The sequence below is a fragment of the Streptomyces sp. NPDC016309 genome (assembly GCF_043077235.1).
In the GTDB taxonomy this organism is placed as follows: domain Bacteria; phylum Actinomycetota; class Actinomycetes; order Streptomycetales; family Streptomycetaceae; genus Streptomyces.
The window spans coordinates 1-57671 of sequence record NZ_JBIBSG010000020.1; the positions used below are offsets into that span (position 1 = coordinate 1).

Annotated in this window: 47 protein-coding genes (1 of these 47 running past the window's edge); 28 read left to right on the plus strand and 19 right to left on the minus strand. The window is 72.5% G+C overall.

Features of this window, described 5'->3' with window-relative positions; translation table 11 throughout:
- Positions 1-218 precede the first annotated feature (218 nt).
- From ACF068_RS31285 to ACF068_RS31295, 3 genes are all read left to right on the plus strand, one after another.
- Positions 219-1064, plus strand: coding sequence for a GNAT family N-acetyltransferase (locus ACF068_RS31285; RefSeq protein ID WP_392277690.1), 846 nt, complete (start codon positions 219-221; stop codon positions 1062-1064).
- 22 nt (positions 1065-1086) lie between these two features.
- Positions 1087-1668, plus strand: a complete 582-nt coding sequence (locus ACF068_RS31290) for a GNAT family N-acetyltransferase (RefSeq protein WP_392277691.1) — start codon at positions 1087-1089, stop codon at positions 1666-1668.
- Positions 1669-1736: 68 nt separating this feature from the next.
- Entirely contained in the window at positions 1737-3431 is a 1695-nt protein-coding gene (locus ACF068_RS31295; RefSeq protein ID WP_392277692.1) for a proline--tRNA ligase, read from the plus strand.
- A 52-nt stretch (positions 3432-3483) separates the two neighbouring features.
- Here the strand turns inward: ACF068_RS31295 and ACF068_RS31300 are convergent, their stop codons facing one another.
- The 4 genes from ACF068_RS31300 to ACF068_RS31315 form a co-directional block, all read right to left on the minus strand.
- Positions 3484-4416 carry a slipin family protein gene (locus ACF068_RS31300; RefSeq protein WP_392277693.1) on the minus strand — a complete coding sequence of 311 codons (933 nt, stop codon included), beginning with the start codon at positions 4414-4416 and terminating at the stop codon, positions 3484-3486.
- An 80-nt stretch (positions 4417-4496) separates the two neighbouring features.
- Complete coding sequence (locus ACF068_RS31305) at positions 4497-5396, minus strand: aminoglycoside phosphotransferase family protein (protein WP_392277694.1); 900 nt, start codon at positions 5394-5396, stop codon at positions 4497-4499.
- Between the two features lie 51 nt (positions 5397-5447).
- Positions 5448-5888 (minus strand): DUF4439 domain-containing protein, encoded by a 441-nt coding sequence (locus ACF068_RS31310; protein WP_392277695.1) that lies wholly within the window; start codon positions 5886-5888, stop codon positions 5448-5450.
- Positions 5885-6544: a hypothetical protein gene (locus ACF068_RS31315; RefSeq protein WP_392277696.1), complete on the minus strand. Its 660-nt coding sequence runs from the start codon at positions 6542-6544 to the stop codon at positions 5885-5887. Before ACF068_RS31315 ends, ACF068_RS31310 begins: the two co-directional genes overlap by 4 nt.
- Before the next feature lie 162 nt (positions 6545-6706).
- On the opposite strand from ACF068_RS31315, the gene rimP reads away from it, so the two are divergent.
- The 9 genes from rimP (at position 6707) to ACF068_RS31360 (ending at position 18578) form a co-directional block, all read left to right on the plus strand.
- The gene (gene rimP, locus ACF068_RS31320) at positions 6707-7216 is read left to right on the plus strand and encodes a ribosome maturation factor RimP (RefSeq protein ID WP_392277697.1); all 510 of its coding nucleotides are present in this window, start codon (positions 6707-6709) and stop codon (positions 7214-7216) included.
- A gap of 2 nt (positions 7217-7218) precedes the next feature.
- Positions 7219-8220, plus strand: a complete 1002-nt coding sequence (gene nusA / locus ACF068_RS31325; protein ID WP_392277698.1) for a transcription termination factor NusA — start codon at positions 7219-7221, stop codon at positions 8218-8220.
- Positions 8221-8384: 164 nt separating this feature from the next.
- A complete protein-coding gene (locus ACF068_RS31330) occupies positions 8385-8663 on the plus strand; it encodes a YlxR family protein (protein WP_392277699.1) in 279 nt (92 codons plus the stop codon).
- Between the two features lie 148 nt (positions 8664-8811).
- Positions 8812-11889 (plus strand): translation initiation factor IF-2, encoded by a 3078-nt coding sequence (infB, locus tag ACF068_RS31335; RefSeq protein ID WP_392277700.1) that lies wholly within the window; start codon positions 8812-8814, stop codon positions 11887-11889.
- A gap of 139 nt (positions 11890-12028) precedes the next feature.
- Positions 12029-12322, plus strand: coding sequence for a DUF503 domain-containing protein (locus ACF068_RS31340; RefSeq protein ID WP_392277701.1), 294 nt, complete (start codon positions 12029-12031; stop codon positions 12320-12322).
- Positions 12323-12373: 51 nt separating this feature from the next.
- The gene (rbfA, locus tag ACF068_RS31345; protein ID WP_392277702.1) at positions 12374-12823 is read left to right on the plus strand and encodes a 30S ribosome-binding factor RbfA; all 450 of its coding nucleotides are present in this window, start codon (positions 12374-12376) and stop codon (positions 12821-12823) included.
- Positions 12820-13719 (plus strand): tRNA pseudouridine(55) synthase TruB, encoded by a 900-nt coding sequence (gene truB, locus ACF068_RS31350; protein ID WP_392277703.1) that lies wholly within the window; start codon positions 12820-12822, stop codon positions 13717-13719. The genes rbfA and truB overlap by 4 nt, the downstream gene beginning before the upstream one ends.
- 248 nt (positions 13720-13967) lie before the next feature.
- Positions 13968-17591, plus strand: coding sequence for a trypsin-like peptidase domain-containing protein (locus ACF068_RS31355; protein WP_392277704.1), 3624 nt, complete (start codon positions 13968-13970; stop codon positions 17589-17591).
- Between the two features lie 42 nt (positions 17592-17633).
- Entirely contained in the window at positions 17634-18578 is a 945-nt protein-coding gene (locus ACF068_RS31360) for a bifunctional riboflavin kinase/FAD synthetase (RefSeq protein ID WP_392277705.1), read from the plus strand.
- 20 nt (positions 18579-18598) lie between these two features.
- Here ACF068_RS31360 and ACF068_RS31365 read toward each other — a convergent pair whose 3' ends face one another.
- From ACF068_RS31365 to eccE, 9 genes are all read right to left on the minus strand, one after another.
- On the minus strand, positions 18599-19570 hold the full coding sequence (locus ACF068_RS31365) for an ABC transporter ATP-binding protein (RefSeq protein WP_392277706.1): 972 nt from the start codon (positions 19568-19570) through the stop codon (positions 18599-18601).
- Complete coding sequence (locus tag ACF068_RS31370) at positions 19567-20535, minus strand: ABC transporter ATP-binding protein (RefSeq protein ID WP_392277707.1); 969 nt, start codon at positions 20533-20535, stop codon at positions 19567-19569. The genes ACF068_RS31365 and ACF068_RS31370 overlap by 4 nt, the downstream gene beginning before the upstream one ends.
- Positions 20532-21545 carry an ABC transporter permease gene (locus ACF068_RS31375; RefSeq protein WP_392277708.1) on the minus strand — a complete coding sequence of 338 codons (1014 nt, stop codon included), beginning with the start codon at positions 21543-21545 and terminating at the stop codon, positions 20532-20534. Before ACF068_RS31375 ends, ACF068_RS31370 begins: the two co-directional genes overlap by 4 nt.
- A complete protein-coding gene (locus tag ACF068_RS31380; RefSeq protein WP_392277709.1) occupies positions 21542-22570 on the minus strand; it encodes an ABC transporter permease in 1029 nt (342 codons plus the stop codon). The genes ACF068_RS31375 and ACF068_RS31380 overlap by 4 nt, the downstream gene beginning before the upstream one ends.
- A 6-nt stretch (positions 22571-22576) precedes the next feature.
- Positions 22577-24394 (minus strand): ABC transporter substrate-binding protein, encoded by a 1818-nt coding sequence (locus ACF068_RS31385; protein WP_392277710.1) that lies wholly within the window; start codon positions 24392-24394, stop codon positions 22577-22579.
- Positions 24395-24596: 202 nt separating this feature from the next.
- Positions 24597-27581 (minus strand): SCO5717 family growth-regulating ATPase, encoded by a 2985-nt coding sequence (locus tag ACF068_RS31390; protein ID WP_392277711.1) that lies wholly within the window; start codon positions 27579-27581, stop codon positions 24597-24599.
- A 368-nt stretch (positions 27582-27949) separates the two neighbouring features.
- Complete coding sequence (locus ACF068_RS31395; RefSeq protein WP_392277712.1) at positions 27950-28183, minus strand: DUF397 domain-containing protein; 234 nt, start codon at positions 28181-28183, stop codon at positions 27950-27952.
- 216 nt (positions 28184-28399) lie between these two features.
- Positions 28400-29116 carry a hypothetical protein gene (locus tag ACF068_RS31400; protein WP_392277713.1) on the minus strand — a complete coding sequence of 239 codons (717 nt, stop codon included), beginning with the start codon at positions 29114-29116 and terminating at the stop codon, positions 28400-28402.
- Positions 29116-30450 carry a type VII secretion protein EccE gene (eccE, locus tag ACF068_RS31405; protein ID WP_392277714.1) on the minus strand — a complete coding sequence of 445 codons (1335 nt, stop codon included), beginning with the start codon at positions 30448-30450 and terminating at the stop codon, positions 29116-29118. Before eccE ends, ACF068_RS31400 begins: the two co-directional genes overlap by 1 nt.
- Before the next feature lie 182 nt (positions 30451-30632).
- Here eccE and eccB point away from each other — a divergent pair, with 182 nt between their 5' ends.
- The 7 genes from eccB (at position 30633) to ACF068_RS31440 (ending at position 37953) form a co-directional block, all read left to right on the plus strand.
- Positions 30633-32159, plus strand: a complete 1527-nt coding sequence (gene eccB, locus ACF068_RS31410; RefSeq protein ID WP_392277715.1) for a type VII secretion protein EccB — start codon at positions 30633-30635, stop codon at positions 32157-32159.
- A gap of 14 nt (positions 32160-32173) precedes the next feature.
- On the plus strand, positions 32174-33418 hold the full coding sequence (mycP, locus tag ACF068_RS31415) for a type VII secretion-associated serine protease mycosin (RefSeq protein ID WP_392277716.1): 1245 nt from the start codon (positions 32174-32176) through the stop codon (positions 33416-33418).
- A 222-nt stretch (positions 33419-33640) separates the two neighbouring features.
- A complete protein-coding gene (locus ACF068_RS31420) occupies positions 33641-34123 on the plus strand; it encodes a hypothetical protein (RefSeq protein ID WP_392277717.1) in 483 nt (160 codons plus the stop codon).
- Positions 34120-35832 (plus strand): hypothetical protein, encoded by a 1713-nt coding sequence (locus ACF068_RS31425; protein ID WP_392277718.1) that lies wholly within the window; start codon positions 34120-34122, stop codon positions 35830-35832. Before ACF068_RS31420 ends, ACF068_RS31425 begins: the two co-directional genes overlap by 4 nt.
- Positions 35833-35857: 25 nt before the next feature.
- On the plus strand, positions 35858-37150 hold the full coding sequence (locus tag ACF068_RS31430) for a S8 family serine peptidase (protein WP_392277719.1): 1293 nt from the start codon (positions 35858-35860) through the stop codon (positions 37148-37150).
- Positions 37151-37240: 90 nt separating this feature from the next.
- A complete protein-coding gene (locus ACF068_RS31435) occupies positions 37241-37588 on the plus strand; it encodes a WXG100 family type VII secretion target (protein WP_392277720.1) in 348 nt (115 codons plus the stop codon).
- A gap of 65 nt (positions 37589-37653) precedes the next feature.
- A complete protein-coding gene (locus ACF068_RS31440) occupies positions 37654-37953 on the plus strand; it encodes a WXG100 family type VII secretion target (protein WP_392277721.1) in 300 nt (99 codons plus the stop codon).
- 82 nt (positions 37954-38035) lie between these two features.
- Here the strand turns inward: ACF068_RS31440 and ACF068_RS31445 are convergent, their stop codons facing one another.
- From ACF068_RS31445 to eccCa, 4 genes are all read right to left on the minus strand, one after another.
- Positions 38036-40084 carry a PQQ-binding-like beta-propeller repeat protein gene (locus tag ACF068_RS31445; RefSeq protein WP_392277722.1) on the minus strand — a complete coding sequence of 683 codons (2049 nt, stop codon included), beginning with the start codon at positions 40082-40084 and terminating at the stop codon, positions 38036-38038.
- Positions 40085-40100: 16 nt separating this feature from the next.
- A complete protein-coding gene (locus tag ACF068_RS31450; RefSeq protein ID WP_392277723.1) occupies positions 40101-42305 on the minus strand; it encodes a PQQ-binding-like beta-propeller repeat protein in 2205 nt (734 codons plus the stop codon).
- A gap of 17 nt (positions 42306-42322) precedes the next feature.
- The gene (locus ACF068_RS31455) at positions 42323-43246 is read right to left on the minus strand and encodes a serine/threonine protein kinase (RefSeq protein ID WP_392277724.1); all 924 of its coding nucleotides are present in this window, start codon (positions 43244-43246) and stop codon (positions 42323-42325) included.
- Between the two features lie 236 nt (positions 43247-43482).
- Entirely contained in the window at positions 43483-47451 is a 3969-nt protein-coding gene (gene eccCa, locus ACF068_RS31460) for a type VII secretion protein EccCa (RefSeq protein ID WP_392277725.1), read from the minus strand.
- A gap of 219 nt (positions 47452-47670) precedes the next feature.
- On the opposite strand from eccCa, the gene eccD reads away from it, so the two are divergent.
- The 7 genes from eccD (at position 47671) to ACF068_RS31495 (ending at position 55282) form a co-directional block, all read left to right on the plus strand.
- The gene (gene eccD, locus ACF068_RS31465) at positions 47671-49173 is read left to right on the plus strand and encodes a type VII secretion integral membrane protein EccD (protein WP_392277726.1); all 1503 of its coding nucleotides are present in this window, start codon (positions 47671-47673) and stop codon (positions 49171-49173) included.
- 155 nt (positions 49174-49328) lie between these two features.
- Positions 49329-49619, plus strand: coding sequence for a 30S ribosomal protein S15 (gene rpsO / locus ACF068_RS31470; RefSeq protein ID WP_006346214.1), 291 nt, complete (start codon positions 49329-49331; stop codon positions 49617-49619).
- A 300-nt stretch (positions 49620-49919) separates the two neighbouring features.
- The gene (locus tag ACF068_RS31475) at positions 49920-52139 is read left to right on the plus strand and encodes a polyribonucleotide nucleotidyltransferase (protein ID WP_392277727.1); all 2220 of its coding nucleotides are present in this window, start codon (positions 49920-49922) and stop codon (positions 52137-52139) included.
- On the plus strand, positions 52136-53515 hold the full coding sequence (locus tag ACF068_RS31480) for a M16 family metallopeptidase (protein WP_392277728.1): 1380 nt from the start codon (positions 52136-52138) through the stop codon (positions 53513-53515). Before ACF068_RS31475 ends, ACF068_RS31480 begins: the two co-directional genes overlap by 4 nt.
- A 44-nt stretch (positions 53516-53559) precedes the next feature.
- On the plus strand, positions 53560-54315 hold the full coding sequence (dapB, locus tag ACF068_RS31485; protein ID WP_392277729.1) for a 4-hydroxy-tetrahydrodipicolinate reductase: 756 nt from the start codon (positions 53560-53562) through the stop codon (positions 54313-54315).
- A gap of 7 nt (positions 54316-54322) precedes the next feature.
- Entirely contained in the window at positions 54323-54778 is a 456-nt protein-coding gene (locus ACF068_RS31490) for a hypothetical protein (RefSeq protein WP_392277730.1), read from the plus strand.
- 99 nt (positions 54779-54877) lie between these two features.
- On the plus strand, positions 54878-55282 hold the full coding sequence (locus ACF068_RS31495; protein WP_392277731.1) for a hypothetical protein: 405 nt from the start codon (positions 54878-54880) through the stop codon (positions 55280-55282).
- 78 nt (positions 55283-55360) lie between these two features.
- On the opposite strand, the gene ACF068_RS31500 is transcribed toward ACF068_RS31495, so the two are convergent.
- A complete protein-coding gene (locus ACF068_RS31500; RefSeq protein ID WP_392277732.1) occupies positions 55361-55906 on the minus strand; it encodes a hypothetical protein in 546 nt (181 codons plus the stop codon).
- Positions 55907-56013: 107 nt separating this feature from the next.
- The gene (locus tag ACF068_RS31505) at positions 56014-56256 is read right to left on the minus strand and encodes a hypothetical protein (protein ID WP_392277733.1); all 243 of its coding nucleotides are present in this window, start codon (positions 56254-56256) and stop codon (positions 56014-56016) included.
- A gap of 187 nt (positions 56257-56443) precedes the next feature.
- Between ACF068_RS31505 and thyX the strand changes: the two genes are divergently transcribed.
- Both thyX and dapA read left to right on the plus strand, forming a co-directional pair.
- The gene (gene thyX, locus ACF068_RS31510; RefSeq protein ID WP_392277734.1) at positions 56444-57184 is read left to right on the plus strand and encodes an FAD-dependent thymidylate synthase; all 741 of its coding nucleotides are present in this window, start codon (positions 56444-56446) and stop codon (positions 57182-57184) included.
- 199 nt (positions 57185-57383) lie between these two features.
- Positions 57384-57671, plus strand: the beginning of a protein-coding gene (gene dapA, locus ACF068_RS31515) for a 4-hydroxy-tetrahydrodipicolinate synthase (RefSeq protein WP_392277735.1). Its footprint extends 612 nt past the window's final position; only the first 288 of its 900 coding nucleotides appear in the window; it begins with the start codon at positions 57384-57386; the stop codon falls past the right edge of the window.

A 57671-nucleotide genomic window follows, 5' to 3' on the forward strand; every position in this document is an offset into this window, starting at 1 on the left:
GTGGAGACGCTGATCGAGGAGGCGATGAAGATCGCCGAGCAGATGGAGAAGGACGGCGTGATGTCCGGCGAACCCGCCGTCACCGTGAGCTGACCCCCCCCACCGAGCACCGGAGCCCCGCCGCACCCCGCGGCGGGGCTCCGCGCTGTCCTGCCCCTCCACCCGCACCGGCAGGTACAGTGCCAGGACCCGTATGGAACGCATGGTGAGGCCCCCTCGTGTTGACGCAGACCACCACCCGGGTCCTCGAGCCCAGCGACCTCGGCGCCGCGCTCGCCGTCCTCGAGAGCGAGCCCGTCGCCAACGCGTTCGTCACCTCCCGCGTACAGGTCGCGGGGCTCGACCCCTGGCGCCTCGGCGGCGAGATGTGGGGCTGGTACGCGGACGGGCGGCTCCGCTCGCTCTGCTACTCCGGCGCCAACCTCGTCCCCATCTGCGCCACCCCCGAAGCCGTCCGCGCCTTCGCCGACCGCGCCCGCCGGGCCGGCCGCCGCTGCTCGTCCATCGTCGGCCCCGCCGAGCCCACCGCCCAGTTGTGGCGGCTCCTCGAACCGAGCTGGGGCCCCGCCCGTGACGTCCGCGCCCACCAGCCGCTGATGGTCACCGACCGGCCCTCCCCGGACGTCGAGCCCGACCCGTACGTCCGCCGCGTCCGCAAGGACGAGATGGACGTGATCATGCCGGCGTGCGTGGCCATGTTCACCGAGGAGGTCGGCATCTCCCCGATGGCCGGCGACGGGGGCCTGCTCTACCAGGCCCGCGTCGCCGAACTCGTCGGCGCCGGCCGCTCCTACGCCCGCATCGAGGACGGCAAGGTCGTCTTCAAGGCCGAGGTCGGCGCCGCCACCTCCCAGGCCTGCCAGATCCAGGGCGTGTGGGTCGCCCCCGAGCACCGCGGCCGGGGCCTGTCCGAGACCGGGATGGCCGCCGTACTGCGCCACGCCCTCGCCGACGTCGCCCCCGTCGTCTCGCTGTACGTCAACGACTACAACCTGCCCGCCAGGGCCGCCTACCGGCGCGTCGGCTTCGAAGAGGTCGGCGCCTTCATGAGCGTGCTCTTCTGAGGCGCTTGTAAGGTTCGGTCGCATGGATGACGTCGTGGTCCGACCGGTCGACCTCGCCGCGCGCGTGGACGACGCCCTCTCCGTACAGGCCCTCGCCTTCGGACTGACCGAGGACGAGATCGCGGTGCGTCGCCACATCGTGCTGCGCCACCTCCGCAGCCCCGGCGCGTGCGCCTACGGAGCCACCACACCCGGCGGACGGCTAGTCGGCTTCGTGTACGGGATGCCCAACGACCGCACCCACTGGTGGTCGACGGTCGTCCAGCCCTACCTGGTGCGCGAGGGCAACGGCGCCTGGCTCGACGACTCCTTCGTCATCACCGAGCTGCACGTCCACCCCGACTTCCAGGCCCGGGGCATCGGCCGTGAACTGATCACCAGCATCACCGACGCCGCCGAGCAGCCGCGCTCCATCCTCTCCGCCATCGACGTGGAGAACCCGGCCCGCTTCCTCTACCGCTCCCTCGGCTACCGCGACCTGGCCCGCCGGGTCCACTTCCCCAGCGCCGCCAAGCCGTACGCGGTCATGGGCGCGCCGCTGCCGCTGCGACGCCGCGGACCGTCCGCGGGGGGCGACCCGGGCGGGTCCCCGGGACGGAACTGATTTCTCCCAGCAGCCGCCCCGGAGCTAACCTCCTAGCCATCACACTTTTCACCGCAGGAGAGTTCCCCATGGCCCAGGTCCAGCGCATGTCCCGGTTGATGGTCAAGACACTGCGCGACGACCCGGCGGACGCCGAGACGCTCAGCCACAAGCTGCTCGTCCGCGCCGGCTACGTACGCCGCAACGCCGCGGGCATCTGGTCCTGGCTGCCGCTGGGCATGAAGGTCCTGGAGAACGTCTCCCGCGTGGTGCGCGAGGAGATGGACGCCATCGGCGCCCAGGAGGTCCTGCTCCCCGCGCTGCTGCCCAAGGAGCCCTACGAGGCGACGGGCCGCTGGGAGGAGTACGGCGCCGAGCTGTTCCGCCTGAAGGACCGCAAGGGCGCCGACTACCTGCTCGGCCCCACGCACGAGGAGATCTTCACGCAGCTCGTCAAGGACCAGTGCACGTCCTACAAGGACCTGCCGGTGATCCTCTACCAGATCCAGACGAAGTACCGCGACGAGGCGCGTCCCCGTTCGGGCATCCTGCGCGGCCGTGAGTTCCAGATGAAGGACTCGTACTCCTTCGACACCACCGACGAGGGCCTGGCCGAGTCGTACGCGCTGCACCGCCAGGCGTACATCAAGATCTTCGACCGGCTCGGGCTCCGCCACAAGATCGTCTCCGCGGTGTCGGGCGCCATGGGCGGCTCGGCCTCCGAGGAGTTCCTGGCCCCGGCCGCCGCCGGTGAGGACACCTTCGTCCACTGCCCGAACTGCGACTACGCGGCCAACACGGAGGCCGTCACGTTCAAGCAGCAGCCGGAGGACCCCACCGCGCACGGCCCCGTCGAGGAGCTGGACACCCCCGACACGCCGACCATCGAGACGCTCGCCGCGCACCTGGACGTCCCGGCCTCCCACACGCTGAAGAACTTGCTGGTCAAGGTGGACGGCGAGATCGTCGCCGTCGGCGTGCCCGGTGACCGCGAGGTCGACCTCGGCAAGCTGGAGGACCACCTGGCCCCGGCGACCGTCGAGCTCGTCACCGCCGAGGACTTCGAGGGCCGCGACGACCTCGTACGCGGCTACGTCGGCCCGCAGGGCCTCGACAAGGTGCGGTACCTCGCCGACCCGCGCGTCTCGCCCGGCACGGCCTGGATCACCGGCGCCAACAAGCCCGGCAGGCACGCGAAGAACGTCGTCGCCGGCCGCGACTTCGAGGTCGACCAGTACCTGGACGTCGTCGTGGTGGAGGAGGGCGACCCCTGCCCGAACTGCGGCTCCGACCTCACGATCGACCGCGCCATCGAGATCGGTCACATCTTCCAGCTCGGCCGCAAGTACGCCGACGCCTTCCAGCTCGACGTCCTCGGCCAGAACGGCAAGCCCGTCCGGGTCACCATGGGCTCGTACGGCATCGGCGTCTCCCGCGCGGTCGCGGCCCTGGCCGAGCAGCACGCCGACGAGCAGGGCCTGTGCTGGCCCCGTGAGATCGCGCCGGCCGACGTGCACGTCGTGGCGGCCGGCAAGGCGCTCCAGACCGAGCTGGCGCTGGAGGTGTCCGAGAAGCTGAAGGCCGCCGGCCTGCGGGTCCTGGTCGACGACCGGGCCGGGGTGTCGCCGGGCGTGAAGTTCACGGACGCCGAGCTCATCGGCGTACCGAAGATCCTGGTCGCCGGCCGCCGCTCCGGCGAGGGCGTCGTCGAGCTCAAGGACCGCCGCACCGGTGAGCGCGAAGAGCTGACGGTCGACGAGGCGATCGCCCGCCTCGGCGCGTAACGCCTCCCACCGCCCCGGAGCCCGGCCACGGCGCCCCGGGGCGGCACGGGCGTCAGATGCAGCCCGCCGTACCGGCGTCGTCCTCCCGCACCTGGGGGGCCGGCGCCGGTTCGCGTACCGGGGCCTCCGGGTGCCCGTCGAGCGGCTCGTGCAGGTGCGGGTCGTGCACGTGGAGGGCCGACGGGTGCGGGGCCGGCCGCTCGCCGTCCTGGTCCCGGGGCCGGTCCGGGGCTGCCCGCTCCAGGAAGCGCAGCAGCTCCACCGGGAAGGGCAGCACCAGGGTCGAGTTCTTCTCCGCCGCGACGGCCACGATCGTCTGGAGCAGCCGGAGCTGGAGCGCGGAAGGCGTCTCCGACATGACCCCGGCCGCCTCCGCCAGCTTCTTCGAGGCCTGGAGCTCCGCGTCCGCGTTGATCACCCGCGCCCGCCGCTCCCGGTCGGCCTCGGCCTGGCGGGCCATCGACCGCTTCATCGTCTCCGGCAGCGAGACGTCCTTGATCTCGACCCGGTCGATGGTCACGCCCCATTCGACGGCCGGGTTGTCGATCATCAGCTCCAGCCCCTGGTTGAGCTTCTCCCGGTTGGACAGCAGGTCGTCCAGGTCGCTCTTGCCGATGATCGACCGCAGTGAGGTCTGGGCGATCTGGGACACCGCGAAGCGGTAGTCCTCGACGCGGATGATGGCCGCCGCGGCGTCGACCACCTTGAAGTAGATGACCGCGTCGACCCGCACGGTGACGTTGTCGCGGGTGATGCCGTCCTGCGCGGGCACCGGCATGGTCACGATCTGCATGCTGACCTTGTGCAGCCGGTCGGCGAACGGGACCACCATGGTGAACCCGGGCCCGCGCACGCCGCTGCGGAGCCGGCCGAAGCGCAGGACGACGCCCTTCTCGTACTGCTTGACGACCCTGGCGGCGGCCGCCACGTAGATCACGGCGGCCGAGCCCACGGCCGCCGCCGCTGCCAGCAGTTCTTCGACCATGACAGCCCTCCCGTCCATACCGGGTGGTAGGGGTGGTGCGTTATGCCCAATATCGCACCATTGGGGCCGTATGGGGAGTTCTACAGCCAGCCGGCGAACTCCAGGAGCAGCTCCCCGTCCTGCCGCCGCCCCGCCGCCAGGGCCCTGGTGCCCGACTCCACGGCCCGGAACAGCGTCCATCCGCGCAGCCGCTCGCGGTCCAGGTCCAGCGAGTCCGCCAGCTTGTTCACCCGCCGCCGCCCCGCCGTGGGGCCGGAGGCCGCCGCCACCAGGTCCTCGACCCGGTCCCGCACCAGCCGGGCCAGGTCGTACGCCCGTTCCCCGACGACCGGGTCGGGGCCGACCGCCAGCCAGGGCGCCCGGTCGCCGGCCAGCACCTTGCCCTGCCGGAAATCGCCGTGCAGCAGCAGCTCCTCGGGGACGTCCGCCACCAGCTCCTCCCGGGCGGCGAGCGCCGCCGCCACCAGCCCGGCCGTCTCCGGGTCCGTCGCCCCCGCCGCCCGCATCGCCTCCGCCTGCCGGGCGGTCCGCGCGGCCACCGACTCGAACCCGTGGCCCTCCGGCGGGTCCACCCACAGTCGCCGGACCGTGCCGGCCGCCTCCAGCAGCGCCTTGGCCTCCGGCAGCGACCGCAGGCCCACCTCCGTGTGCAGCCGCTCCAGCAGCAGGTCCGGCCCGGCCGGGTCCAGCGGCAGCACCGCGCCCCAGCCGTTCCAGTGCGCCAGCGCCGCCCGCTCCAGGTCCGGCCCGGCGAACGGCGGAGCCACCTTCAGCGCGGCCGGGGCGCCGTCCGGCAGCCGCACCAGGACCACCAGGCTGCTGCGGCCGCCCGGCGCGACCACCCGTTCCACGTCCAGGCGCCGCCGGTCCACCGCCTCCCGGGCGAGCTCCGGAAGACGGGCGAGCCAGTCGTCCGCGGCCGCGTCCCCGTACCTCGCGCCGAGAGCCCGCACCAGTCGCTGCGGCGGTTCGAAACCCATGCGTGCGTCGTTCCCTCTCGATGGCCGGGGCCCACGGTCCGTGCGGCCGCGCTACGGCTCGGCTCGGCCGCCCGGTCGCTCGGCGAGCCCAGGAAAGGCTACGCCGGTGCCCCGCCACCGCACCGCCCGCACCGCGGCCTCGCGCAGCGCGCTCGCCGCCTCCCGCCGCAACGGCCCCCGCGCGGCCCGTACGAGGTCGGAGTAGACGCCCGCCACCCGGTCCTCCAGCTCGGCGGCCAGCCGCACCGCCGCGGCCGCGTCCGGCACCGGGAACGGCAGCGCGTAGGCGGCGGCGGAGGCGGTGGGCTTCCCGCCCAGGTCGCGCACCGCACGGCCCAGCGCGTCCCGCCGGGCCCGGTGCGCGGCGTACGCGGCGGTCGCCTCCGCCTCCCGCGCGTCGCCGACCCGGCCGCCGACGACCCCGTACCCGTACACCGCCGCGTGCTCGGCGGCGAGGGCCGCCTGGGCGGCCTCCAGGGCTGCGTCGCTCATGACGGGGTCCCTCCGCTGCTCAGCAGGTACGCGTGGGCGGCTCCCGCGGCCGCGACGGACGCCAGCAGCCGGGCGAGCTCGGGCGGGGCGGTGAGCAGCGCGGCGGCGTGCGCGTCCGCGGTCCGGCGCGCCATTGCCGCCAGCTCGGCGAGCGCGACGCCCGGGTCGGCGGGCACGGGTGTGCCGTCGGCCGCGTCGCCGGGCGCCCCCGGGGCCCCCGGCCCCGCCGCCGGGACGCCGGCGCGGGCCGGTGCCTCCGGCGCGGCGGGCGTGACGTCCGGTACGGCGGGCGTGGGCGCGGCGGGCGTGGGCGGCGCTCCCGTGGGCGCCCCGGGCGTGGGCGCGGCGGTGGGCGGCGGCGAGCCCGCCGGGGCCAGGGCCGTCACATGGGCCGCGGCCGCCGCCCGCAGCGGGGCCAGCCGGGCGGCCAGCGGCGGATGGGCGGCCAGCACCGCGTCGTACCGCGCCAGGAGCTCCGCGCTCGTGGCGGCCGACCGGCGCCGCAGGGCCGCCTCGGCGCGGGCCGCCCGCGCGGCCGCCGACGCCGACGGCGCACCGCCCGGCTCGTCCGACGTGCACGCCCCGAGCAGCCCGGCCGCGGCCGCCGCGCCCGTCACGACGAGCGCGCGTCTGCGTGTCGTCCCCGTGCGCTCCACGCGTCACTCCCTCAGCCGTACCAGCCAGACCCCAAGATCACCGCTGGCGAGCGTACCTGCGGCTCGGCGCGAGGTGGACGGCAACACCCCCCGCGACCGGATACCCTTTGGTCTGACACGCGACGATCCCACAACAGCACACGCGGCCGAGGAGTCACCCGGATGAGCACCACCCAGAGCGAAAGGCTGCGCGGGCTGCTGGAACCGCTGGTCAGCGCCAAGGACCTGGACCTCGAGGAGATCGAGGTGTCCCGGGCGGGCCGGCGGCGGATGCTGAGGATCATCGTCGACTCGGACGAGGGCGTGGAACTCGACGCCTGTGCCGAGCTGAGCCGCGCCATCTCCGACAAGCTCGACGAGACGGACGCGATGGGCGACGAGGAGTACGTCCTCGAAGTCAGCTCGCCGGGCGCGGACCGCCCGCTGACCGAGCACCGCCACTACGTACGCGCCACCGGCCGCCTGGTGAAGTTCCAGCTCACCGCCCAGGGGGCGGAGGGCGGCGAGCTGGTGGCCCGCATCCTCTCCGTGGACGACGAGGGCCTCGATCTCGAGGTGCCGGGCGTGAAGGGGCGCAAGCCCACCGCCCGCCGTGTCGCGTTCCCGGACATCGCGAAGGCGCGCGTGGAGATCGAGTTCAACCGCAAGGACAAGAAGGAAGAGGAGGCGTAGCCGTGGACATCGACGTGAAGCTCCTGAGGGGCTTGGCACAGGAGAAGGAGATTCCCTTCGACCTGCTGGTCGAGGCGATCGAGTCGGCCCTCCTCATCGCCTACCACCGCACCGAGGGAGCCCGCCGCCACGCCCGTGTCGTGCTGGACCGGCAGACCGGTCATGTGACGGTGTGGGCGAAGGAGGACCCGGCCGACCTGGAGGAGGGGCAGGAGCCCAAGGAGTTCGACGACACACCGTCGGACTTCGGCCGCATCGCGGCGAGCACCGCCCGCCAGGTCATCCAGCAGCGACTGCGGGACGCCGAGAACGACGTGACGTTCGGCGAGTACGCCCGTCGCGAGGGCGACATCGTCGCCGGCATGGTGCAGCAGGGCAAGGACCCCAAGAACGTCCTGGTGAAGCTGGACGACAAGCTGGAAGCGATCCTTCCGGTGCAGGAGCAGGTGCCGGGCGAGGAGTACACCCACGGCCTGCGGCTGCGGACGTACGTCGTCCGGGTCGCCAAGGGCGTGCGCGGTCCGTCCGTCACCCTTTCGCGCACCCACCCCAATCTGGTGAAGAAGCTCTTCGCGCTGGAGGTCCCGGAGATCGCGGACGGCTCGGTCGAGATCGCGGCGATCGCCCGCGAGGCCGGCCACCGCACCAAGATCGCGGTCCGCTCCACCCGTTCGGGCCTCAACCCCAAGGGCGCCTGCATCGGCCCCATGGGCAGCCGGGTGCGCAACGTCATGGCCGAGCTGCACGGCGAGAAGATCGACATCGTCGACTGGTCGGACGACCCGGCCGAGATGGTGGCCAACGCCCTGTCCCCGGCCCGGGTCTCCAAGGTGGAGGTCGTCGACCTCGCCGCCCGGTCCGCCCGGGTGACCGTGCCGGACTACCAGCTCTCGCTGGCGATCGGCAAGGAGGGCCAGAACGCCCGTCTGGCCGCGCGTCTCACCGGCTGGCGGATCGACATCCGCCCGGACACCGAGCAGCAGCCCGCGGAGGACCGGGACTGACCCGCGTCCGGGCCCTGGGGGCCCGGGGGCCAGGCCCTCGGATTCCCGGGGCTCCGGGGAATGGAACCCGCCATGGTGACGTTGTGCTATGGCGAGATCACGACAACAACCGTTCGATTTTTGCCCCAAAGGGGTGAGGTCGGTGCGGGGAGGTAGACTTAACCGTGTCTGGCCGGACGCACGCCCGCGCCTGCCCTGAGCGAACCTGTGTGGGATGCCGGGAGCGAGCGGCCAAGCGCGATCTGCTGCGCATCGTGTTGATCAAGGGCGAGTGCGCCCCCGATCCACGCGGTACGCTGCCCGGCCGGGGTGCTTATGTGCATCCCGCCTCGGTCTGTCTCGACCAGGCGGTCCGCCGCCGGGCGATCCCGAGGGCCCTCAGGGTCCAGGGACCGCTCGACGTCGCGGACGTCCGCCGGTACGTCGAGCGGCCGGCACCGTAAGAAGAAGTACGGCACGGAACACCGTGCGGTCAGGTACCTCGCGAGTTGGAAGTAGGTCGAGATTGCGATGAGCACTCGATGAGTACGCGATGAGTACGCCCATGAAGTAGCGACGGTCCGGCGGTAACCCGGACCTAAAAGGAGCGAAGTGGCTAAGGTCCGGGTATACGAACTCGCCAAGGAGTTCGGTGTGGAGAGCAAGGTCGTCATGGCCAAGCTCCAGGAACTCGGTGAATTCGTCCGTTCGGCGTCTTCCACCATCGAAGCGCCGGTTGTACGCAAACTGACTGACGCGCTGCAGGGGCCCGGCGGCAACGCCGGCAAGTCCGCAGCCAAGCCCGGCGCGCCCCGCAAGGCCGCGCCGGCCAAGCCCGCCGCCCCCGCGCCCTCCCCGGCGCAGGCGGCACGTCCCGCCGCCCCGAAGCCCGGCGCTCCCGCGCCGAAGCCCGCGGCGGCCGAGAAGCCCGCGGCGCCGGCCCCCGGCCCGCGTCCCACCCCGGGTCCGAAGCCCGCGGCGGCGCCCAAGCCGGCGCCCGCCTCGCCGGCTCCGGCGAACCCGGAGTTCACCGCGCCCCCGTCGGCCCCGGCCGCCGGTCCCCGGCCCGGTGCCGCGCCCGGTCCCCGTCCCGCCGGCCGCCCGCAGGGCGAGCGCGGTCAGGGCGGCGAGCGCGGCGGCCGCCCCGGTGGCGCCCCGCGTCCCGGTGGCGAGCGCCAGGCCCCCCGTCCGGGTGCCCCGCGTCCCGCGGGCCCGCGTCCGGGCAACAACCCGTTCACCTCTGGTGGCTCCACCGGCATGGCGCGCCCGCAGGCGCCCCGTCCGGGCGGTGCCCCGCGTCCCGGCGGCCCCGGTGCCCCGGGCGGTCCGCGCCCGCAGGGCGCCGGTCAGGGCGGTCCCCGTCCGCAGGCCGGCCCCGGTGGACACCCCGGTCCCTCCGGGCGGCCTACCCCCGGCGGCATGCCGCGTCCCCAGGCCCCGCGCCCGGGTGGCGGTCCCGCCGGTAACCGCCCGAACCCGGGCATGATGCCGCAGCGTCCGGCTGCCGGTCCCCGCCCCGGCGGTGGCCCCGGCGGCGGTGGCCGTGGTCCCGGTGGCGGCGCCGGCCGTCCCGGTGGCGCCGGTCGTCCCGGCGGCGGTTTCGCCGGCCGTCCGGCCGGTCCCGGTGGCGGTGGCGGCGGTTTCGCCGGCCGTCCCGGCGGCGGTGGCGGCGGTCGTCCCGGTGGTCCCGGTGGCGGTGGCGGCGGCTTCGGCGGTCGTCCCGGCTTCGGTGGCCGTCCCGGCGGCCCCGGTGGCCGTGGTGGCACGCAGGGCGCCTTCGGTCGTCCCGGCGGTCCCGCGCGTCGTGGCCGTAAGTCGAAGCGGCAGAGGCGCCAGGAGTACGAGGCCATGCAGGCCCCGTCGGTCGGCGGCGTGATGCTGCCTCGCGGCAACGGCGAGACCGTTCGCCTGTCGCGCGGTGCGTCCCTCACCGACTTCGCGGAGAAGATCAACGCCAACCCGGCGTCCCTCGTCGCGGTCATGATGAACCTCGGCGAGATGGTCACCGCCACGCAGTCCGTCTCCGACGAGACGCTGCAGCTCCTCGGCGACGAGATGAACTACCAGGTTCAGATCGTCAGCCCGGAGGAGGAGGACCGCGAGCTGCTCGAGTCCTTCGACCTTGAGTGGGGCGAGGACGAGGGCGGCGAGGAGTACCTCGTGTCCCGTCCGCCGGTCGTGACCGTCATGGGTCACGTCGACCACGGTAAGACCCGACTGCTGGACGCGATCCGCAAGACGAACGTCGTCGCGGGCGAGGCCGGCGGCATCACGCAGCACATCGGTGCGTACCAGGTCGCCACCGAGGTCAACGGCGAGGACCGCAAGATCACCTTCATCGACACCCCGGGTCACGAGGCGTTCACCGCCATGCGTGCCCGTGGTGCGAAGTCCACCGACATCGCGATCCTCGTGGTCGCGGCCAATGACGGTGTGATGCCCCAGACGATCGAGGCGCTGAACCACGCCAAGGCGGCCGACGTGCCGATCGTGGTCGCGGTCAACAAGATCGACGTCGAGGGTGCCGACCCGGTCAAGGTGCGCGGTCAGCTGACCGAGTACGGCCTGGTGGCCGAGGAGTACGGCGGCGACACCATGTTCGTCGACATCTCCGCCAAGCAGGGTCTGCACATCGACTCCCTGCTGGAGGCCGTGATCCTGACGGCGGACGCCTCGCTCGACCTCCGGGCCAACCCGGAGCAGGACGCGCAGGGCATCGCCATCGAGGCCCACCTGGACAAGGGCCGCGGCGCCGTCGCGACCGTCCTGGTCCAGCGAGGCACGCTGCGGGTCGGCGACACGATGGTCGCGGGCGACGCCTACGGCCGTGTCCGCGCCATGCTCGACGACAAGGGCGAGAACGTGGAAGAGGCGGGTCCGTCGACCCCGGTCCTCGTCCTCGGTCTCACCAACGTCCCGGGCGCCGGCGACAACTTCCTGGTGGTCGACGAGGACCGTACGGCCCGTCAGATCGCCGAGAAGCGTGCCGCCCGTGAGCGCAACGCCGCGTTCGCCAAGCGCGTGCGCCGCGTCTCCCTCGAGGACCTGGACAAGGTGCTCAAGGCCGGCGAGATCCAGCAGCTCAACCTCATCATCAAGGGTGACGCTTCCGGTTCCGTCGAGGCGCTCGAGTCGTCGCTGCTCCAGCTCGACGTCGGCGAAGAGGTCGACATCCGGGTCCTGCACCGCGGTGTCGGTGCGGTCACGGAGTCGGACATCGACCTGGCGATGGGCTCCGACGCCATCGTCATCGGCTTCAACGTCCGCGCGGCCGGCCGTGCCGCGCAGATGGCGGAGCGCGAGGGCGTCGACGTCCGGTACTACTCGGTGATCTACCAGGCCATCGAGGAGATCGAGGCGGCCCTCAAGGGCATGCTCAAGCCGGAGTACGAAGAGGTCGAGCTCGGTACGGCGGAGATCCGCGAGGTCTTCCGCTCGTCCAAGCTGGGCAACATCGCGGGTGTCCTCATCCGCTCCGGCGAGGTCAAGCGCAACACCAAGGCGCGCCTCATCCGCGACGGCAAGGTCATCGCGGAGAACCTCAACATCGAGGGTCTGCGTCGCTTCAAGGACGACGTCACCGAGATCCGCGAAGGCTTCGAGGGTGGTATCAACCTCGGAAACTTCAACGACATCAAGGTCGACGACGTCATCGCGACGTACGAGATGCGGGAGAAGCCGCGCGGCTGATCCCAGTCACGGCAGCCGGGGCCGGTCGGCGGATGTATTTCCGTCGATCGGCCCCGGCCGTTCCGTGTACGGTTCTTGGTGTCCCTGCCAAGCGGTTGGCGGGGCACTGAACCCGAACCGGCGGGACATCCGGGCACACATGTACGTGGGGACCCTGTCCTTCGACCTGCTCCTCGGCGACGTACGGTCGCTGAAGGAGAAGCGCTCCGTCGTCCGTCCGATCGTCGCCGAGCTCCAGCGGAAGTTCGCGGTGAGCGTGGCGGAGACCGGCTCCCAAGACCTCCACCGCAGAGCCCGGATCGGCCTCGCGATGGTGTCCGGGGACGTGGGGCACCTGACGGAGGTACTGGACCGGTGCGAGCGCATGGTCGCGGGCCGGCCCGAGGTGGAGCTGCTGTCGGTACGACGGCGCATGCACACCGATGAAGACTGAACGTGCCGCACGGCGGTACGACGAACGTAGGACGAAAGAGGAGAAGGACCGGTGGCCGACAACGCGCGGGCCCGCAAGCTGGCCGATCGCATCCAGGTCGTGGTCGCGGAGACCCTGGACCGGCGTATCAAGGATCCGCGACTGGGCTTCGTGACCATCACGGACGCCCGGGTCACCGGTGACCTGCGGGAGGCCACGGTCTTCTATACGGTCTACGGCGACGAGGAGGAGCGGGCGGCGTCCGCGGCGGCGCTGGAGTCCGCCAAGGGCATCCTGCGCTCCGAGGTGGGCCGGCAGACCGGCGTCCGCTTCACGCCCAGCCTGACCTTCGTCCCGGACGCCCTGCCGGACAACGCCCGCACCATCGAGGACCTCCTCCACAAGGCACGGGCCAAGGACGAGGAGGTGCGCGAGGTGTCGACCGGCAAGACGTACGCCGGCGACGCCGACCCGTACCGCAAGCCCGAGGACGACGAGGACGAGGGCGAAGCCTCGGAATGACACAGCACAACAGGACGCCCGACGGGCTTGTCATCGTCGACAAGCCGTCGGGCTTCACTTCGCACGACGTCGTCGCCAAGATGCGCGGGATCGCCAGGACCCGCCGCGTCGGACACGCGGGGACGCTCGACCCCATGGCCACCGGTGTGCTGGTCCTCGGCGTCGAGAAGGCCACCAAACTCCTCGGTCACCTCGCGCTGACCGAGAAGGAGTACCTGGGCACCATCCGCCTCGGGCAGAACACCGTCACCGACGACGCGGAGGGCGAGATCACCTCGTCCGCCGACGCCTCCCGGGTCACCCGCGAGGCCGTCGACGGCGAGGTGGCCAAGCTGACCGGCGACATCATGCAGGTGCCGTCCAAGGTCAGCGCCATCAAGATCGACGGCAAGCGGTCGTACGCCCGGGTACGGGGCGGCGAGGAGTTCGACATCCCCGCCCGCCCGGTGACCGTGTCGTCGTTCCGGGTGTACGACATGCGCGATGCCGTCGCCGAGGACGGCACGCCCGTCGTCGACCTGGTGGTGTCGGTCGTCTGCTCCTCCGGTACGTACATCCGCGCCCTCGCCCGCGACCTCGGCGCCGGACTCGGCGTCGGCGGCCACCTCACGGCCCTGCGGCGCACCCGCGTCGGCCCGTACAAGCTGGACGGCGCGAGGACCCTGGACCAGCTCCAGGAGGAGCTGACCGTCATGCCGATCGCCGACGCCGCCGCGGCCGCGTTCGCCCGCTGGGACGTCGACGAGCGCCGGGCGAAGCTGCTGCTGAACGGCGTCCGCCTGGACATGCCCGCGTACGGGACGGCCCCCGTGGCGGTCTTCGGTCCCGAGGGCCGGTTCCTGGCGCTGGTCGAGGAGAAGAACGGCAAGGCCAAGAGCCTGGCCGTGTTCGGCTGACCGCCCGGCGCCCCCCCCGCACGGGGAGACGCGCCCACCGTGGAGCGGGCCACGGCCCTCCCGCCGCGCCGCGAGGCGCCGGGAGGCCTCCCGGCCCGCTCCACGATCCCCCTCGCAGAGGGTCTATCCGCCCGGCATGCCGGATTCACCCGGTTGGCCAGGCGCTCGGAGTGAAGGGCGGGAGCACTCGGGGGCGCTTTCGTTCCGCGACCTTCACCCGGTGATCAACTCCGTCCTACCGTCGACCCATGGAACGCGGGGAACGGGCGAGGCTGGTGCGGATCTCCGATCCGGCGGGCCGGACCCGCGGGGTCGGCTTCGTCGCCGACGACGAGGGCACGGTCGTCACCAGCCACGAGGCCGTGGACGGGCTGGTCCGGGTGGTCGTGCGCGCACCCGGTCCGGACGGCGGCGCCTCCGTCGCCGAGGGCGACGCGATCGTCCCGCTGCCCGGGGCCGACCTGGCGCTCGTGCGCACCGAGGGGCTCGGCGTGGCCCCCCTGCCGATCGCGGACCGGGGGAGCGTGGCGGCGGGAACATATGTACGGATCGCCGCGGACGGCTGGCGCGAGGCACGGGTCCTGGGCACCGCGCGGGTCACCTACACGGCGGCCGACCGGTTCCACCTGCTCGGCGAGGTGCTGGAGCTCGCCATCGGGACGGAGGGCCGGGAGGCGCTCCGGCTGGGCGGCGAGGCCGCGGGCGGGCCCGTCCTGGACGCCACGACCGGCACCGTCCTCGGCGTGCTGGGCACCGCCCTGCACGCCGGGCACCGGGCGGCCGGGCTCGCCGTACCGCTCGCCAGGGCCGCCGCGGCGGCGCCCGACGGCCCGCTGGCCGCCCTGCTGCGGCGCAACGCCGCCACCGTCCCGGCGTACGGCGCCGACCTGAACCTCGCCGGCGCGCTCGCCCTCACCGCCACCACCACCGCGACCACCGGTGCGCCCGGCACCCCGCCCGACCCGGTGGAACGCCGCTCCGTCGCGAGGGAGCTGGAGGCCTTCACGGACTCGGACGCCGTGGCCTTCGCCCTCGTCGGCGACCCCGGCTGCGGACGCACCACCGCACTGCGCGCCCTCGCCGCCCGCCGCGCGGGCGGCGACGCACCCGCCCCCACCCTCTGGCTGCGCGGCGCCGACCTCCGTGCCGACGACGCCTCCCTGGACGACGCGGTCGCCCGGGCGCTGCGGCAGGCCGGCCGTGTCGTCGCCTGCTCGGGCGCGCCGGGCGACATGTCGGCCGCCACCCCGGCGCGGGTGGCGCGGCTCGCCCTCGACCGGGGCCGCCCCCTCCTCGTCGTTCTCGACGGCGCGGAGGAGATGCCCCCCGTCCTGGCGCACCGGCTCGCCGAGTGGACCGCGGCAACGGCCGGCTGGCTCCGGGCGCACCGCGTCCGGCTCGTCGTCGCCTGCCGGCCCGAGCACTGGGAACAGGCGGGCGCGCTGTACCCCGCCGGGGCGCTGTACCGGCCCGGCCGGCCCGCCTGGCGGCTGCCGGACGCCCTGCGGATCGGCGACCTGGCCGGGCGGGAGGCCCGGCGGGTGCGCGAGCGGTACGGTTTGCCCGGCGACGCCCTCGCGGTGGCCGACGCCCGGCACCCGCTCGCCCTCCGGCTCCTCGCCGAGGTGCGGGAGGCGCTGCCCGGTGACGTACCGGGACGGCCCGGCCGGGCGGAGGTGTTCGCCGCGCACCTGGACCTGCTGTGCCTGCGCGTCGCCGGCCGGATCGCCACCGCGGCCCGGCCCCCGCTGCGGGGCACCGCGCTGCGGCGGCTCGCCGCCCGGGTCGCCGGGCGCGTCCACGAGGCGGCCAGGCGGTGCCTGGGACCCGGGCAGGGCGAACTGTCCCGGGAGGCGTTCGAGGAACTGTTCCCCTGGGCCACCGGCTGGGCGGCCGCCGTGCTGACGGAGGGCGTGCTGGTCCCGGCGGGTACCGGCTACCGGTTCGCCCACGAGGAGGTCGGCGACTGGATCCAGGGCGCCCACCTGGACCTGGACGCGGCGCTGCGGGCGCTGGTGCACGAGGGCACGCATGGGGACCTCCCGGTACCCCGCCACCGGATCGGCCCGGTCCTCCAGGCGCTCCTGCTGCTGGACCGCGCCCGGCGGCCGACCGCCCTGGCAACCCGGCTGGAGGGCCTGGTCGACGCCCTGGACCGGCTCGCGCCCGCGCCCGGTGCGGGGGCCGGGCCCCACGGGACCGACGCCGGTACGGAGGGCCGGGGCGACGGGACCTCCCGCGACGCGGGCGCCGGGGCCGGCGCACCGGTGGACGCCGGCGTACCGGGGGCCGAGGGGCGGGACGGGGACGCCGCCTGGTGGTGTGCCCGGCTGCTGGGGGAGACCCTGCTCCGGGTCCCGGACGTGCGGCCCTACACGGGCGTGCTGCGGCGGCTCGCCGAGTGCGTCACCGACCGTTCCGTCCGGCGGGGCGGCGCGCCCGTAGCGGACCAGGACCCGCTGCACGAGTTCGGGCCCTGGTTCTGGGAACGGCTCCGGCTCGGCGAGGACGACCGCCTCGACCTGCTGCGGCGCCTCGTGCCCGCCGACGGGGCACCCGGCGCGCGGGACGTACCGCGCTACCTGGACGCCGTCGCCGTACGGCTGGCCGTCGACCCCCGTGGCGTACAGCCCCTGCTGTGCCGCTGGTTCGGCGACGAGCGGCCGCTGCCCGCCCCGCCCGGCGCCACGGTGCGGCCCACCGTCGCCGGGGCGGCGCAGGCGCTGCTGTACGCCCACCGCGATCTGGCCGTCGACGACCTGTGCGAGGCGCTCGTCTCCACCGCCCACCCGCGCGCCGACGAACTGCTCGCCGCCCTCGTCGAGGACGAGCCGGCCGCGCTGTGCCGGGCCGTCGACCGCTGGGCCCACGACGACACCCGGCCAGGACGCCGGGTGGCCGCCGCCACGTACGGGCGGCTCCTCGCCGCCCGGGTCACCACCGACGCGGAACGCGAGCTGCTCCGGTACGCGGCCGTCGCGCTCCTGGCCCGCCCCGGCGACCGGGACCTGCACGGACCGGCGCTCGGCCTCCTCGTCCGCGACCCGCACGGCCGCAGCCGGTACCTCGGCCCTGCCCTGGCCGCCTTCCTCGCCGACGACCCCGCGCTGCCGGCGAGCGCCTTCACCGCCGCCCTGGCCACCCACCCCGAGCCCGTCCTGGCCGCCTTCCGCGCCCGGCTGCTGGACGGCGGCCCCGGGGCGGCCCCCGCCGAGGTGCTCGCCGTCCTCGCCGAGGTGCGCACCCCGGCGCTGGCCCGCCGCGCCGCCGAACTGGTCCGCGCGTACGTCCATCACCACCCGGCGGGCGCCGCCCACGCCGCCGCGTACGTCGACCGGCGCCTGGAGCAGGGCCCTGCCGCCCGTGCCGTGCTCTTCCCACTGGTCAGCGGGCTGCTGCGGGGCTCTCCCGTGGAGGTGCGCGGCGCGCTGGCCCCCGTCCTCGCCGCGCCCGGCACGCCCGCGTCCCGCCCGCTGCGCGACGAGCTCCTCGACGTACTCCTGGAGTACGAGCGGTACGAGAGCCACGACGGCCGGGACCTCGCCGTGCTCGACGCGCTGCTGCGGGCCGCCGCGCTCGGGTGTACGCGGCGGCCGGAGGCCCGCACCCGGGAGCTGGTCCACCGGACGGGGCTGCTCCTGGTCCGCACGCCCGAGGGCGCGACCTGCTTCGACCGGCGGCTGGTCGAGCTCGCCCGGGAGGTGCCGGGCTTCGCGTCCCTCGTCACCGGCTGGCTGCGGGAGGCGCCGGGGGACTGGGCGTTCGTGGTCGGCCCCAGCGCCCGGCGGACCGTCGAGGGCCTGGGCGGTCCGGCCCATCCGGTGCCGATGCGGGCCGCGAGCCGTGGGCATGGCAGTCTTAGACCTGCGTAAGAGGTCCATGACGTACACGGGTTCGGGCGAGGAGCGGTCACAGTGCAGCGCTGGCGTGGCTTGGAGGACATCCCCCAGGACTGGGGGCGCAGCGTCGTCACCATCGGCTCCTACGACGGGGTGCACCGCGGACACCAGCTGATCATCGGCCGGGCGGTGGAGCGGGCGCGTGAACTCGGCGTCCCGTCCGTCGTCGTGACCTTCGACCCGCACCCCTCCGAGGTGGTCCGCCCCGGCAGCCACCCGCCGCTGCTGGCCCCGCACCACCGGCGGGCCGAGCTGATGGCCGGGCTCGGTGTCGACGCGGTGCTGGTGCTGCCGTTCACGGCCGGGTTCTCGCAGCTCTCGCCGGCCGACTTCATCGTGAAGGTGCTCGTCGACAAACTGCACGCGCGTGCCGTCATCGAGGGCCCCAACTTCCGCTTCGGCCACCGGGCGGCCGGGAACGTCGACTTCCTCCGGGAGCTGGGCGCGACGTACGACTACGAGGTCGAGGTCGTCGACCTGTACGTCCGCGGCGAGGCGGGCGGCGGCGAGCCGTTCTCCTCCACCCTGACCCGGCGCCTGGTCGCCGAGGGCGACGTCGAGGGCGCCGCCGAGATCCTGGGCCGCCCGCACCGCGTCGAGGGCGTCGTCGTGCGCGGCGCCCAGCGCGGCCGCGAGCTGGGGTACCCCACGGCGAACGTCGAGACCCTGCCGCACACCGCGATCCCCGCGGACGGCGTGTACGCCGGCTGGCTCACGGCGGCCGGGGAGCGGATGCCCGCCGCCATCTCGGTCGGCACCAACCCGCAGTTCGACGGCACGGAGCGGACCGTCGAGGCGTACGCCATCGACCGCGTCGGCCTGGACCTGTACGGGCTGCACGTGGCGGTCGACTTCCTGGCGTACGTACGGGGCCAGGAGAAGTTCGCGTCGATCGAGGCGCTCCTGGAGGCGATCGCGGCGGACGTCAAGCGCTGCCGCGAACTCACCGCCGACCGCTAGGTCGTGTCTGCGGCGCCCCGTCAGCCCTGCCGCGCCGCCCAGTGGCACGCCGCCCCCCGGCCGCGGCCGTCCAGGACCGGCAGGTCCCCGGTGCGGCACGCGGCCGCCACGCCCGCCCGGTCAGCCTCCCCGGACGCCAGGACCGGGCAGCGGGCGTGGAACCGGCACCCCGCCGGGACGCGGGACGGGTCCGGGGGCTCACCCGTCAGGAGCACCGGCTCCGTGTCGGACTCGGGGAGCACCGACAGCAGCGCCCGGGTGTACGGGTGGCGCGGCGCCGACAGGACCTCCTCCACCGTGCCGGTCTCGACGACCCGCCCCAGGTACATCACCGCCACCCGGTCGGCGATGTTCCACGCCAGGCCCAGGTCGTGCGTGACGACCAGCGCGGCCAGGCCCAGCTCGTCGCGCAGGCGCAGGAGCAGCGCGAGGATCTCGCCGCGCACCGAGGCGTCCAGGGAGGCGACCGGCTCGTCGGCGACGATGAGCTCGGGTTCGAGGACCAGCGCCCCGGCGATGACGACCCGCTGCCGCTGGCCGCCCGACAGCTCGTGCGGGTAACGGAGGAAGAACCGCTCCGGGGGCCGTAGTCCCGCCCGGGCGAGCGCCGAGGCGACGGCGGCCCGCTCGTCCCCGCCGTACCCGTGGATCCGCAGCCCCTCCGCGACCGCGTCGTACACGGTGTGGCGGGGATTGAGCGAGCCGCTCGGGTCCTGGAGCACGAGCTGTACCCGCCGCCGGTGGCTCTTGAGGTCCCGGGAGGCGTACGACAGGGGCGCCCCGTCGAAGGTGACCGAGCCGGACGTGGGCCGGACCAGGCCCAGCAGTGAGCGTGCCAGGGTCGTCTTGCCGCACCCCGACTCGCCCACGAGCGCGACGATCTCGCCGGCGCCGATCTCCAGGTCCACCCCGTCCACGGCACGGGCGGCCGGGCCACCGCGCCGGCCGGGGAAGGTGACGTGCAGCCCGGAGGCGGCGAGCAGGGGGTTCATGCGGGGCTCCCGTCCGTCAGGAGGCAGGCCGCCAGGTGACCGGGCGCCGCCCGGACCAGCGGCGGGTCCTGGGACGCGCACGTCTCCAGCGCGACCGGGCAGCGCGGGTGGAACGTACAGCCGGAGGGCAGCGCGGCCGGGTCGGGAGGGTCGCCGGGCAGACCGCGCGGGGCGAGCCGGGAGGCCGGGTCGCCGATGCGGGGGAAGGCGGCCGACAGGGCGCGCCCGTAGGGGTGCCGGGCGGCGTCGTAGACGTCCCGGGCCGGTCCCTCCTCGACGATCCGGCCCGCGTACATCACCGCCAGCCGGTCACAGGTGTCGGCCAGGACGGCCAGGTCGTGACTGATCATGACGAGGCCGATGTCCCGTTCGCCGACCAGCGTCTCCAGCAGCCGCAGGACCTGCGCCTGGATCATCACGTCGAGCGCGGTCGTCGGCTCGTCCGCCACGATCAGCCGGGGCTCGCAGGCCAGCGCCATGGCGATCATCACGCGCTGCCGCTGCCCGCCGGACAGTTCGTGCGGGTACGCACCGGCCCGCGCGGCCGGCAGCCCGACCTGCTCCAGCAGCGCGCCCACCCGGGTGCGGGCCGCCCCGGCGGTCGCCCTCCGGTGGACGAGGAGGGGCTCGGCGATCTGGTCGCCGATCCGGTGGACGGCGTTGAGCGAGTGCATGGCGCCCTGGAACACGATCGACGCGCCCGCCCACCGTACGGCCCGCAACCGTCCCCACGTCATGGTCAGGACGTCCTCGCCGTCCAGCAGGATCCGCCCGGTCAGCCGGGCGGAGGCGGGCAGCAGCCGCAGCAGGGCCAGCGCCAGGGTCGACTTGCCGCACCCCGACTCACCGGCGACGCCAAGCTTCCGCCCCGCCTCCAGGGTCAGGCCGACCCCGCGCACGGCGGGTACGGCGGCGTCGCCCGTCCCGTACGTGACGTGCAGGTCCTGGATGTCGAGCAGGCTCAACGCCCCACCCCCAGCCTCGGGTTCAGCACGGACTCGACCGCCCGCCCGCACAGGGTGAAGGAGAGGGCGACGACGGCGATGGCGATCCCGGGCGGGGCCAGGTACCACCAGTGCCCGGACGACACCGCGCCCGCCTCGCGCGCGTCCTGGAGCATCCCGCCCCAGGAGACGACCGACGGATCGCCCAGGCCCAGGAAGGCCAGCGTCGCCTCGGTGAGGATCGCGGCCGAGATGCCCAGCGTGGTCTGCGACAGCACCAGCGGCATGACGTTGGGCAGCACATGGCAGCTCATGACGTGGCCGTGGCCGCCGCCGAGCGCCCTGGCGCGCTCGATGTACGGGCGGGACTCCACCGCGATGGTCTGCGCCCGCACCAGCCGGGCCGTGGTGGGCCAGCTCGTGATCCCGATGGCGAGGACCACCGTCCACATGCTCCGGGACATCACCGTGGCCAGCACGATCGCCAGCACCAGCGCCGGCATCACCAGGAACCAGTCGGTGACGCGCATGGCCACGGTCGAGAGCCAGCCGCCGAAGTGGCCCGCCAGGATCCCCACCAGGGTGCCGATGGCGACGGACAGCGCCGCCGCGAGCAGTCCGACGGCCAGCGATACCCGGGCGCCCCACACCAGCAGGTCCAGCAGCGACCGGCCGAACTGGTCCGTCCCGAGCGGGAACGCGGCGCTCGGCGCCTCCAGCGGCGTACCGGACGCACCGGTCACACTCCGCACCTCGTCACCGGCTCCCACGAGCAGCGGGGCGGCGAGCGCGACCAGCGCGATGAGGGCGAGGGCGGCGAGCCCGTACAGCCCGGCCCGCTGCCGGCGGTACCGGTGCCAGAACCGCGCCGCCGACTCCCGGCGGCGCGCCCACGTCAACGAGGACTTCGCGGAGGACTCCGGGGAGGAGTTCGCGGAGGACGTCGAGGAAGGGTCCGGGGAGGAGTTCGCGGAGGACATCGAGGAGGGGTCCGGGGAGGAGTTCGCTGAGGACTCCGGGGAAGTGGTCATCGGCCCACCCGGGGGTCGAGGAACGGGTACAGCAGGTCGGCGAGCAGGTTCATCACGATCATCGCCCCGGCGAAGACGACGAACAGACCCTGCACGAGCGGCAGGTCCGGTACGGACAGCGCCTGGTAGAACAGTCCCCCGAGCCCCGGCCAGGAGAACACCGTCTCCACGAGAATCGACCCGGCGGCCACGTGCCCCAGGTTGATGAACACCATCGTGACGGTGGGCAGCAGCGCGTTGGGCACGGCGTGCCGGCGGCGCACCAAGTCGTCCCGCAGCCCCTTGGCCCGCGCGGTCGTCAGGTAGTCGCCCCCCATCTCGTCGAGCAGCGAGGCGCGCATCACCAGCAGCGTCTGCGCGTACCCCACGGCCACCAGGGTGAGCACGGGGAGCACCATGTGGTGGGCGACGTCCAGGACGTACCCGAACCCCGTCGCGTCACCCGACTCCATGCCGCCGGTGGGGAAGAGGCCGGGCACCGGCCCGACACCCACCGAGAAGACGATGATGGCCAGCAGCCCGAGCCAGAACGACGGGACGGACCACAGCGTCAGTGCGACGGCCGTGTTCAGCCTGTCCCCGGGGCCGCCGTGGCGCCAGGCGGAACGGGTGCCGAGCCACAGCCCGATCGCCGAGTAGAGCACGACGGCCACCCCGGTGAGCAGCAGCGTGGCCGGCACCTTCTGCGCGATCAGCTCCCCGACCGGCGTCCGGAACTGGTAGGACGTGCCGAGGTCGCCGGTCAGCGCCTTGGCGCAGTAGTCGGTGAACTGCTGCCACAGCGGCAGGTCGAGCCCGAACTGCCGCCGCAGGGTCGCCATCTGCTCGGCCGACGTCGGCATGCCGTGCGTCATGACCTTGACCGGGTCGCCGGGCAGGACACGGAACAGGAAGAAGCTGGTGACGAGCACGGCGAAGAGGGAGACGGCCGCGCCGCCCAGCTTGCCCGCCAGGTAGCGCGGATAGCCGCTCGTCGTCCTGCCCGGGCGCCGCGCCGCCTCGGCGGGCGGGCCGACGGTGGTCACCACCGGCTACTCGCGGTCGTCGGCGGTGGAGCGGCGGCGCATTGCGGCCCAGACGCCCACCGCGACCAGGACCAGTGCGGCGGGGCCGATCACCAGCCACACCGTCGCCGAGGAGCCGGAGCCGTCGTCCGGGCCCTTCGCGGCCGGCTCCGCGGACCACCAGCTCCAGTAGCCGTCCTGGCCCCAGATGTTGCCGCCGTCCGAGGGCATCGTGGTGATCGACGCGATCTGGTCGGTGCGGTAGGCCTCGACCGCGTTGGGGTACGCGATGACGTTCATGTACCCCGTGTCGTACAGCCGCGACTGCAACCGCTTGACCAGGTCGGCCCGTCGGGCCGTGTCGTACTCCACCGCCTGCTGGGCGTACAGCTCGTCGTACCGCGCGTCACAGATGAAGTTGTCGGTCGCGCCGGTGTCCTTGGGGGTGGCGGGGAGTGCGCCGCAGGTGTGGATGGACAGGACGAAGTCGGGGTCCGGGTTGACCGACCAGCCGTCGAAGGCCAGGTCGTAGTCGCCCTTCGCCCAGGGGTCGGAGACGTTGTCGAGGCAGTCGACCTCCAGGCCGATGCCGAGCTCGCCCCACCACTCCTGGAGGTACTTGCCGACCGCCTTGTCGTTGGGGTCGGTGGCGTGGCACAGGATCCGGAAGTCCAGCGGCCTGCCGTTCTTGCCGGCCCGCTTGCCGCCGGCGTTCTTCCGGTAGCCCGCCCGGTCCAGTGTCCGCGCCGCCTGTGCCGGGTCGTAGGCGATCCGCTGCGCGCCCCCGGGCTTCCAGAAGTACGTGCCGAAGCGCGGCGGGATGTACCCCTCGCCCTCCACGGCGTGGCCCTGGAAGACCTTCTCCACGATGGTCCTCCGGTCGACCGCCTGGAACAGGGCCTTGCGGACCGCCGGGTCGAGCAGTGCCGGGTGGCCGCTGCCGAACTTCCTGCCGTCCCTGGCACGCGCCCCGGGGTTGGTGGCGAGGGCGAAGAACCGGCGGCCGGGGGCGTCGTTCACCTTGATGTCCGGCGCCGACTTCAGGGCCGCGGCCTGGGCGGGGGTGAGGTTCGGTACGAAGGACACCTCGCCCTTGCGCAGTGCGGCGACGGCCGCGTCACCGTCCTTGTAGTAGCGCAGCACCAGCTCGTCGAACTTGGGCGCGCCGCGCCAGAACGTCTTGTTGGGCGTGAGCTTGACGTACTGGTCGACCTTGTAGTCGGTGATGACGAAGGGGCCGTTGCCGACGATGGGGAACCGCTTGTCGTTGTTGAACTTCGAGAAGTCTCCGACCTTCTCCCAGACGTGCTTGGGGACGATCGGGACGTCGAGGGCCGTCATGGTGGCCTGCGGCTTCTTCAGCTTGATGACCAGCGTCCTCGGGTCCGGCGCGGTGACCTGCCGGAAGTTCGCGGTGAAGCTGCCGTTGGCGGTGGCGGCGTTCTCGTCCGTCATCATCTTGGTGAACGTCCAGGCCGCGTCCTCGGCGGTGGCCTTCTTCCCGTCCGACCACGTGGAGTCGTCCCGGATCGTGTAGGTCCACGTCAGCTTGTCCGGCGACGACTTCCAGGCGGTGGCGAGGCCGGGGACGGGGTGCGCGTCCTTGGCGTCGTAGTTGGTGAGGTACTCGTAGGCGAGCCGGTGGATGCTGGTGGAGACCAGCCGCTGGGCGAGGAACGGGCTCAGCGAGTCCACGCTCTGCGAGACGGCGATGCTGAGGACGGTCCTGCCGTCCCCGCCGTCCCCCTCGTCCGCCCGCGCGGGCTGGCCGGCGGTGAGTGAGGTGGCGGCTAAGCCTGAGGCGAGAAGCAGGCGGAGGGAGCGGTGTGGAGCCATGGTGACCATGAGGTTGACCTCGCGTCCATCTCGGGGCGCCGGCTGGTGAAGCGAAGGTCTACCAGCGGGACGGAGGCGCGTCAACGACGCGTCGGCGATCCTTTGACCATCCGTTGACGAGCCGTCAAACCCGCTCTGTGCTGCGAGAATGCGGTGAGGGCCCGCACCGTGACGACGGTGCGGGCCCTCATTGGTCCAGTCCTCTGACGCCCTACTGCTGAGGAGCTGGCGGAGCCTGCGGGGGCTGCTGCTGGGGCTGTTGTTGCGGATGCTGCTGCTGCGGCCAGCCGGGCTGCGGCTGCGGCGGCTGGGGCTGCTGCGGGTACTGCTGGGGGTGTTGCGGCTGCTGCGGCTGGTGCTGCGGGTACTGCGGGTGCGGCGCCGGGGGCGGGGCCTGGCCGGGCTGAACCGGCTGCTGGTACGGCTCCCAGCCCTGTGCGGGATACGGCTGGCCGGGGGCCGTCTGACCGGGCACCGGCTGCTGGGGCGGGTAGGGCTGGCCCGGCACCGGCTGGCCGGGCACCGGCGGGGCCAACTGGGGCGGCACGGACCCGTGGCCGTCACCGGTCCACAGCCCCTGCGCCTGCTGCGCCCGTACGAAGTCCTCGGCGACCATCGCGGAGAGGTTGAAGTACGCCTCGCGCGTCTTCGGCCGCATCATGTCCAGGTCCACCTCGGCGCCCGCCGCCAGGTGCTCGTCGAACGGCACCACGACGACCCCGCGGCAACGCGTCTCGAAGTGCTGCACGATGTCGTCGACCTTGATCATCTTGCCGGTCTCGCGCACCCCGGAGATCACCGTGATCGAGCGCTGCACCAGATCCGCGTACCCGTGCGCCGACAGCCAGTCGAGCGTGGTCGACGCACTGGACGCACCGTCGACGGACGGGGTCGAGATGATGATCAACTGGTCGGCGAGGTCCAGGACACCACGCATGGCGCTGTAGAGCAGGCCCGTGCCGGAGTCGGTCAGGATGATCGGGTACTGCCTGCCCAGGACGTCGATCGCGCGCCGGTAGTCCTCGTCGTTGAACGTCGTCGACACGGCCGGGTCCACGTCGTTGGCGATGATCTCCAGGCCGGAGGGCGCCTGCGAGGTGAAGCGGCGGATGTCCATGTACGAGTTGAGGTACGGGATCGCCTGGACCAGGTCCCGGATCGTGGCCCCGGTCTCGCGGCGCACGCGCCGGCCGAGCGTACCGGCGTCGGGGTTGGCGTCGATCGCGAGGATCTTGTCCTGCCGCTCGGTCGCGAGGGTGGCGCCCAGGGCGGTGGTGGTCGTCGTCTTGCCGACGCCGCCCTTGAGGGAGATGACCGCGATCCGGTAGCAGGACAGCACCGGCGTACGGATCAGCTCCAGCTTGCGCTGGCGCTCCGCCTCCTCCTTCTTGCCGCCGAGTTTGAACCGGGCGGAGGCGGAGGGGTTCCGGCTGGACTTGGCCTTCTGCTTGTTGTTGCGCAGCAGGCGGTCGGAGGAGAGCTCCACCGCGGCCGTGTAACCCAGCGGCGCCCCCGGCACGGACCGCTCGCGCTGGTCGTGCGTGACGGAGCTGGGCCAGGCGGCCCCGGTCCGCGGATCGACGGGCGGCTGCTGCGGGTGCGGGGTGGGGTGCTGGGCTGCGTGCGGGTGCTGGGCGGGCTGCGGGTGCTGCGCGGGCTGTGGGTGCTGGCCGGGCTGGGCGTGCGGCTGGGGCTGGTGCTGGTGCTGGTGCTGGGGCTGGGCCGGGTGGGGGAAGCCGTAGCCGCCCTGGGGTGCGGGCTGCGCCATGGGCTGCTGGCCCGGGTGCGGGAAGCCGTAGCCCGCCTGCGGTGCTTGCTGCTGGCCGGGGTGGGGGAACCCGTACCCGGCCGGGGGCGCGGGGGCCTGCGGCGGGAGCGGCGCGGCGGGTGCCGGGGCCGGGGCCGGGGTCTGGTCCTGGGCGGGCGCGGCCGGAGCCGGCTGTGCGGGGGGCTGCGCCTGCGCCTGGGCAGGCGGTACGGGCCACTGGGGCGCGGCGGTCGGCGCGGCCGGCTGGAACGCGGGCGGCAGCGGCGGGAGCCCCGCTCCCTGCTGGCCCGGCACCGGGGCCCACGGCTGCGCGGGCGCGGGCGGTGCGGTGTCCTGGGGTGCGGGGCCCTGGGACGCGGTGTCCTGGGGTGCGGGGCCCTGGGACGCGGTGTCCTGGGGTGCGGGGCCCTGGGACGCGGTGTCCTGGGGTGCGGGGCCCGTGGGCACGGCGTCGGCGACCGCACCGGTGGCCTCCGGCGCCTCCTCCGCCCCGGTGGGCGTCCCGGCGACAGGGCCCTCGCCGTTCCCCGGGGCGTCGGGCCCGGCCTGGGCGTCCGCGTCGGCGTCCACCGCAGCGCCGTCGCCCTCGGAGCCGCCCTGCGAGGGCTCGGCCCGCTCGGCCGATCCCGCCGCCTCACGTGCCGCGATCTCCGCCATCTCGCGCTTCAGCGCGGCGGGGGAGAAGCGCATGGTGGCCCCGCTCTCCACGTCGCCGCCACCGAACGGCTGCGGCTGGTCCGCGGCCACGACCGGCTCGGCCTGCACCGGCTCGGCCTGCACCGGCTCGGCCTGCACCGGAGCCGGCCCCGTCTCCGGCTCCCGCGCGGGCTCGGCAGCCGCCTGGGCGACGGGAGCGACCGGAGGCGCCGCCGGAGCGGGCGCCTCCGGGCCAGGCACGGCAGGCACCGCGGGCACGGCAGGCACCGCGGGCACGGCAGGCACCGCGGGCACGGCAGGCACCGCGGGGGCCTCCGCCGCCGGCGCCCCCGGCGCCCAACCCGACTCGAAGTCGCCGCTCGACGGCGCCCCAGGAGCCTCAGCCGCCTCCGGAGCCACCACCGCCCCCGCATCCGGTGCCACAACCCCGTCGACAGCCGCGGCCGCAACCCCCTCAGCGGACGCGGGCGCATCCGCCACCGCCGCCTCCGCGGGCACATCCGCGGCCGCCGGCGCGGGCTGCTCGGGCACCGCCACCGGCTGCTCGGGCACCGCCACCGGTGTGGCACCGTGCGGCGGCGGGGGCGGGACGGGCGTGGCCGACGGAGCGGCGGGCGTCCCGGCCCCCGACGTGTCGCCCGCGTTCTGCGTGTACCAGGCGGGCGGGGTGTAGTCGATGGTGAACTCACCCGTCATCTCGGCGGGATCCGCGTCGGACTCCTCGACGGGAATGTTCCAGCTCCCGTGGATGTCGTCCCGATCGCCGTTCACTTTGCCTCCTGGTGTGGTCGAGCACCCTTGTGCCGTCGTGGGTGGGGGCCACCGTTGTTCCGATCGGCCCGGCTCTCCCCCGGGGCGTGGCGGCCATGCCCGTACGACCGCGCCGCGCCCTCACCCACCCTAATCGCCAACACCACCCGCCCGGCAGGCCCGCCCGGCGTCGGCGCACCTCCGCGCCCCACCCGTGTCCCTCATGTGACCTGCACACGGCGGAGCGTGAGGGGCAGAGCCGTACAAAAGGGGAGCGATCCAACGGAAGCGGGGCCCGGTCGGCCGGCGAGGTCCCGAAGGTCCCTGCCATGGCCGGGTCCTGGCCCCGTCCTGTACCCGGTCCCGTCCCGCGTGCCGGCCCCGGGCCGTCAGCGCAGGTCGAACTCGCCGTCGCGCGCCCCGAGCACGAACGCCCGCCACTCGGCCTCCGTGTACCGCAGGACGGTGCCGGGGTCCAGGGAGGAGCGCATGGCGACGGCCCCGCCCGGGAGGTAGGCGATCTCCACCCGCTCCTCGTCCGCGCTCGTTCCCGGGGCGCCGTGCCATTCGACGCCGGAAATGTCGAGCGCGTACAGCGCTTCCTTCTCCTCTGCGCTCCCCATCACGGTTCCCTTCGGTCACGGCCGGCCGGCCGGGCGTGGGCAAACACCCGGTGGCGGCGCGTAGTTGGATGTTGCTGAAGCGTCACCATCGGTATCGTAGGCCAGTCGGCAGGCCGGGGACGGACGTCTTCCGCGGATCGGTACGCCGCCCGGCGGGGCCCGCGTCGGCCGCAGCCGGGCCCGTACGTCACCCGGGGGAGTGAGGCGCGGCGGGGCTCAGTCGATCCGGCGGGGCATGCCCAGCAGGCCCGACTCCGCGTCGGTGGCGGCGGTCATCACCCAGTGCCGCTCCCGCCCGGAGCACCAGAGGGTCACGCCGTCCGCCAGGGTCGGCAGCGCCTCCGTCTCGGTCCTGTGCAGGCCCAGTATCCGGCCGATCTGCTGCGCCTCCTGGGGCGAGACGCGCTGGACGCCCACGAGCGTGGCCATCCGCATCAGCCGTGGTGCCACGGGGCTCAGATAGGGGAGCAGTGTCAGGACGGACTGCCACGGCGAGGACACCACACGCCCCCGGGGCGGGCGCATGCCGCAGTCCCGTACGACGACGACGGGACTGCCCACGGTCGCGCCCAGCGGCGGTACGCGGCCCACCTCGTGCAGGGTGACGCACTCCAGCCCGGCCCCCGCGGACTGCGCCAGGGTGGTCCACTCCTGCGGCCGGCCCGTCTCCACCGCGACGCGCGCCCCGGTGCCCGCCGCCCGCAGTGCCAGCACCTGGGCGGTCCACAGGCCGCCGATCAGCAGGACGTCGTACGGCGTGGAGCGGTGGAAGCCGATCAGCTGCGGGCGGCCCTCCGCGTCGTCGCCGATCACCACGCCGTCGTCCCCGACGGGCAGGGACAGGGCGCCCAGGTGGTCGGTGGCCACGCTGTGGCCCGCGTGACGGGGGCCGAACAGCCCCCGGAGGCCGCGTGCGGAAGCGGTGCGTGCCATCAGCGCGCACCTCCCAGCGGCAGCGTCGCGAGGACACCGGGAAGCTGTTCGCGGTCCAGGCGCAGCAGGCCCACCTTCGCCGACCGGGCGGCCTGCTCCAACGCCCGCCGCACCCCGACGAGTTCGGTGTCGGATCCGCCGGTGATACGTACGTGGCCGAGGATGTTCATCGCCCCCTGGCGTGTTCCGCGCCGCAAGGTGAGGCTGACGGTGGTGGCGTACGCCGGAACGGACGTCAGCAGCGAGACGAGCTGGGGCAGCGGCGACGCACCCCGGCCCAGCTCGGGCCAGCGGCCGACCGCGTAGGTGGTGTGCCATCGGTCGTCGCACCGCCAGACCCGCGAGGTCTCCGCCGTACGCCGCTGCGGCGCCGCGCCGGGACGCGCCGCCCGCGCCGCCGCGCGGGGGTTGGCGCACGCGGCGGTGGCCACCGTGGAGTTGAGCTCCTCCTGGTCCAGCACCACCGCCTGGAAACCGGCCCCGGTCAGACGGCTCGCCACGTGGTCCGCCACGCGCACCAGGCAGCGCTGTGCCCCCTCCGTACCGCCGCCGCGCGCCTCGACCGCCTCGGCGCAGAGCTCCGGGTCGAGCTTCACCGCGACCCAGGTCATCCGCGACGCGGGCGCTCCGGTGCGCTCGTGCAGGGGGGCGTACGAGAGCCGCGCCACCGCCTGCTGGGGCAGGTGCGGTGCCGGTGCGGGCCGCACCTGCTGCACCAACTGCACCGATTCCACGACGATGTCGTCGACCTGGAGGGCGTCGCCCAGGACCGACAGCGGCAGGGCGCGCGCGCCGGAGGCGGGGCGCAAAGCGGAACCGCTGGCCTCGATGCGTACGACACCGGTCAGGAAGGTGCCGTCGCCGAGCATCCCGACGGTGCGGCGCCGGCGGTCCACGTAGGGGTACGGGCGGAAGCCCGGCACGCTCTCCGTGACACCGGCCAGCGACGGGTCGGTGTCGGCCGCGGGGGCGGCGGCCCCGCGCCTGCGGGCGCGCAGCGAGAGTGCCGTGGAGAGCCAGTCCTGAAGCGCCCTCCCCCTGCGGCGGATCACGGCGAACAGCACCATCAGGCACGCCACGGCGCACGTGGGAACGACCCAGAGGCCGCCGAGGGCGAACCCGACCGCGGCCAGGGCGAGCGCCGCCTCGACGAGGACCAACTGACGGAGCTGCAAGGGGCCGAGACGGCCGGTGCGGGAGAGGGGACGGAGTGTGGTGGTCGCGGGAGGGCCCTGAGTGGGCGGCGTGGAGCGGGCGTTACTCCGTTGCCGTCGGGAACTGTCGGGGGCCCGCCGAGAAGTCCGCCCATTTCGCGCGCGCGTCGCCGTACCCATCGCCGCGTTGCCCCCTCGTGTCCGCAATTGCCAAATTCTTATGGGCGTTGACCGGGCGATCACCCTACCTGAGCGGTGGGACGCAAGCGCCAGCAGGCATAGTAGTGCGCGGCGCGACGGCAGAGGGTTTTCGATGCGTGTGGGAACCTGGTCGCCCAGAGGGGATGAGGGGCAGCGGACAAATGGCATCACGACGGGACGAACTCAACGCCTATACCTTCGCAAAGCGGAGGCTTGTTGCGCAGTTCGTGCAGCCCAATACGACCGGCTCCGAGGAGGGCGCTCCGCGCCCGCTGCGCGCGGTGGTGCCAGGAGCCATCGCCGGCGCCGTGGTCCTCGCCGTCTTCGCCGCCTGGGGCATGTTCAAGCCGGTGGCGCCGAAGAGTTGGGACACCCCGGGCGAGAACGTCATCATCGCCAGCAAGTCCACCACCCGCTACGTGGTGCTCAAGACCGGCGACAAGACGCAGCTCCACCCCGTTTTGAACATGTCCTCCGCCAAGCTCCTGCTCAACCCCGACAAGGGCACGGTGATCAACGTCGACGAGTCGGTGCTCGACGACGGCAGGATTCCCCACGGCGCCACCCTCGGCATCCCCTACGCCCCCGACCGGCTGCCCGACCCCAAGGAGGCCGGCGCCGCCAAGCGCTGGGCCGTCTGCGAACGGCCGGGCGAGGGCGGCCGCGCCATCCAGAAGGCCGCGTTCGTCTTCGCCGAGCGCGAGGAGGGCCGGACCGAGGGCGCCGACCGCCTCCGCGGCGGGGAACTGCTCTACGTCGAGGGCCCCGACGCCACGCGGTACGTCGTCGATGCCGGAGGCACCGCGTACCCGGTGAAGAAGGACGAATTGCTCCTCCGCCAGCTCGTCGGCCAGGGACGCGCCGCCCAACGGGTGTCGGCCGCCTGGCTGGAGACCCTCCACAAGGGCGACACCATCACCTTCCCCACCGTCCCCGGCACCCCCGGCGAGCCCGCCGGGATCGACGGACCGCTCGACCCCGAGGACAACAAGGTCGGCATGGTCCTCACCGCCACCGACGGGACCAGGAAGCAGCAGTACGTCGTGCTCCGGGGCCGGGTCGCCCCCGTGTCCGACTTCATGGCCAAGCTCCTGCTCAACAGCAGGGAACTGATCGACCTCGGACAGGCCGGCCAGGCAAAGTCGGTCAGCGCCGGAGCCTTCCAGCCGGGCGAGGCGTTCGGCCGGGACAAGAAGTGGCCCGAGTCCGCGCCCAAGCCCGTCAACGACGCCGGCATCGGCGAAGGCAAACGCAACACCGTCTGCAACGTCCTCCGCGAGGTGGACGGCGACAACGGCAGGACCACCCTCAGCACCTGGGCCGGCAGCGACTTCCCCGCCACCCTCCCGACCGGCTCCAGCAGCGCCTACGTCACCCCTGGCTCCGGCCAGCTCTTCCGCCAGTTCAAGGGCTCCACCACCCACACCGGCTTCCTCTTCCTGGTCACCGACACCGGACTCCGCTACGCGATGCAGTCCAACGGCGACACCGCCACCGACGACTCCGGCATCGGCTCCTCCGGCTCCAAGGAGGAGAAGCAGGCGCGTCAGCAGGAGGCGCAGCAGGCGCAGAACCGCCTCGGTTACAAGGGTGTGGACCCCGTCCCGGTCCCCGCCGCATGGTCGGCCTTCCTCCCCACCGGCCCCCGCCTGTCCACCGGCGCGGCGCGTCAGCCGCAGGGCTCCTGAGGGGCGGGTCGCACATGACATCCACGTACCGGCGCCCGCTGGCGGCCTCGGCCGTCACCGCGCTCACCCTGGTCCTCGCGCCCACGGCCCCGGCCGCCGCGGACGACGGCACCCAGTGCACCTTCCCCGGCAAGATGTACGAAGGCCGTCCCTGGTCCCTTCAGCGCGTCCTGCTGGACGAGTTGTGGAAGCAGTCCACCGGCAAGGGCGTGCGGGTCGCTGTCATCGACACCGGTGTCGACGTCAAGAACCCGCAGCTGACGAAGGCCGTCGACACCAAGAGCGGCATCAACCTGCTCCCCAAGGACATCAAGGACGACAGCGGCAACAAGATCGAGCGGGGCAAGGAGGACGGCACCACGGACACCGTGGGCCACGGCACCAAGGTCGCCGGCATCATCGCCGCCCGCCCGGCCAAGGGCACGGGCTTCGTCGGCCTCGCCCCCGACGCCACGATCATCCCCATCCAGCAGAACGACGCCGAAGGACACGGCACCACCGACACCCTGGCGACCGCCATCAAGCACGCCATCGACGCCGAAGCGGACGTCATCAACATCTCCCAGGACACGGCCAAGGCCGTGAAACCCTCCCTCTCGCTGAAGCAGGCGGTGGACGAGGCGCTGGCCCGGCAGATCGTGGTGGTGGCCTCGGCGGGCAACGACGGCCTGGGCGGCAACGTCAAGAGAACCTACCCGGCCTCCTTCGAGGGAGTGCTGGCAGTGGCCTCCTCCGACCGCAACAACGAACGGGCGTTCTTCTCGCAGTCGGGCGAGTTCGTCGGGATCGCGGCACCGGGCGTGGACATGGTCTCGACCGTCCCCGGCGGAGGCCACTGCGCCGACAACGGCACCAGCTTCTCCGCCCCGTACGTCGCGGGCCTCGCCGCCCTCATCAAGGCCAAGCACAAGGACTGGACGCGAAAGCAGATCGTCGCCCAGATCCAGCAGACCGCCGAACGGTCGGTGGCCGGGCACGACCGCCTCGTCGGCTGGGGCGTCGTCGACCCGGTCCGCGCCCTGACGGAGGACGACAAACCCATCGAGGCCCCGGTCGCCCACGAGGGCATCACCCGCGCCGAGGCCCCGACCCCGGCCGAGCTCCACCTCGGCGAGACCCCCGAGCAACGCGACGCCCGCCTCGCCACATACGTGGTGATCGGGGGCGGAGTCCTGGTCGCGGTCATCACCGGCACCGCGGTGGCCTTCCGGGACGCGCGGCGGCGGGCGCGGCGGGTGGCGCGGCAAGCGGCCGGCTGAATGACGGCGAGCCGGGCCGGGGGCAAGAAGCCCGCGATTGCAGCCGCACAGCGGCGTCCTTCGGGCGTCGCGAGCGCGTTGCCGCGGGGGTCATGTCGCCGCGAGCGAAGTCCGGCGGCGACAATGGCACTTGGGACCGTCACACCTGGTGGTTAGAGTGACATCCGTGGATCGCGGTGCGCCGCGATCGCAATGCAGGACGGCTGTAGCAAACGGGGAGGAATGGGCATCGTGCTTCCGGCAGAGGGTGGGGGCGGCTCGAGTGGCACGAGCGATCTCGAGCGTGGTGTAGGGGCGCTGAAGCGCTTTCGGGAGCGCGTGAACACGTTGCTGACCGAGCTGGAGGAGAGCGCGGCGAGCGGGACGAAGATGTCCGCGCAGACGATTTCCCGCGCTTCGGTGAGCGGTGGAAGCGCGGAGGAGTTCCCCGAGGCGGAGGGGCTCTTCACGCAGTACAACCGGGTCCATCAGTCCCTTGTCAGGCTTTCTCGGTCGCTCAATGACCAGATCACGATCCTGAGCATCGGTGTGCACGCCGCGGACGTCGGTTTCGACAACGTCGAAGAGGACGTGCGGCGCGAGTTCGCGGTGATCAAGGCGCGTCTCGACCGGGAGCGTGCGGCGGCAGAGGCCCGTGAGACGGGCGAGAAGACGCAGACGCCGACCAGCAACGACAAGACCGCGGACGGGGGAACGTACCGATGACCGAGAACAAGCCGGCGCAAAGCCCGAAGGAACAGCACGAGCAGGACCTCGCACGCGTCCACTCCCAGCTCGGTGTGACCGATATGGCCAGGACGGTCACCGGGCTCATGGACAGCTTCTTCGGAGGCGGCTCGAGCGGCCCCGGGCCGTTCACGAGAAGCAACTTCGAGAAGCGGGAGCTCAACGACCTGATCGACCTGGTCGACAACACCAACCCCGCGGATCTCGAGAGCGCCGGCACCGCGCTGTGGAGCGCGAGGGACGCGCTCCGGGACGCCGCTCACGAGCTGCAGACCTATGTGGACAAGGTCGACTGGAAGGGCGAGTCCGGCGAGTCGTTCAGGGCCTTCGGGCGGGAGCTGGCCGACCACGCGCGAGAACTCGCCGCGTTCGCGGACGTGGCCGGTACGCAGATCACGGTCGCCGGCACCGGCCTCGCCTCCGTGAAGATGCCTCCGCGTGACGACCGGGCGGTGAAGCGGAAGCCCGAGAGCATCCCGCCGGAGGAACGCGCGGCCAAAAAGGCGGAGTACGACAAGGCGGTGCAGGTCGAGAAGGACCGCCAAGAGGCCATCAACCAGATGTACAAGCTGGCCTCGTACTACGCGGTGTCGGAGCAGACGCTGGCGGCGAAGCAGCCCCCGGAGTTCAAGGCGACGCTGAAGACGAATGTGCCGCCGCCGAGCGGCGGCTGGAGGCCGCCGCAGGGCGGCACTGCGGGCAGTAACGAGTCGGCGGTGAGGGCACCGCGGGGGGCGACGTCGGAGATGGCCGCGCCGAGGGACACCGCCGCACCGGCGCCCACGGAAGCCCCCACGGAAGCTCCCACGCGCGTCGCACCTGCCCCCCGGCAGCCCGACACGGCGATGGAGATCGACAGCGTCGCGCCCCCGCCCCCACTGACCACAGCACCTCCCCAGACCTCGGTGGTGCCTCCCACAGCGCCGAACCCGCCCCAGACCGCGCCGATGCCGCCAGTGGCTCCCTTCCCCAATGCGGTGAAGGGCGGCCCCCGGCCCCGGGAAGCCACCGGCCTGCCGCGTACCACCGGTCCGGGCAGGGGCCCTGTGGGCCGAGCGGGCATGCCCGAGACCAACCCCGCGGCAGGACGTCAGGCGAACGGCAGGGGAGGCCAGCCGCCGCTGGGTCGGTTCGGCGGCCAGGGCCCCGTCCAGGCGCCGAACCAGAATCCGGTCACGGGACGCGCCGGCGGCCCGCCGAACGTCGCGGGGGGACGAGGGGCCACTCACCAGCCCTCGGGGACCTCGCGGACCGGACGGGCGGACGGGATCGTCGGGGGAAGGCCACAGCACACTCCTGGCCCGCAGTCCACTTCTCGTCTTCCGGGCGGAAGGGTCGTCGGCGGGGAGGGCACGCCGACGGGCCGCCCCGCTGGGGCCCAGACCGGCCGGCGCGGCATGGTGGGGACGCCACCCGCGGACACGGGTGTGCGCCCCGGGGCCCGGCCTGTGGCCCGGCCCGACGGAGTCGTGGGCGGCACACCGCGTGCCGGCGCGACGGGCTCGCGTCCCGGGACCGGCGGCTTCACACAGGGCGGTACAGGTCTGACTCGTGCGGCGAGGGGCCGGAACGAGGGTGAGAACGAGGAGCAGGAGCGCACGGAGTCGTCCCGTCCTGACTACCTGACGGAAGACGAAGAGACCTGGGAGAGTCGGCGTCGAGGTGCCGTCCCTCCGGTGATCCAGTAGGTACAGGGAAGGTTCGGAAGTCAGGATGGCGTCAGCTATGGGCCGGAACCGGAAGCGCGGTGTGTCCGGCACCGTCCGGCGAAGGATGGTCTGTGCCACGGTGGCGGTCGGCGTCTGGTCCACGGGCCTCGCGGGCACGGCGCCGGCGGCGCCCGCCGAGGACGTGCGGGCGAAGCAGTGGTATCTCGACGCGATGGCCGCCGAGGATCTGTGGAAAGTCACCACCGGCGAAGGCATCAAGGTCGCTGTCATCGACTCGGGCGTCAATCCGTCCACGCCTTCGCTGAAGGGGCAAGTGGAGAAGGGGTTCGACGCCACGGAGACCGACGGCGACGAAACGGACGATTACAGCGGCCACGGCACGTCGATGGCCGAGCTGATCGCGGGTACGGGGCGGGGTGGCGGTCTGCGTGGCCTCGCTCCCGGCGTCAAGATCATTCCTATGCGGGTTTCCGACTCGGAGTACCAGCAGAACCGCAAGGTGAACGGACAAGACGCCGCGGATGCCATCCGGGCTGCTGCGGACAGCGATGCGCAGATCATCAGCATGTCCTTCGGCGGCGAGTTCTCCGACACGGAGACGCGGGAAGCGACGAAATACGCACACCGCAAGGGGAAGCTCTTCTTCGCCGCTACCGGCAACAACGCGGCCAGTGGGAACAAGCCCATCTACCCGGCTGCCTACCCGTACGTGGTCGGCGTCGCGTCCGCCGACCAGAAGGGCAAAGTCTCCGACTACTCGCAGCACGGTGACAACGTCGACCTTGCCGCCCCCGGAAACGACATCCCCGGCTGGTGCGACGAGACGTTCACGAAGTACTGCGGCGGGGACGGCGGCACGAGTTCGGCCACCGCCATCACATCGGCGTCCGCCGCCCTCATCTGGTCCCAGCACCCCGACTGGACGGCGAACCAGGTCCTGCGCGCGATGATCGACACGGCCGCCAGGGACTGGAAGGAGGGCACCCGGAGCGTCTACCTCGGTTACGGTCTGATCCGCCCCGGCCAGATCATCCTGGACAAGAAGGGTGACCCCGGCGCGCCCGACATCAGCCCGCTCACCCGTCAGAAGACGGGGGGCGACATCCCTGCCAAGGGAGCGCCCGCTCCCGCTGCACCAGTTCCGTCACAGGCCTCGAAGGGCAAGCCGGGCTCCGACGCGATCGTGGCAGGCTCCGGCAAGGAGGCCCAAGAGGCCCAAGAGGCCCAAGAGGCCGACGGGGGGAGCAAGTCGGGCCTCGTCATCGGGGGAGCGGCCGTCGTGGTCGTCCTCGCGGGAGCCGCCTACGCGATCGCACGTCGGCGGCGCAGCGCCTGACCGGACCAGGTGCGTCAGACTTCACCTTTCACCATCTGGTGAAGCGCAACTCAGCAAGTCACCACAGTAGTTCAGAAGGGAAACGCAACCGTGTCACAGGGTCAGCGGCTTTCGGATACCGAAGTAGTCAAGCTCGAGAGGCACCTCCTCGAGAAGTTCAACTCGATCAAGGGCCAGCTCCAGGCGATTCAGGGCACGATCGACAGCCTTGAGGGCCAGTGGAAGGGTATCGGCGCAGGCGCCTTCAACAAGAAGCAGGAAGAGATCAACACCTCGATGGTGGGTCTCGGCAACATCCTGGCGAAGTTCCTCGAGGGACTGAGCGCCTCCAGGAAGATCAAGGACGGCACTGAGGACGACGTTCTCGCCGCCGTGCAGAGCATCAACGTCGACCTCGGTGTCGGTACCCAGGCGAAGTCGAACCTCAGCGGTCTGTAGCAGCCCTGGGCACACCCTTTTCGGCACGCGAGGCCGATCCACAACCAAAGGTGAGATGAGGAAACATGGGTACCAACTACGACGGGCTCGTCGTCAAGTACGGAGCTCTCGACGCGACCGCCACCGTGCTCGGCAACCAGGCCAAGAAGCTTGAAGAGGACCTGCGTTCCATCAAGACGGCCATGGCCACCGTCGCCGCCGGCTGGGAGGGCGAGGCACACGAGGCCTACGTCCAGGAACAGATGAAGTGGGACAAGGAAGCCTCCGACATCCACCAGGCCCTCATGCAGATCGGCCAGGTCGTCGCGAAGGCGGGCGGCGACTACATGGGCGGCGACAAGAAGGCCGCCGGCTACTTCCTGTAGGCGCCGGGCATCGTAGGACACCAGGGGTGGGCACGCGCGAGGGGTGCCCACCCCGTCCACGACCGATTCCCATCCCGGGACATCAGGGTCTGACCGGTAGGGCGGAGACCGAGCCGGCGTGCGCGACGAAGACGCGATTGCCGTCGGCGGCATACCCGAACCCGCCGGGGCCCTCGTCCGTGTAGGTGAAGATCTGCTCGCCGGAGCGCGTGTCGACGGCGATCAGGAATCCGTTGTCACTCTCCGCGACCCATACGGTGCCTCCTTGGACGGCAGGCGGAAGCGCGGTGCCGAAACCGCTTCCCCCGTAGAGACTCCACTCCTCTTTGCCGTCGCCCGCGCGGAGGCGGCGGAAGTCCTGGTCGACGGCATACACCTCCTGGCCGCGGACAGTCGGAGGTCCCCACGCCCCGAACTCGGCAGGAACGCTCCACAGCTCCTTCCCATCGGCGAGAGACCTGGAGGTGAGCGTCCTTCCGCCGAGGAGCACCATGTCGCCGGTCACGGCCGGCATGACGGCTGACGATCCCTGGTCGGCGAGATCCCACACGCGCTTGCCGGTGGCCGTGTCCACGGCGACGACGTTTCCGTCGGACGGGAAGAGAACCAGACGACCGTCCTTGACGGCTGCCGCGGGAGGCTCCGAACTCGACGTGCGCACAGGCGTCGGCACCGACCAGAGCACCCTGCCGGTCGTGGCGCCGACGGCCTGCAACTGCCGTTTCTCGGTCATCACGTAGACCCCGCGGCCGTCCGAAGCCAGCAGCCTGTTCGCGGCGATGGGGACCGACCACACCTGATCGCCCGTCGAGGCGATGAACGCGTGCAGGGAGCCGTCGAAGTCCGTTGCCAGGACGAGTCGATCGGCAGCCGTGAGCAAACCGGCGGACGCCCTCACCCTCGGGGCCGTCCATTTCTGCTTGCCGTCGGTCACCCGGCGGGCGGTCAGCCCGCTGTCGGCCGAGCCGACCACCACGACATCCCGGACGGGCAGAGGGAGCAGCGCCGTCGGGTCGGCTCCCGCGACTGGCCCCCAGAGCGGTGCCAGCTCGTCGTCGGGCTCGAGCATCGCGGCCACAGGCCGTTCCGCGGCCGCTGGGATGACCACCGGAACGTCCTCGAGCCGCTGGTCGCGCCGGAACCACCAGGCCGCCCCCGCCCCGCCGAGACCGAGCACGGTGCCACCGCCGGCGAGCCCCATGAGAAGACGCCTGCGGGAGGGCCTGCCCCCTGTGACCGAAGGCAAGACCGCGACCATGGCCGCGGCAGCCTTCTCCCGCCACGCGATCTCCTCGGCCACGGGACCCTTGCGCCAGGCCCGGTCCGCACCCCGCGGGGCCACGAAAACGTTCGCGATACGGTCGGGAAGGGGGCGGTGGGCCGGGTCCTTGGCCAAGCAGGGCAGCAGCAGCGTCCGTATTCCCTCAGGGACGTGCCACAGGTCCGGTTTACCGTGCACCACCTGGTATTGCACGCCGGCGACATGCGGACCGTCATAGGCCCGCACACCACTCGCCGCGTAGGCCAGCAGAGCGCCCAGCGAGAAGACGTCGGCGGCCGGTCCGACGCGCTGCCCCAGGACCTGCTCGGGCGCACCGTAGCCAGGGGTGACCGGGATCTGGCCGGTCGTGGTGAGGGTCAGACCGTGCTCGGGGCGGGCGATGCCGAAGTCGATGACACGCGGCCCTGCCGAGGTCAGGACGACATTGGACGGCTTGAGGTCGCGGTGGACGAGACCTGCCGCGTGGATGTCCCGGACCGTGCGGGCGAGAGCTGTCGCCAGCGCACGCAGTCCGGCCTCGTCCAGTGGCCCGTACGCGGCGACGGCTTCTTCGAGCGTCGGGCCCGCGAGGAACTCCGCGGCGATCCAGGGCCGGCCGCCCTCCAACTGCGCGCCCAGGACCCTCGCCACGCCAGAACTGGTCACGGCCTGCGCGGTGACGGCCTCCCGTACGAACCGCTGCGCCAGATGCGGGTCGTGGGAGAGCTCCGGACGCAGGACCTTGACCGCTGCCGCGCGGCCCGCGTTGTCCCGGCCGAAATAGACCTTGCCCATACCGCCCTCTCCCAGCACGCCGAGAAGCCGGTACGGGCCGAGGCGCAGGGGGTCACCCGTGCCGAGGGGATTCATCGCGATATTGCTTTCTTCACTCGAAAGGGAGGGCGTTGATGGAGTGGCGGTCGACGCAGAGGAGTCGTTCGGCTTCCTCGTGGGCGGCGAACAGCGAAGCGGGAGTGTCCCAGGTCCAGGCGGAGGCGCGGGTGCGCATGTCGACGGCGCTGATGCCGTTGTCCCTTCTGACGTAGACGTACTTCCTGCCGATGACCGGTGGCGGGGCGAGAACGGGCGCCCACGCCTGCGTCAGGTCCTCTTTCTCCGCCCAGAGGAGACGCCCCGTCGAGGCGTCCAGAGCCACGAGGCCCCGCTTCCCCTCGGCCGCGTACACCACACCGTCCCTGACGGCCGGTGTCCCGTAGCGGCGTGCTCCCTTGGCGACGCCGCCGTCGTTGCGGTCGTCCCCGAACTTCCAGGCGACGTCCCCGGTGGCGAGCCGCAGTGCCCAGACGTGGCCGCTGGCCACGTAGATGTGCTTGTCGTCCACGGCGAGCCTGCCTGGAACGATGTCCGATGTGTCCCTGGGCCGCCGGGGGATTTCCCATGCCCAGACGCGCTTGCCCGTGCGGATGTCGGCGGCCGCGACGAAGAAGTGCGGGTCGACCGGTTCGTCGTCCCTGTCGAAGCTGATCTTCCGGCAGAAGATCAGGTGTTGTCCGACGACCTTCACGCTGACGGCCGTGTAGGCGTTGCCCGGATCGAACTCCGACATGGTCATCTGCCACCGCTTCCTGCCGGTGCGGATGTCCACCGCCAGCAGGTGCCAGTCGTTCTTCTGTTCCACGTCCGTGTCGTGGCCGGGAACGACCTTCCGTGCCGCGACGAAGATCAGGCCGGCTGCCGCGAGCAGCACTTCGGCGTGCCCGTAGCCCGCGAACCCGGTCACCCGGGCGACGAGGCGCTGCGCGACTCCGCTGCCGGGGGTGAGAGCGTGGAGGGACAGCGCGTCGCCCTCCGCCTGCCCGGGGAGAAGGCCGTAGATCACCTTCCCGTCGGTCGTGATGTCGCTCGTGTCCCGGAATGCGCGCGTCGACCATCGCTGTTCGCCGCTTCTCGCGTCCAGGCCGACGAGCTGTCCGTCCTGCCAGGTGGCTACCGCACCACTCATGGTCATCAGAAGCGGGGCGTCCGCGGTGGCTCCGGCGTCGGCGTGCCACAGCGCGCGGGGCGCACGGTCGGTGGAGGGCAGGGCGTCTTCCTCGTCCGACGGCTTCCTGCCGGACCACACCCACGCTCCGGCCCCCGCAGCGCCCACCCCCACCAGCGAACCGCCGGCCGCCGCGAGCAGCTTGCGCCGTGACATGCCCCGGCCGGCCGGGGCCGGAGCCGTGTACGGGCCCTCCACCGGGGCCGCCAAACGGAGCGGGTGGTACTGCCAGACCGCCGACGCGCGGTGGGCGATGTCGACGAGCAGCGGGGCCGGCAGATGGTCCGCGAACTCGCCGTGACCGTCGTGGAGTTCGGCCATGAGCTCCCGGGTGGTGGGGCGTCGGCCGGGGTCCTTGGTCAGACACCGGGCCAGGACCGGCGCCAGACCGGCCGGGACCCCCGTCAGGTCGGGGTCGGCGTAGCGGACGCGGTAGAGGAGATCGGCCGCTTGACCGGTGCCGAAGGGGCCGTGCCCCGTGGCGGCGAAGACGAGGACTCCCGCGAGCGCGAACACATCGCCCGCGGACGTGTGTTCCTGGCCCGTGGCCTGCTCCGGGGACATGAAGGCGGGGGTGCCCGCGGCGGTGCCGGTACGGGTGAGGCGGTCGTCACCGGCGGCCCGGGCGATGCCGAAATCGATGATCTTGGGGCCATGGGCCGTGACCATGACGTTGGAGGGCTTCAGGTCGCGGTGGACCACGTCGGAGGCGTGGAGCTGTGCGAGGGCACCCGCGAGGGCCGCGCCCAGTGCCCGGACGGACGGCTCGGGCAGGGGGCCGCAGAGGGCGACGGCGTCGTCGAGGGGCGGCCCGAGCACGTACTCCGTGGCGAGCCAGGGGGTCTCGGCGCCGGGGTCGGCGTCGACGACGGTGGCGCCGTGGTGGCCGCCGATGATGCGGGCGGCATCCGTCTCCAGGCGGAAGCGGGTGCGTGCCGCGGTGTCGGCGGCGATGCGGGCGTGCATGGTCTTCAGGGCGGCGGTCCGGCCGCCGGCCGACCGGGCCAGGTAGACGGTGCCCATGCCGCCGTGCCCGAGGCGGGCGATCAGGCGGTGGCCGCCGATCTCGACCGGGTCGTCATGGGTCAAGGGCGCGAGCATCGTCGTCAGGTCCTGGTGGTGGTTCGCGGGAGACGGATTTCGGCGGCCAGGATCCGGGCCGACTGGCGGGCGAGTGCCGCGACCACACGGCCCGGCAGCCAACTGCGGGCCGGCAGCGGCGCCGACGGGTCCAGAACCGTCGCCGACGGGGTCGACGGGCCCGACCGAAGGGCGAGCGACAGCTCGGACGCCGTCGGCCGGGCCGCCGCGTCGCGGGTCAGGCAGCGGGAGACCACGCTGCGCAGGGAGGCGGGAAGTTCGTCTCCGTCCGGGACCGTGTGGCCGGTGGCGGCGTACGCGAGCACCGCACCGAGCCCGTGGATGTCGCCCGCGGGGCGCGGGCGCCCGCCGGCCGCCGCCTCGGGGGCCAGACTGCCCGGATCCAGTCCGGGACGGCCGCTGCGCCGCTCGCCGTCCGGCGCGGCCGCGCGCACGGAGCCGTAACAGGTGAGTCGGGGCCCGTCCCAGGCGAGCAACACCGCCGCTGGGGAGAGGCCCGCGTGGGTGATGCCCGCCGCGTGTGCGGCCGCGAGCGTGTCGGCGAGCGCGGTGCCCAGGGCCCGTACGGTGTCCTCGGGCAACGGGCCCCCGTGCACGGCCAGGGCGACCGGCAGGGGGAGCACGGGAAGGTAGGGCGTGGCGTACCAGGGCGCGGCCGGAGACGGCGACACCTCGGTCACGGGCAACACCCACGGCCCGGCCGGCACGCGTGCGGCCTGCGCCTCGACGAGGAAGCGGCTGGGGTCGACACCGTCGAGCGGCGCGCTCACCAGAACCGTACGTTCGCCGTCCGCGCTGCGCGCGACGAACCGGCGCTCGGGCACGGGCGGATGGCCGGGCCCGCTCGGGTCGAGCCGAGTGATCAACTGGTACGGGCCGATGCGGCGAGGGCCGTCGCCGGAGGGCCGTTCCGTGCGCCCTCGTTCCATCTGTGAATTCCCCCTCGGAAAAATGACAGCCCCGGAGCCTCCAGACGCCCACGGCACGCCGGGCGTGGGACCGAGGAACAGACGCCGCTCGCCGGCGGGCGTCCCCGGGCGCCCGCACGACCCGCCCCGGCCCGTACGGCGGGCCCGATGGCCGTCGTCCGCGGGGCGTCGTGGCCGGGGGCGACGGCCGGTACGGTGCCGCCACCCCCGTCCACGAAGGAGCTGTCCCGGTGCGCCTATTCCGGCTCCCCCAGCCACCCCGTCTGCACCAGCGGGTTGCCGCGCTGCCGTGAGACGAAGACGCCCCGCCCCGCCGGCATCGGCCGCATCCGTACGCCGCCGAGGACATCGCCCTCCTGCGGGTCACCGGACAGCAGGACGCCTTGCGCGCCGAGCTCCATCATCCGCTGCATGAACGGCTCGTACGCGGCCCTGCTCGCGCCCGCCGCATTGCGGGCGATGATGAAGCGGACGCCCACGTCACGCGCGAACGGCAGGTGCTCCGTGAGCTTGGCCAGCGGGTTGCCGCTCGACGTCGACACCAGGTCGTAGTCGTCGACGACCACGTACACCGACGGACCGCTCCACCAGCTGCGGTCCCGCAGTTGCTGGGCCGTGACGTCGGCGGAGGGGGTGCGGCGTTGCATCAGGTCGGCGAGCGCGTCCACATGGTGGTCCATGTTGTTGGACATGGGGACGTACTCCGCCAGGTGCGACGCCGGGGTGACGTCCAGCAGCGCACGCCGGTTGTCGATCACGAAGAACTTCGCGGAGTTCCCGTCGTACCGCTCGCACACCTGCTTGATGAGCAGCCGCAGCAGGTTCGACTTGCCCGACTCGCTCTCGCCGAAGACCAGGAAGAACGGGTCGCGGTCGAAGTTGACGAAGACCGGCTCCAGGTTGTTCTCGTCGATCGCGAAGGCGACACCACGCTTCGGCTCCACGTATCCCGCCGGCAGGTTCTCCGCCGGCAGCTCGCGGGGCAGCAGACGCACCTTCGGAGCGGACGGGCCCGTCCAGTGGCGGCCGACCTCACGCACCATCGCGGCCGTGGCCTCGGCCAGGTCGCTGTCGGAGCTGATGCCGTCGATGCGCGGTACGGCGGCCATGAAGTGCAGCTTCTCGGGAATCAGACCGCGGCCCGGAACACCGCTGGGGACGTTGACGGCGATCTTGCGGTCCACCTCCGAGTCCATGGTGTCGCCCAGCCGCAGCTCCAGCCGGTTCATCAGGTGGTCCTTGATGTTGGAGCGCACCTCCATCGAACGCGACGCCGTCAGGATCACATGGATGCCGTAACCGAGACCGCGCGCCGCCATGTCGAGGACCGCCGGTTCGAGGCCCTCGTAGTCCGTGCGGAAGTTGCCCCAGCCGTCGATGACGAGGAAGACGTCACCCCAGGGCTGGTCCGCCACCGAGATCTCGCCGCGGGCACGGAGCTTGCGGAACGTGGCGATGGAGTCGATGCCCGTGCTGCGGAAGTACTCCTCGCGCCGCGAGAGGATGCCGTACACCTCGGCGACCGTGCGCCGCACCTTCTCCGGGTCGAGGCGTGACGCCACCCCGCCCACGTGCGGCAGATCCGCGATCGCCGCCAGACCGCCACCACCGAAGTCGAGGCCGTAGAACTGGACCTCCTGCGGTGTGTGGGTCAGCGCGAAGCCCGCGACGAGGGTGCGCAGCAACGTCGACTTGCCGGACTGCGGGCCGCCGATGATCTGCATGTGGCCGGCCGCGCCGGAGAAGTCCCGGTACAGCACGTCCCGGCGCTGCTCGAAGGGCTTGTCGACCACACCGAGGGGGACGATGAGCCGGCCCGCGCCCTCGTAGCCGGGCTGCGTCAGGCCCCGGCTCTCCACGCCCGCGAGGCCGGGCAGGATCTCGTCCAGCGGCGGCGGGTTGTCCAGCGGCGGGAGCCACACCTGGTGCGCCTCCGCGCCCCGGCCCTCCAGCCGCCGCACGATCACGTCCAGCACCGAGTCGGCCAGCGCGTCGTCCTCCGCCCGCCGGGGCTCCGGCACCCCCGCCCGCGCGGCGGGCTCGACGTACCGCACCGGCACCGGCGCCGCGGTGAACGGCACCGGGCGGCGGTCCACCGGGAGCGGCCCACCGGTGACGGCGGCGTGCTGGTTCGAGCGGTACACACCGGACACGTACGCCGCCTTGAAGCGGACCATCTCGTCCGTGCCGTACTTGAGGTACCCGGAACCGGGGACGTTCGGCAGCGAGTAGGCGTCGGGGACACCGATCGCCGCACGGGACTCGGCGGCCGAGAAGGTCCGCAGACCGATCCGGTACGACAGGTACGTCTCCAGACCGCGCAGCCGGCCCTCCTCCAGGCGCTGCGACGCCAGCAGCAGGTGGACGCCGAGGGACCGGCCGATCCGGCCGATCTGCACGAACATCTCGATGAAGTCCGGCATCGCGGTGAGCAGTTCGCTGAACTCGTCGATGACCAGGACCAGCGAGGGGATCGGCTGCAACGGCGCGCCGGCGGCCCGGGCCTTCTCGTAGTCGTGGATGTTGGCGTAGTTGCCCGCGTCGCGCAGCATCTCCTGGCGCCGGTTGAGCTCGCCGCGGATGGAGTCGCCCATGCGGTCCACCAGCGTCAGGTCGTCCGCGAGGTTGGTGATCACGGCCGCGACGTGCGGCATCTGCGACATGCCCGCGAAGGTCGCGCCGCCCTTGAAGTCCGCGAGGACGAAGTTGAGCGTCTCGGACGAGTGCGTGACCGCGAGGCCCAGCACCAGCGTGCGCAGCAGCTCGGACTTGCCGGAACCGGTGGCGCCCACGCACAGTCCGTGCGGGCCCATGCCCTCCTGGGCCGCCTCCTTCAGGTCCAGCATGACCGGGGTGCCGTCCTCGCCGACACCGATGGGCACGCGGAGCCGCTCCGACTGCGACCGCGGCCGCCAGGTGCGGCTCACGTCGACCGACGCCGCGTCACCGAGGTTCAGCAGGTCGGTGAAGTCCAGGTTCGCCAGCAGCGGCTCGTCGTCGTCCGATCCCGAGGCGATGCGCAGCGGGGCGAGCTGGCGGGCGAGGGCCTCGGCGGCCTCCACGCCCAGCCGGTCGGGGACCCCGTCGTACACCAGGCCGTGGCCGGACTCGAGCTGGAGCGAGTCGGGGTGCACGGTCACGGACAGGGCGCCACGGGCAGCCGTCATCTCCCCCGGGACCACCTCGATGATCGTCACGCCCTGCACGCCCTCCGGGGCGGCGAGCGCCGACGCGTGGGGGACCGACTGGCCGTCGAGCACGACGACGATGTGCGGCTGGTCCAGCAGCGGTTGACCGCCGCCGTGGAAGCGGGGGCGGCCCTCCAGGCGCGCGGCCAGCATGTCCTGGAGGTGCCGCGAGTCGGTCGTGATCAGGCGCCGGCTGCCCGCGCCGTCACCGGGACCCGGTGCCTGGACGTGCGGGAGCCACTTGGCCCACTCCCAGTGCGGTGCCGCGGCGGCATCCGCGGCCACGGCGATGACCAGGTCCTCGGGGGAGTGCAGCGCGGCGAGAGAACCGACCATGGCCCGCGTCGAGGCGCGGACGGAGTCGGGGTCCCCGCTCACGGTCACGTGGTAGAAGGCGCGCAAGGACACGGCCATGGGCAGGCCGTCCAGCGTGCCGTGGGCCGAGAGGAACTTCTGCATGGCCCCGGCCGTGAGCGGCTCCAGCTCGTCCACCGGAGCGGTCTCGGGGACGATGAGCGGTGTGGCGAGCTGCTGGCTGCCCAGGCCGACGCGTACCTGGCCGAAGTCGTCGTCGCCGACGCGCCGTTCCCACACCCGGCTGCCCTCGGCGACCAGGGCCCACAACTGCTCCGGCGACGGGTGCAGGTAGAACTGCGCGTCGCGCTGGAGCCGCGCGGTCCGCAGCACCGAACGCCGCGTCTGCGTCAGGTACTTGAGGTAGTCCCGCCGCATGTCGGCGAGTTGGCCCTGGGTACCGCGCCGGTAGCGCACCAGCATGGCGACGGCCATCGCGACGGTGGACGCGATCATCACCATGCCCATGATGCGCATCACGGGGTTCGGGGTCATGAAGAAGAAGACGACCGATCCGGCCATGCCGAGCGTCGGCAACAACTGCATCAGAACGCCCTCCTGCTGGCCCCGCGGCAGTTCGGGCGGCGGTTGCAGCTGCACCGGATCGACCGGCACTTCGGAGGGAAGGGCCCGTGGTGGGCGCTTGACGACGATCTGACTCACAGCTCACCAATTCCCTTGCCGGACGGAAATGTTCCTATCGGCGCCCCCGTGGCGACGGGCTCCATCCGCGGTGGGGATCCTACTGGCGGAGGGGGAGGCGGGTGGGCGGTAGGGTGGCGCGACGTGTGGGCGCGTGCATGAACCAACGCAAATTACGGGTCACTCGACCGCGCCACGCCGACGACCCACGAACACCACGAGGGGAAGCAGCAGGTGAGTATGACGGCCTCAGCCGCGGCCACCGGTACCGGTACGGGTTCCGGAGCCGGCCACCCGGCTCCCGCGACTCCGTCCGGCGGCGGAACGGGTTTCTGCCGCGTCACTGTCGTCGCACCGGACGGCCGTGTCGACGTCGCACTGCCCGAGGACATCCCCGTCGCCGACCTCTACCCGGAGGTCCTCCGGCTGTCCGGGCAGAGCCCCGCCCCCGGCGCCCCCGTCGGGTACCACCTCGTCCGCCGCGACGGCAGCGTCCTCGACGGCGCCCGCTCCCTCGCGGCGCAGCGCATCCTCGACGGCGAACTGCTCTCCCTGCGACCCTTCGCCGAGTCGCTGCCGCCCGCCGTGTTCGACGACGTCTCCGACGCCGTCGCCTCGGCGGTCGCCCGTGACCGGACCCTGTGGACCGACGACCTGATGCGCGGCGCCGGGCTCTTCGGCGGCTCGGTCCTGCTGGTCCTGCTCGGCTTCGCGCTGTGGACCGCCGCCCCGCGGCACGACGTGCACGGGCTGCCGGGCGTCCTGGCCGCGGTCGCCGGTGTGCTGCTGCTCGCCCTCGCCTGCGTACGCGCCCGGGTGTACGACGACCGCGGCTCCGCCGTGGCCCTCGGCATCGGCGCCATGGTCAACGCCGCCGTGGCCGGCGCCGGCCTGCTGCCGCCGCCCGCGGGGCAGGGCAACGGCAAGCTCCAGTTCCTGCTGGCCTGCGCCGCCGTCCTGGTCGTCGCGGTCGTCCTGACCCTCGTCGCCCCGAGCGGGGACGGCCCCTTCGTCGCGTTCGTCCTCGCGGCCGGCACCGGGGCCCTGGTGACCTTCGCCGCGATCATGACCGGCATGGACACCGCCGAGAGCGCCGCCGTGTGCGCCCCGCTCGCCGTCGGCGCGCTGGCCTTCCTGCCGGGCCTGTCCACCCGCTTCGCCCGCCTCCCGATCGGCTTCGAGCCGCCCCGCACGTCCGCCGGCGGTTACGGAGCGGAGTCGGAGCCCCAGGGCCCGGTGGACGCCGGGCGGATCGCCGCCCAGGTGCGGCGGGGCCACGAGCTGCTCGTCGGCCTCGTCGGCGGCTGCGCGCTGGTCGCGGTCGGCTCGGCCGCCGTGCTCGGCTTCTCCGACAACACCTACGGCCGGCTGCTGGCGCTCGCCACCGGCGTCGCCATGCTGATGCGCGCCCACCTCTTCCGCTACACCGCCCAGGTCGGCTGCGCCCTCGCCGCGGGCCTCGGCGCCCTCGTCCTGCTGGGCCTCGGCCTGTGCCTGAACCCGCCCGCCGGCCTGGGGCGCGACGCCACGGCACTGGACATCCGTACGGTGTGGCTCGCCGCCGCGGTCGCCGGCGCCGCCGCGCTGATCGTCTCCATCGGCCTGATCGTGCCGCGCAAGGGCGTCACCCCCTTCTGGGGGCGCTTCCTGGAGATCGCGGAGGCGTTCGTCCTCCTCACCCTCATCCCGCTGTGCCTCGCCGTCTTCGACGTCTACCACGCGATCCGTGCCATGACGTCCTGAGCGGCTGGTACGCTGTGTAACGGCCGTTCGTGTACGCGCTTCCGGATCATCTGGGAGCTGCGCTCATCGGTCCTTCGCCTCCGAGTCACGGAAGCTCCCCTGAGACCAAGACCAGGGGCACTCGTGGGCGCATCGAACACCAAGAGGAGTACCGAGTGTCTCTCGACGCCGCTACGAAGAAGCAGATCATGGCCGAGTTCGGCACCAAGGAGGGCGACACCGGCTCCCCCGAGGTCCAGGTCGCGATGCTCTCCCGCCGCATCTCGGACCTGACCGAGCACCTCAAGACCCACAAGCACGACCACCACTCCCGTCGTGGTCTGCTGATCCTGGTCGGCCAGCGCCGCCGCCTGCTGCAGTACCTGGCCAAGAAGGACATCCAGCGCTTCCGTACGCTGGTCGACCGCCTCGGCATCCGCCGCGGTGCGGCCGGCGGCGCCAAGTAAGACGCCGTGGAGGGAGCGGTTCCCACTTCTAGGGGGCCGCTCCCTTTGCTGTACATGCGGAGTGTTGCCTCCCCTTTGTAGGCTGGCTTACACAACGCCATAACGGAAAAGCGACAATCACATACTGGAGAGGTGCCCCGGCGCCGTCGCCGGTCCTCGGTAGTGGCCCCCGGGAGAGATCACCCCGGGCGCTTCGATCGAAGACCGGCCCCGCACACACGGCGCACTTCTCCGCCCCGTCCCCTCGCCACACGGGCGACCCGGGACGCAAAGACGACAAGCAACGGAGAATTCGCTTTGGTGGAGAACGAGACCCACTACGCCGAGGCCGTCATCGACAACGGCACCTTCGGCACCCGCACCATCCGCTTCGAGACGGGCCGCCTGGCCAAGCAGGCCGCCGGCTCCGCCGTGGCGTACCTGGACGACGACACCATGGTGCTGTCGGCCACCACCGCTTCCAAGAAGCCCAAGGACCAGCTCGACTTCTTCCCCCTCACGGTGGACGTCGAGGAGCGGATGTACGCGGCCGGCAAGATCCCCGGCTCCTTCTTCCGCCGGGAGGGCCGCCCCTCCGAGGACGCGATCCTCACCTGCCGCCTGATCGACCGGCCGCTGCGCCCCTCCTTCAAGAAGGGCCTGCGCAACGAGATCCAGATCGTCGAGACGATCATGGCGCTCAACCCCGACCACCTGTACGACGTGGTCGCGATCAACGCCGCCTCCTGCTCCACGCAGCTGGCCGGCCTGCCCTTCTCCGGCCCGATCGGCGGCACCCGTGTCGCCCTGATCAAGGGCCAGTGGGTCGCCTTCCCGACGCACACCGAGCTCGAGGACGCCGTCTTCGACATGGTCGTCGCCGGTCGCGTCCTGGAGGACGGCGACGTCGCGATCATGATGGTCGAGGCCGAGGCCACCGAGAAGACCATCCAGCTCGTCAAGGGCGGCGCCGAGGCCCCCACCGAGGAGGTCGTCGCCGCCGGTCTCGAGGCCGCGAAGCCCTTCATCAAGGTCCTCTGCAAGGCCCAGTCGGACCTCGCCGCCAAGGCCGCCAAGCCGGTCGGCGAGTTCCCGGTGTTCCTCGAGTACCAGGACGACGTCCTGGAGGCGCTGACCGCCGCGGTCAAGACCGAGCTCTCCCAGGCGCTCACCATCGCCGGCAAGCAGGAGCGCGAGGCCGAGCTGGACCGCGTCAAGGAGATCGCCGCCGAGAAGCTGCTCCCGCAGTTCGAGGGCCGCGAGAAGGAGATCTCCGCCGCGTACCGCTCGCTCACCAAGAAGCTGGTCCGCGAGCGCGTCATCAAGGACAAGGTCCGCATCGACGGCCGTGGCCTGACGGACATCCGTACGCTCGCCGCCGAGGTCGAGGCCATCCCGCGCGTGCACGGCTCCGCGCTGTTCGAGCGTGGCGAGACCCAGATCCTGGGCGTCACCACCCTCAACATGCTCCGCATGGAGCAGCAGCTGGACACCCTCTCCCCGGTGACCCGCAAGCGCTACATGCACAACTACAACTTCCCGCCGTACTCCGTCGGTGAGACCGGCCGCGTGGGCTCGCCCAAGCGCCGCGAGATCGGCCACGGCGCGCTCGCCGAGCGCGCCATCGTGCCGGTGCTGCCGACGCGCGAGGAGTTCCCGTACGCGATCCGCCAGGTGTCCGAGGCCCTCGGCTCCAACGGCTCGACGTCCATGGGCTCGGTCTGCGCCTCCACCATGTCGCTGCTGAACGCCGGTGTGCCGCTCAAGGCCCCCGTCGCCGGCATCGCCATGGGCCTCATCTCCGAGGAGGTCGACGGCAAGACGCACTACGTCGCGCTGACCGACATCCTCGGCGCCGAGGACGCCTTCGGCGACATGGACTTCAAGGTCGCCGGTACGAAGGAGTTCGTCACCGCCCTCCAGCTCGACACCAAGCTGGACGGCATCCCGGCCTCCGTCCTGGCCGCGGCCCTCCAGCAGGCCCGCGACGCCCGCCTCCACATCCTCGACGTGATGATGGAAGCGATCGACACGCCGGACGAGATGTCCCCGAACGCCCCGCGGATCATCACCGTCAAGATCCCCGTGGACAAGATCGGTGAGGTCATCGGCCCCAAGGGCAAGATGATCAACCAGATCCAGGAGGACACCGGCGCCGAGATCACGATCGAGGACGACGGCACCATCTACATCGGTGCCCAGGTCGGCTCGCAGGCCGAGGCCGCCCGCGCCACGATCAACGGCATCGCCAACCCGACCATGCCGGAGGTCGGCGAGCGCTACCTGGGTACGGTCGTCAAGACCACCACCTTCGGTGCGTTCGTGTCCCTCATGCCGGGCAAGGACGGCCTGCTGCACATCTCGCAGATCCGCAAGCTCGCCGGTGGCAAGCGCGTGGAGAACGTCGAGGACGTGCTCGCGGTCGGCTCCAAGGTCCAGGTCGAGATCGCCGAGATCGACCAGCGCGGCAAGCTCTCCCTGATCCCCGTGATCGCGGACGAGGACGCCGAGGGCGAGACGAAGGACGACACCGACCAGTGACGTCCCGTAGTTCGAAGGCGACGGCCCGCACCTCCTCGGAGGCGCGGGCCGTCGCCCGTACCCAAACGCTTCTCAAGGGCCGGGACGGCATCGGCACGGTCCGCCGCACCACCCTGCCCGGCGGCCTCCGCATCGTCACCGAGACCCTCCCCTCGGTGCGCTCCGCCACCTTCGGCATCTGGGCGCACGTCGGCTCCCGCGACGAGACGCCCGCCCTCGGTGGCGCCACGCACTACCTGGAGCACCTCCTCTTCAAGGGCACGCGCAACCGCAGCGCCCTCGACATCTCCTCCGCCATAGACGCGGTCGGCGGCGAGATGAACGCCTTCACGGCGAAGGAGTACACCTGCTACTACGCCAGGGTGCTGGACACCGACCTGCCGCTCGCCATCGACGTGGTGTGCGACATGCTCACCGGCTCACTGATCCTCCAGGAGGACGTCGACGCCGAGCGCGGCGTGATCCTCGAGGAGATCGCGATGACCGAGGACGACCCCGGTGACGTCGTCCACGACCTCTTCGCGAAGACGATGTTCGGCGACACCCCGCTGGGCCGCCCGGTCCTCGGCACCGTCGACACGGTCGAGGCCCTGTCCGCGGACCGCATCCGCCGCTTCTACAAGAAGCACTACGACCCCACCCACCTGGTCGTCGCCGCCGCCGGCAACATCGACCACGCCACGGTCGTACGCCAGGTCCGCCGCGCCTTCGAGAAGGCCGGCGCCCTCACCCGTACGGACGCCGTCCCGGTCGCCCCGCGCGACGGCCGGCGCACCATCCGCACGGCCGGCCGCGTCGAGGTCCTCGGCCGCCGGACCGAGCAGGCCCACGTGGTCCTCGGCATGCCGGGCCTCGCCCGCACCGACGACCGGCGCTGGGCCCTGGGCGTGCTCAACACGGCCCTCGGCGGCGGCATGTCCTCCCGCCTCTTCCAGGAGGTCCGGGAGAAGCGCGGGCTGGCGTACAGCGTCTACTCGTACACCTCCGGCTTCGCCGACTGCGGTCTCTTCGGCGTGTACGCGGGCTGCCGGCCGAACCAGGTCCACGACGTGCTGCGGATCTGCCGCGACGAACTGGACCGCGTCGCGCGCGAAGGCCTGACCGACGACGAGGTCGAGCGGGCGATCGGCCAGCTCAAGGGCTCCACCGTCCTCGGCCTGGAGGACACCGGTGCGCTGATGAACCGCATCGGCAAGAGCGAGCTGTGCTGGGGCGACCAGATGTCGGTCGACGACATGCTCGCCGAGATGGCCGCCGTCACCCCCGATGATGTACGCGAGGTGGCCGCCGAGATCCTCGGACAGCGCCCGTCGCTGTCGGTGATCGGCCCCTTGAAGGACAAGCAGGCGGACCGCCTCCACACCGCGGTCGCGTAACGCCTCTCCCGGACGGAACCGACGCAACCGAAGGAAGTACGAGCATGAGCAGCAAGCTGCGGGTCGCGGTCATCGGCGCCAAGGGACGCATCGGCTCCGAGGCCGTACGCGCCGTCGAGGCCGCCGAGGACATGGAACTCGTCGCCGCCCTCGGGCGCGGCGACAAGCTGGAGACGCTCGCCGAGAAGGGCGCCCAGGTGGCGGTGGAACTCACCACCCCCGCCTCCGTCATGGGCAACCTCGACTTCTGCGTACGCCACGGCATCCACGCCGTGGTCGGCACCACCGGCTGGACCGAGGACCGCCTCGCCCAGTTGAACGGCTGGCTGGAGGGCTCCCCGGAGACGGGCGTCCTGATCGCGCCGAACTTCTCCATCGGCGCGGTCCTCACCATGAAGTTCGCGCAGATCGCCGCGCCGTACTTCGAGTCGGTCGAGGTCGTCGAGCTCCACCACCCCAACAAGGTGGACGCCCCCTCCGGCACCGCCACCCGCACCGCCCAGCTCATCGCCGCCGCCCGCGCGGAGGCCGGCTGCGCCCCGCAGCCCGACGCCACGGCGACGGCCCTGGACGGCGCCCGCGGCGCGGACGTGGACGGCGTCCCCGTCCACGCCGTACGCCTCCGGGGCCTGCTGGCCCACCAGGAGGTGCTCCTCGGGGGCGAGGGCGAGACCCTCACGGTCCGCCACGACTCGCTGCACCACAGCAGCTTCATGCCGGGCATCCTGCTCGGCGCCCGCCGTGTGGTGACCACCCCCGGTCTCACCTTCGGGCTGGAACACTTCCTGGACCTGGGCTGATCACCTCATGCGCGCCAAGATCACCTACTTCGTCACGGCAGCCGTCCTGGTCGTCTACTTCGTCCTGGTCGGCAGCCGTGGTGTGATGCTGATCCAGCACGGCACCGCGCTCACCGTCACCTTCGGCTGCGCGGTGCTCGTCCTGCCGGTCATCGGCGTCTGGTTCCTGTGGCAGAACACGCGGTTCGTCACCAAGGCCAACCGCCTGGCCGCCGTACTGGAGGCCGAGGGCGGACTGCCGGCCGACGAGCTGGAGCGCACCCCCAGCGGCCGCGTCGTCCGCGACTCGGCCGACGCCGTCTTCGCCCGGCGGCGCGCGGAGACCGAGGACTCGCCCGACGACTGGCGCTGCTGGTTCCGTCTCGCGGTCGCCTACCACGACGCCCGCGACACCCCGCGCGCCCGCAAGGCGATGCAGCGGGCCATCGCCCTCCACGAGGGCAGGCGGCCCGTCGGGACCTGACCGGGGCTCCGGCAACCGGACGAAATACGCTTCCGCGGCATCTGGACAGCCCGCGCGGCCACGTCCATGCTCTCCCTACCGACGAGGGGGGAGTCCGTCATGAGTCAGCGAGCAGTACCCGCGCCGATGCCCGGCAAGCTCAAGTTCGCCTTGGTGGCCGTGTGGTTCCAGGGTCTGATGAACGTGCTCGCCGCGGTCCTCATCCTCTCCCTGGTGAGCGACCGGGTGGACCACGGACAGGACGAGGACGCCGGCGTCCTGCGCGCCATGGCGTACGTGTCGCTGCTGGCGGCCGCCGCGCTGATCGCCGCGGCGGTGCTCACCCTGCGGCGCCTGGACTGGGTGCGGGTCGCCGTGATCGTCATCGAGGTGATCCTGATGGCCGGCGCCGTGTTCACCCTCTTCTCCGGTGGGGGCCCGACGGTGATCGTCGGCCTCCTGCTGGCCGTCGCCGTCGTCACCACGTTCGCCTCGGCCGAGAGCAAGGCCTGGTTCGCCCGCTGAAACGACCGGGCTCCGGCCCTCCCGAGGAGGACCGGAGCCCGGACACGACTGCGGTACGGCGAATGGCGCGGGGTCGGCCTAGGACGACGCGTACTCCGCGCTCCACGCCTCGACCGTGTCGGCCGCCCGCTCGAAGGCCTCGACCCGGGCCAGGAAGTCCGCGTTGTGGTCGGTCAGCAGCGCGAGCTGCTCGCCACCCTTGCGCGCGACCACCAGGGCCTGCCCCTGCACGGTCCTCGGCAGCCCCAGCCACCGCACGGGCTGCTGCACCGTACGGACGCCCCCGGCCCGCGACCACGGCAGCGTCGTCGTACGGAAGAAGGCGACGCGCCGCAGACCGTGCCGGCTCACCCACGTCCCGACGCGCAGCATCCGCAACGCGCAGACGATCACCAGCGCCGCCAGCCCGAAGCACACGGCGGCGCCGGACAGCCCCCCCGCCAAGGCGATGATCACGGTGGCCAGCAGCATGAACGAGGCGAGCAGCAGCGCCAGCGCCGCCGCCGCGACCCGCCAGGGCCCCGGGCGGTACGGGCGGCGCCACTGGTCGTGGTCGTCGAACGGCAGCGCGACGTCCTCGTCGGTGTCGAAACCGCGGTCGGCCGTCAGGAAGGGCAGGGGCACGGCTGGTCCTCACTCATACGCACGCTCGATGGGGCTGTGCCGGGTGAGGCTACCCAGCGGTCCGACGACCGGCCACTCCAGGGTGGCCGTACGGGGGAGTGCCCGATTCAGCGCCCGTGGGAAGCCTCGGACTGCTGGCCGTGCCCGGTGGTACCGGGACCCGACTCCATCGCCGGGAGGCCGAAGAGCAGCGACCCGACCAGACCGGCCACGACGGTCAGCCCGATCAGCGTACGACCGGTCACTTCGGAAATGCTGGGACGCTGCCGAGTCGGGGGAGTGACGTTACTGCGGAAGCGGTCGGCCTCGGCGACGAACGCGAACGGGACTGCCTCACGCCGGCGGAACATGTGAGAACCCTCCTTGGAATGCGGGTGATGGACGCTGCTACTGGGACAGACGCGCGAAGCAGCGGTTTGGTGCCCGATTTCCCCGCATCGATCGAACGATGTCAGCCGTCCCCGCCTCGTCCTCGGCTGTCGGTGCCGGGCCGTAGAGTGGGCGCCGCCCAACGATGCAAAGGGAAGGACCGCGTCGGTGACCGACACCCCCGCCGAAGACCTCAAGCCCAGTTTCCGCAGCGAAGTGACCGTCGAGCTGGTCAAGCACAGCGCCGCCGACTCCGACGTCCTGTGGGCGGCCCGCGTCTCCACGGCCGGCGAGCAGTCCCTGGAGGAGCTCCAGAAGGACCCCGAGCGCTCCAAGGGGCTGATCAACTACCTGATGCGGGACCGGCACGGCAGCCCCTTCGAGCACAACTCGATGACGTTCTTCATCAGCGCCCCGATCTTCGTGTTCCGCGAGTTCATGCGGCACCGCGTGGGCTGGTCGTACAACGAGGAGTCCGGCCGCTACCGCGAGCTCCAGCCCGTCTTCTACGTCCCCGACGCCTCCCGCAAGCTCGTCCAGCAGGGGCGCCCCGGCAAGTACGTCTTCGTGGAGGGCACCGAGGACCAGCAGGCGCTCGTCGAGCGCACGATGGAGACCTCCTACGTCCAGGCGTACGAGGCGTACCAGGAGATGCTCGCCGCCGGCGTCGCCCGCGAGGTGGCCCGTTCGGTCCTCCCGGTGGGCCTGTTCTCCTCGATGTACGCCACGTGCAACGCCCGCTCGCTGATGCACTTCCTCGGGCTGCGCACCCAGCACGAGCTGGCCAAGGTCCCGTCCTTCCCCCAGCGTGAGATCGAGATGGTCGGGGAGAAGATGGAGCAGGAGTGGGCCCGGCTGATGCCCCTGACGTACGCCGCCTTCAACGCGAACGGCCGCGTCGCTCCGTAGTCGTCCCAGGTCAAAGCCCGGTACAGATGTACGGATCATCCGCCCGAAGTGTCCGTATTGCGGCGTTTCGAGAAGTTCATCTAGGCTGATCAAACGGACCCGGCACTGCTTGAACCCCCGAGCAGGCAGTGCCGGGCTCCACCTCCCTCACGTCCCCCGAGGGGACCCGGCGGGCAGAGCAGCGAGTAGCGTGTTACCCATGGCTCCGATCTCCACTCCGCAGACCCCCTTCGGGCGGGTCCTCACCGCCATGGTCACGCCCTTCACGGCGGACGGCGTACTCGACCTCGACGGCGCCCAGCGGCTCGCCGCCCACCTGGTCGACGCAGGCAACGACGGTCTCGTCATCAACGGCACCACCGGCGAGTCCCCGACCACCAGCGACGCGGAGAAAGACCAGCTCGTACGAGCGGTCCTGGAGGCGGTGGGCGACCGCGCCCACGTCGTCGCCGGCATCGGAACCAACGACACCCACCACTCGGTGGAA

Coding starts and splice junctions, on each gene's coding strand:
- ACF068_RS31290 (WP_392277691.1), top strand. CDS start 1,087: ATGGATGACGTCGTGGTCCGACCGGTCGACCTCGCCGCGCGCGTGGAC.
- ACF068_RS31295 (WP_392277692.1), top strand. CDS start 1,737: ATGGCCCAGGTCCAGCGCATGTCCCGGTTGATGGTCAAGACACTGCGC.
- ACF068_RS31300 (WP_392277693.1), bottom strand. CDS start 4,416: ATGGTCGAAGAACTGCTGGCAGCGGCGGCGGCCGTGGGCTCGGCCGCC.
- ACF068_RS31305 (WP_392277694.1), bottom strand. CDS start 5,396: ATGGGTTTCGAACCGCCGCAGCGACTGGTGCGGGCTCTCGGCGCGAGG.
- ACF068_RS31310 (WP_392277695.1), bottom strand. CDS start 5,888: ATGAGCGACGCAGCCCTGGAGGCCGCCCAGGCGGCCCTCGCCGCCGAG.
- rimP (WP_392277697.1), top strand. CDS start 6,707: ATGAGCACCACCCAGAGCGAAAGGCTGCGCGGGCTGCTGGAACCGCTG.
- ACF068_RS31340 (WP_392277701.1), top strand. CDS start 12,029: ATGTACGTGGGGACCCTGTCCTTCGACCTGCTCCTCGGCGACGTACGG.
- truB (WP_392277703.1), top strand. CDS start 12,820: ATGACACAGCACAACAGGACGCCCGACGGGCTTGTCATCGTCGACAAG.
- ACF068_RS31355 (WP_392277704.1), top strand. CDS start 13,968: ATGGAACGCGGGGAACGGGCGAGGCTGGTGCGGATCTCCGATCCGGCG.
- ACF068_RS31365 (WP_392277706.1), bottom strand. CDS start 19,570: ATGAACCCCCTGCTCGCCGCCTCCGGGCTGCACGTCACCTTCCCCGGC.
- ACF068_RS31375 (WP_392277708.1), bottom strand. CDS start 21,545: ATGACCACTTCCCCGGAGTCCTCAGCGAACTCCTCCCCGGACCCCTCC.
- ACF068_RS31385 (WP_392277710.1), bottom strand. CDS start 24,394: ATGGTCACCATGGCTCCACACCGCTCCCTCCGCCTGCTTCTCGCCTCA.
- ACF068_RS31395 (WP_392277712.1), bottom strand. CDS start 28,183: ATGGGGAGCGCAGAGGAGAAGGAAGCGCTGTACGCGCTCGACATTTCC.
- ACF068_RS31400 (WP_392277713.1), bottom strand. CDS start 29,116: ATGGCACGCACCGCTTCCGCACGCGGCCTCCGGGGGCTGTTCGGCCCC.
- eccE (WP_392277714.1), bottom strand. CDS start 30,450: ATGGGTACGGCGACGCGCGCGCGAAATGGGCGGACTTCTCGGCGGGCC.
- eccB (WP_392277715.1), top strand. CDS start 30,633: ATGGCATCACGACGGGACGAACTCAACGCCTATACCTTCGCAAAGCGG.
- mycP (WP_392277716.1), top strand. CDS start 32,174: ATGACATCCACGTACCGGCGCCCGCTGGCGGCCTCGGCCGTCACCGCG.
- ACF068_RS31420 (WP_392277717.1), top strand. CDS start 33,641: ATGGGCATCGTGCTTCCGGCAGAGGGTGGGGGCGGCTCGAGTGGCACG.
- ACF068_RS31425 (WP_392277718.1), top strand. CDS start 34,120: ATGACCGAGAACAAGCCGGCGCAAAGCCCGAAGGAACAGCACGAGCAG.
- ACF068_RS31430 (WP_392277719.1), top strand. CDS start 35,858: ATGGCGTCAGCTATGGGCCGGAACCGGAAGCGCGGTGTGTCCGGCACC.
- ACF068_RS31440 (WP_392277721.1), top strand. CDS start 37,654: ATGGGTACCAACTACGACGGGCTCGTCGTCAAGTACGGAGCTCTCGAC.
- ACF068_RS31445 (WP_392277722.1), bottom strand. CDS start 40,084: ATGAATCCCCTCGGCACGGGTGACCCCCTGCGCCTCGGCCCGTACCGG.
- ACF068_RS31455 (WP_392277724.1), bottom strand. CDS start 43,246: ATGGAACGAGGGCGCACGGAACGGCCCTCCGGCGACGGCCCTCGCCGC.
- eccD (WP_392277726.1), top strand. CDS start 47,671: ATGACGGCCTCAGCCGCGGCCACCGGTACCGGTACGGGTTCCGGAGCC.
- dapB (WP_392277729.1), top strand. CDS start 53,560: ATGAGCAGCAAGCTGCGGGTCGCGGTCATCGGCGCCAAGGGACGCATC.
- ACF068_RS31490 (WP_392277730.1), top strand. CDS start 54,323: ATGCGCGCCAAGATCACCTACTTCGTCACGGCAGCCGTCCTGGTCGTC.
- ACF068_RS31495 (WP_392277731.1), top strand. CDS start 54,878: ATGAGTCAGCGAGCAGTACCCGCGCCGATGCCCGGCAAGCTCAAGTTC.
- ACF068_RS31505 (WP_392277733.1), bottom strand. CDS start 56,256: ATGTTCCGCCGGCGTGAGGCAGTCCCGTTCGCGTTCGTCGCCGAGGCC.